This is a genomic window from Streptomyces sp. NPDC006385, assembly GCF_040612485.1.
In the GTDB taxonomy this organism is placed as follows: Bacteria; Actinomycetota; Actinomycetes; order Streptomycetales; family Streptomycetaceae; genus Streptomyces.
The window spans coordinates 1-54,811 of the sequence record NZ_JBEXQG010000063.1 but is presented as its reverse complement, the minus strand read 5'-3'; the positions used below and the strand labels follow the sequence as shown (position 1 = coordinate 54,811).

Annotated in this window: 50 protein-coding genes and 1 pseudogene; 23 read left to right on the top strand and 28 right to left on the bottom strand. The window is 71.1% G+C overall.

The genetic code is table 11. The features are described from left to right. Positions 1-70 precede the first annotated feature (70 nt). Complete coding sequence (locus ABZ078_RS34245) at positions 71-1,123, bottom strand: aminotransferase class V-fold PLP-dependent enzyme (RefSeq protein ID WP_356581820.1); 1,053 nt, start codon at positions 1,121-1,123, stop codon at positions 71-73. Between the two features lie 107 nt (positions 1,124-1,230). After that, positions 1,231-1,947 carry a DsbA family oxidoreductase gene (locus tag ABZ078_RS34240; RefSeq protein ID WP_356581818.1) on the bottom strand — a complete coding sequence of 239 codons (717 nt, stop codon included), beginning with the start codon at positions 1,945-1,947 and terminating at the stop codon, positions 1,231-1,233. Between the two features lie 119 nt (positions 1,948-2,066). Between ABZ078_RS34240 and ABZ078_RS34235 the strand changes: the two are divergent. Beyond that, positions 2,067-2,429, top strand: a pseudogene (locus ABZ078_RS34235) (MFS transporter); the annotation flags it as partial. On the opposite strand, the gene ABZ078_RS34230 reads toward ABZ078_RS34235, so the two are convergent. Beyond that, positions 2,389-2,997 (bottom strand): DUF1349 domain-containing protein, encoded by a 609-nt coding sequence (locus ABZ078_RS34230; RefSeq protein ID WP_356581816.1) that lies wholly within the window; start codon positions 2,995-2,997, stop codon positions 2,389-2,391. The pseudogene ABZ078_RS34235 and the gene ABZ078_RS34230 sit on opposite strands and share 41 nt — an antisense overlap. A 126-nt stretch (positions 2,998-3,123) precedes the next feature. Here ABZ078_RS34230 and ABZ078_RS34225 point away from each other — a divergent pair, with 126 nt between their 5' ends. Next, positions 3,124-3,732 carry a LuxR C-terminal-related transcriptional regulator gene (locus tag ABZ078_RS34225; RefSeq protein ID WP_356581814.1) on the top strand — a complete coding sequence of 203 codons (609 nt, stop codon included), beginning with the start codon at positions 3,124-3,126 and terminating at the stop codon, positions 3,730-3,732. A gap of 6 nt (positions 3,733-3,738) precedes the next feature. On the opposite strand, the gene ABZ078_RS34220 is transcribed toward ABZ078_RS34225, so the two are convergent. Continuing rightward, positions 3,739-5,268: an aldehyde dehydrogenase (NADP(+)) gene (locus ABZ078_RS34220; RefSeq protein WP_356581812.1), complete on the bottom strand. Its 1,530-nt coding sequence runs from the start codon at positions 5,266-5,268 to the stop codon at positions 3,739-3,741. A 132-nt stretch (positions 5,269-5,400) separates the two neighbouring features. Between ABZ078_RS34220 and ABZ078_RS34215 the strand changes: the two genes are divergently transcribed. From ABZ078_RS34215 to ABZ078_RS34190, 6 genes are all read left to right on the top strand, one after another. After that, entirely contained in the window at positions 5,401-6,174 is a 774-nt protein-coding gene (locus ABZ078_RS34215; RefSeq protein ID WP_004002235.1) for an IclR family transcriptional regulator, read from the top strand. Between the two features lie 34 nt (positions 6,175-6,208). Then, positions 6,209-6,679: a GNAT family N-acetyltransferase gene (locus ABZ078_RS34210; protein ID WP_356581809.1), complete on the top strand. Its 471-nt coding sequence runs from the start codon at positions 6,209-6,211 to the stop codon at positions 6,677-6,679. Positions 6,680-6,760: 81 nt separating this feature from the next. After that, a complete protein-coding gene (locus tag ABZ078_RS34205) occupies positions 6,761-7,765 on the top strand; it encodes a hypothetical protein (protein WP_356581807.1) in 1,005 nt (334 codons plus the stop codon). Continuing rightward, entirely contained in the window at positions 7,762-9,015 is a 1,254-nt protein-coding gene (locus tag ABZ078_RS34200; protein WP_356581805.1) for a histidine kinase, read from the top strand. The genes ABZ078_RS34205 and ABZ078_RS34200 overlap by 4 nt, the downstream gene beginning before the upstream one ends. After that, on the top strand, positions 9,012-9,662 hold the full coding sequence (locus ABZ078_RS34195) for a response regulator transcription factor (RefSeq protein ID WP_356581803.1): 651 nt from the start codon (positions 9,012-9,014) through the stop codon (positions 9,660-9,662). Before ABZ078_RS34200 ends, ABZ078_RS34195 begins: the two co-directional genes overlap by 4 nt. Positions 9,663-9,717: 55 nt before the next feature. Beyond that, positions 9,718-11,163 carry a penicillin-binding protein 2 gene (locus ABZ078_RS34190; RefSeq protein ID WP_356581801.1) on the top strand — a complete coding sequence of 482 codons (1,446 nt, stop codon included), beginning with the start codon at positions 9,718-9,720 and terminating at the stop codon, positions 11,161-11,163. A gap of 16 nt (positions 11,164-11,179) precedes the next feature. Here ABZ078_RS34190 and ABZ078_RS34185 read toward each other — a convergent pair whose 3' ends face one another. Then, on the bottom strand, positions 11,180-12,631 hold the full coding sequence (locus tag ABZ078_RS34185; RefSeq protein WP_356581799.1) for an NCS2 family permease: 1,452 nt from the start codon (positions 12,629-12,631) through the stop codon (positions 11,180-11,182). A gap of 249 nt (positions 12,632-12,880) precedes the next feature. Here ABZ078_RS34185 and ABZ078_RS34180 point away from each other — a divergent pair, with 249 nt between their 5' ends. The 3 genes from ABZ078_RS34180 to ABZ078_RS34170 all read left to right on the top strand — a co-directional run bounded on the left by ABZ078_RS34180 (position 12,881) and on the right by ABZ078_RS34170 (position 15,224). Further along, positions 12,881-13,450 carry a SigE family RNA polymerase sigma factor gene (locus ABZ078_RS34180; RefSeq protein WP_356581797.1) on the top strand — a complete coding sequence of 190 codons (570 nt, stop codon included), beginning with the start codon at positions 12,881-12,883 and terminating at the stop codon, positions 13,448-13,450. Beyond that, positions 13,447-14,307, top strand: a complete 861-nt coding sequence (locus ABZ078_RS34175) for a hypothetical protein (RefSeq protein ID WP_356581795.1) — start codon at positions 13,447-13,449, stop codon at positions 14,305-14,307. Before ABZ078_RS34180 ends, ABZ078_RS34175 begins: the two co-directional genes overlap by 4 nt. Positions 14,308-14,393: 86 nt before the next feature. Next, entirely contained in the window at positions 14,394-15,224 is an 831-nt protein-coding gene (locus ABZ078_RS34170) for a pectate lyase (RefSeq protein ID WP_356581793.1), read from the top strand. Positions 15,225-15,319: 95 nt separating this feature from the next. On the opposite strand, the gene ABZ078_RS34165 is transcribed toward ABZ078_RS34170, so the two are convergent. Next, entirely contained in the window at positions 15,320-16,480 is a 1,161-nt protein-coding gene (locus ABZ078_RS34165) for a right-handed parallel beta-helix repeat-containing protein (protein WP_356581791.1), read from the bottom strand. A 293-nt stretch (positions 16,481-16,773) separates the two neighbouring features. Here ABZ078_RS34165 and ABZ078_RS34160 point away from each other — a divergent pair, with 293 nt between their 5' ends. The 4 genes from ABZ078_RS34160 (at position 16,774) to ABZ078_RS34145 (ending at position 22,257) form a co-directional block, all read left to right on the top strand. After that, positions 16,774-18,999, top strand: coding sequence for a family 43 glycosylhydrolase (locus tag ABZ078_RS34160; protein WP_356581789.1), 2,226 nt, complete (start codon positions 16,774-16,776; stop codon positions 18,997-18,999). Between the two features lie 18 nt (positions 19,000-19,017). Continuing rightward, complete coding sequence (locus ABZ078_RS34155; RefSeq protein WP_356581787.1) at positions 19,018-19,206, top strand: hypothetical protein; 189 nt, start codon at positions 19,018-19,020, stop codon at positions 19,204-19,206. A gap of 109 nt (positions 19,207-19,315) precedes the next feature. Continuing rightward, entirely contained in the window at positions 19,316-19,993 is a 678-nt protein-coding gene (locus tag ABZ078_RS34150) for an ABC transporter ATP-binding protein (RefSeq protein ID WP_356581785.1), read from the top strand. After that, the gene (locus ABZ078_RS34145; protein WP_356581783.1) at positions 19,990-22,257 is read left to right on the top strand and encodes an ABC transporter permease; all 2,268 of its coding nucleotides are present in this window, start codon (positions 19,990-19,992) and stop codon (positions 22,255-22,257) included. The genes ABZ078_RS34150 and ABZ078_RS34145 overlap by 4 nt, the downstream gene beginning before the upstream one ends. Before the next feature lie 39 nt (positions 22,258-22,296). Here ABZ078_RS34145 and ABZ078_RS34140 read toward each other — a convergent pair whose 3' ends face one another. From ABZ078_RS34140 to ABZ078_RS34050, 19 genes are all read right to left on the bottom strand, one after another. After that, positions 22,297-23,358: an alpha/beta hydrolase family protein gene (locus ABZ078_RS34140; protein WP_356581781.1), complete on the bottom strand. Its 1,062-nt coding sequence runs from the start codon at positions 23,356-23,358 to the stop codon at positions 22,297-22,299. Further along, a complete protein-coding gene (locus ABZ078_RS34135; RefSeq protein WP_356581779.1) occupies positions 23,345-24,616 on the bottom strand; it encodes a pectate lyase in 1,272 nt (423 codons plus the stop codon). The genes ABZ078_RS34140 and ABZ078_RS34135 overlap by 14 nt, the downstream gene beginning before the upstream one ends. Continuing rightward, the gene (locus ABZ078_RS34130; RefSeq protein WP_356581777.1) at positions 24,609-25,634 is read right to left on the bottom strand and encodes a pectinesterase family protein; all 1,026 of its coding nucleotides are present in this window, start codon (positions 25,632-25,634) and stop codon (positions 24,609-24,611) included. The genes ABZ078_RS34135 and ABZ078_RS34130 overlap by 8 nt, the downstream gene beginning before the upstream one ends. Position 25,635: 1 nt before the next feature. Then, on the bottom strand, positions 25,636-26,766 hold the full coding sequence (locus tag ABZ078_RS34125; protein WP_356581775.1) for a pectinesterase family protein: 1,131 nt from the start codon (positions 26,764-26,766) through the stop codon (positions 25,636-25,638). Between the two features lie 115 nt (positions 26,767-26,881). Further along, positions 26,882-28,195 carry a pectate lyase gene (locus tag ABZ078_RS34120; protein ID WP_356581773.1) on the bottom strand — a complete coding sequence of 438 codons (1,314 nt, stop codon included), beginning with the start codon at positions 28,193-28,195 and terminating at the stop codon, positions 26,882-26,884. 31 nt (positions 28,196-28,226) lie between these two features. Continuing rightward, complete coding sequence (locus tag ABZ078_RS34115) at positions 28,227-29,021, bottom strand: rhamnogalacturonan acetylesterase (RefSeq protein WP_356581771.1); 795 nt, start codon at positions 29,019-29,021, stop codon at positions 28,227-28,229. Positions 29,022-29,153: 132 nt separating this feature from the next. After that, positions 29,154-30,515 (bottom strand): sugar ABC transporter substrate-binding protein, encoded by a 1,362-nt coding sequence (locus tag ABZ078_RS34110; RefSeq protein WP_356581769.1) that lies wholly within the window; start codon positions 30,513-30,515, stop codon positions 29,154-29,156. Between the two features lie 50 nt (positions 30,516-30,565). Then, on the bottom strand, positions 30,566-32,554 hold the full coding sequence (locus ABZ078_RS34105; RefSeq protein WP_356581767.1) for a pectinesterase family protein: 1,989 nt from the start codon (positions 32,552-32,554) through the stop codon (positions 30,566-30,568). Positions 32,555-32,596: 42 nt separating this feature from the next. Further along, positions 32,597-34,105, bottom strand: coding sequence for a family 43 glycosylhydrolase (locus ABZ078_RS34100; protein WP_356581765.1), 1,509 nt, complete (start codon positions 34,103-34,105; stop codon positions 32,597-32,599). Continuing rightward, positions 34,102-34,947 carry a PmoA family protein gene (locus ABZ078_RS34095; protein WP_356581763.1) on the bottom strand — a complete coding sequence of 282 codons (846 nt, stop codon included), beginning with the start codon at positions 34,945-34,947 and terminating at the stop codon, positions 34,102-34,104. Before ABZ078_RS34095 ends, ABZ078_RS34100 begins: the two co-directional genes overlap by 4 nt. After that, on the bottom strand, positions 34,947-36,104 hold the full coding sequence (locus tag ABZ078_RS34090) for a Gfo/Idh/MocA family oxidoreductase (RefSeq protein WP_356581761.1): 1,158 nt from the start codon (positions 36,102-36,104) through the stop codon (positions 34,947-34,949). Before ABZ078_RS34090 ends, ABZ078_RS34095 begins: the two co-directional genes overlap by 1 nt. Then, entirely contained in the window at positions 36,101-37,393 is a 1,293-nt protein-coding gene (locus ABZ078_RS34085; protein ID WP_356581759.1) for a pectate lyase, read from the bottom strand. Before ABZ078_RS34085 ends, ABZ078_RS34090 begins: the two co-directional genes overlap by 4 nt. Positions 37,394-37,547: 154 nt before the next feature. Then, positions 37,548-38,444 carry a carbohydrate ABC transporter permease gene (locus tag ABZ078_RS34080; protein WP_356581757.1) on the bottom strand — a complete coding sequence of 299 codons (897 nt, stop codon included), beginning with the start codon at positions 38,442-38,444 and terminating at the stop codon, positions 37,548-37,550. Further along, positions 38,441-39,376, bottom strand: a complete 936-nt coding sequence (locus ABZ078_RS34075; protein ID WP_356581755.1) for a sugar ABC transporter permease — start codon at positions 39,374-39,376, stop codon at positions 38,441-38,443. The genes ABZ078_RS34080 and ABZ078_RS34075 overlap by 4 nt, the downstream gene beginning before the upstream one ends. Before the next feature lie 102 nt (positions 39,377-39,478). Next, positions 39,479-41,215, bottom strand: coding sequence for an L-arabinonate dehydratase (gene araD / locus ABZ078_RS34070; protein WP_356581754.1), 1,737 nt, complete (start codon positions 41,213-41,215; stop codon positions 39,479-39,481). Continuing rightward, complete coding sequence (locus tag ABZ078_RS34065) at positions 41,212-42,120, bottom strand: dihydrodipicolinate synthase family protein (RefSeq protein WP_356581752.1); 909 nt, start codon at positions 42,118-42,120, stop codon at positions 41,212-41,214. The genes araD and ABZ078_RS34065 overlap by 4 nt, the downstream gene beginning before the upstream one ends. Next, positions 42,117-42,785, bottom strand: coding sequence for a GntR family transcriptional regulator (locus tag ABZ078_RS34060; protein ID WP_356581750.1), 669 nt, complete (start codon positions 42,783-42,785; stop codon positions 42,117-42,119). The genes ABZ078_RS34065 and ABZ078_RS34060 overlap by 4 nt, the downstream gene beginning before the upstream one ends. Positions 42,786-43,098: 313 nt before the next feature. Next, positions 43,099-43,686: a TIGR03086 family metal-binding protein gene (locus tag ABZ078_RS34055; RefSeq protein WP_356581749.1), complete on the bottom strand. Its 588-nt coding sequence runs from the start codon at positions 43,684-43,686 to the stop codon at positions 43,099-43,101. Positions 43,687-43,810: 124 nt separating this feature from the next. Continuing rightward, a complete protein-coding gene (locus tag ABZ078_RS34050) occupies positions 43,811-43,969 on the bottom strand; it encodes a hypothetical protein (protein WP_356581747.1) in 159 nt (52 codons plus the stop codon). A gap of 254 nt (positions 43,970-44,223) precedes the next feature. On the opposite strand from ABZ078_RS34050, the gene ABZ078_RS34045 reads away from it, so the two are divergent. Then, positions 44,224-45,459, top strand: coding sequence for an MFS transporter (locus ABZ078_RS34045; RefSeq protein WP_356581745.1), 1,236 nt, complete (start codon positions 44,224-44,226; stop codon positions 45,457-45,459). Here ABZ078_RS34045 and ABZ078_RS34040 read toward each other — a convergent pair. Continuing rightward, a complete protein-coding gene (locus ABZ078_RS34040; RefSeq protein ID WP_356581743.1) occupies positions 45,396-46,559 on the bottom strand; it encodes a hypothetical protein in 1,164 nt (387 codons plus the stop codon). The genes ABZ078_RS34045 and ABZ078_RS34040 overlap by 64 nt on opposite strands. Continuing rightward, positions 46,556-47,509 carry a 5-dehydro-4-deoxyglucarate dehydratase gene (locus tag ABZ078_RS34035; protein WP_356581741.1) on the bottom strand — a complete coding sequence of 318 codons (954 nt, stop codon included), beginning with the start codon at positions 47,507-47,509 and terminating at the stop codon, positions 46,556-46,558. Before ABZ078_RS34035 ends, ABZ078_RS34040 begins: the two co-directional genes overlap by 4 nt. Positions 47,510-47,771: 262 nt before the next feature. Here ABZ078_RS34035 and ABZ078_RS34030 point away from each other — a divergent pair, with 262 nt between their 5' ends. From ABZ078_RS34030 to ABZ078_RS34005, 6 genes are all read left to right on the top strand, one after another. Next, the gene (locus ABZ078_RS34030) at positions 47,772-48,581 is read left to right on the top strand and encodes an NAD(P)-dependent oxidoreductase (protein ID WP_356581739.1); all 810 of its coding nucleotides are present in this window, start codon (positions 47,772-47,774) and stop codon (positions 48,579-48,581) included. Between the two features lie 303 nt (positions 48,582-48,884). Beyond that, entirely contained in the window at positions 48,885-49,655 is a 771-nt protein-coding gene (locus ABZ078_RS34025; protein WP_356581737.1) for a DeoR/GlpR family DNA-binding transcription regulator, read from the top strand. Positions 49,656-49,735: 80 nt separating this feature from the next. After that, on the top strand, positions 49,736-51,106 hold the full coding sequence (locus tag ABZ078_RS34020; protein WP_356581736.1) for a sugar ABC transporter substrate-binding protein: 1,371 nt from the start codon (positions 49,736-49,738) through the stop codon (positions 51,104-51,106). Next, complete coding sequence (locus ABZ078_RS34015; RefSeq protein ID WP_356581734.1) at positions 51,103-52,041, top strand: sugar ABC transporter permease; 939 nt, start codon at positions 51,103-51,105, stop codon at positions 52,039-52,041. The genes ABZ078_RS34020 and ABZ078_RS34015 overlap by 4 nt, the downstream gene beginning before the upstream one ends. Further along, positions 52,038-52,886: a carbohydrate ABC transporter permease gene (locus tag ABZ078_RS34010; protein WP_356581732.1), complete on the top strand. Its 849-nt coding sequence runs from the start codon at positions 52,038-52,040 to the stop codon at positions 52,884-52,886. Before ABZ078_RS34015 ends, ABZ078_RS34010 begins: the two co-directional genes overlap by 4 nt. Beyond that, the gene (locus ABZ078_RS34005) at positions 52,883-53,872 is read left to right on the top strand and encodes a zinc-dependent alcohol dehydrogenase family protein (protein WP_356581730.1); all 990 of its coding nucleotides are present in this window, start codon (positions 52,883-52,885) and stop codon (positions 53,870-53,872) included. Before ABZ078_RS34010 ends, ABZ078_RS34005 begins: the two co-directional genes overlap by 4 nt. Before the next feature lie 102 nt (positions 53,873-53,974). On the opposite strand, the gene ABZ078_RS34000 is transcribed toward ABZ078_RS34005, so the two are convergent. Continuing rightward, positions 53,975-54,118 (bottom strand): hypothetical protein, encoded by a 144-nt coding sequence (locus ABZ078_RS34000; protein WP_356581729.1) that lies wholly within the window; start codon positions 54,116-54,118, stop codon positions 53,975-53,977. Between the two features lie 111 nt (positions 54,119-54,229). Between ABZ078_RS34000 and ABZ078_RS33995 the strand changes: the two genes are divergently transcribed. Further along, positions 54,230-54,811, top strand: a 582-nt coding sequence (locus ABZ078_RS33995; protein ID WP_356581727.1) for a TerD family protein, incomplete at its 3' end; no start/stop codon positions are given.

Genomic DNA, 54,811 nt, shown 5'->3' with positions numbered 1-54,811 from the left:
CGGTGGGGTCGTCGGCGACGGACCTTCCGTACGGCGGGCCGCGTCGCCGTTCGTCGCCGTGTCGCGTGTTTCAGGCGGACAGCGCGTCCAGCAGCCGGTCGACGTCCTCGGGGGTGTTGTAGAGGTGGAAGGCCGCGCGCAGATGGCCCGCGCGGTTGGAGACCTCGATGCCCGCGCGGCTCAACTCGGGCTGGCGGTCGCCGAGTCCGGGCACGGACACGATGGCCGAGCCGGGCGCGGGCACCGGTTCGTGGCCGAGGCCGGCGAGCCCCGCGCGGAAGCGGTCGGCGAGGGCGAGGTCGTGGGCCTGGATGGCGGCCACGCCGAGTTGCTCGACCAGCTCCAGGGAGGTGCGCAGGCCGGCGTACGTGAAGAGGCTGGGGCTGATGTCGAAGCGCCGCGCGGAGTGGGCGAGGTCCTCGACGGGGCCGTAGCAGCTGTCCCAGGGGACCTCCCCGGCGACCCAGCCGGCGAGCAGCGGCGTCAGCCCGCCGAAGTCCTCGGGGACGACGCAGAACGCGGCCCCGTGCGGACCCAGGAGCCACTTGAAGCCGACGGCGGCGAGGAAGTCGTACGCGTCCGCCTCCATCGGCAGCCAGCCGGCCGACTGGGAGGCGTCGACGTAGGTGCGTGCCCCGTGTGCCCGTGCCGCCGCGCGCACCGCGGGCAGGTCGGCGACCCGGCCGTCGGCGGACTGCGCGGCGCTGACCGCGACGAGTGCGGTGTCCGGGCGGACGGACTCGGCGAGGCGGTCCAGCGGGACGGCGCGCACCTTGAGGTCGCCGCGCATGTGGAAGGGGTTCACGAGGGAGGCGAAGTCGGCCTCGGCCGTGAGGACTTCGGCGCCGGCGGGCAGACAGGCGGCGATCAGCCCGCCGAACTCGGCGACCGAGGCCCCGGTCGCGACCCGCTCGACGGGCACGCCGGCCAGCCGGGCGAACGAGGCGCGCACGACCTCCACGTCCTCGTACAGCGGGCCCAGCGGCGTGCCCTCGGCCCGCATCCGGACGGCCCTGTGCAGGGCGGTCACGGTGCGGGCCGGCAGCAGCCCGTTGCTCGCGGTGTTGAGATAGACGTTCTTCGGCGCGAACTCGGCACGGACGAGGCTCTCGAAGGTCTCCATGGCTCCACTGTGAGCCCTGAACACCTACTGGTCCATTGCGATTCCCTACGTGGTTTCACCAAGGAACGCTTATGGATCGGCCGCGACCTGCGCGTTCGCTCAGCAGCTCAGCGCTGCGGCACCGCGCACCCGTCGGGACCGCACGCGTCCGCGTCACCCTGGTCGATGAGCGTCAGCGGCGACCGCTCGCCCCACGCCCGCGTCAGCGCCTGCGCGAAGACCTCGGCGGGCTGGGCGCCGGAGACGCCGAACTTGCGGTCGAGAACGAAGAAGGGCACACCGTTGGCGCCGAGTCGGGCGGCCTCGCGCTCGTCGGCGCGGACGTCGTCGGCGTAGGCGGACGGGTCGGCGAGGACCTCGCGGACGTCGTCGGCGTCGAGCCCGGCCTCCACGGCCAGCTCGACCAGCCGCTCGTCGCCCTCGGCGAAGACCGAACGCTCCTCGGCGAAGTTCGCCCGGTAGAGGATCTGGATCAGCTCGTCCTGCCTGTCGTGCTCCTTGGCGAGGTGCAGCAGCCGGTGCATGTCGAAGGTGTTGCCGTGGTCGCGACCCCGCGTGCGGTACTCCAGACCCTCCGCGGCGGCCTGCGCGCCGAGGTTCTCCTCACCGGCCTGGGCCTGCGCCTCACTCATGCCGTACTTCCTGGTCAGCATGGTGATCACGGGCTGGATGTCACCCTTGGCGCGGCCCGGGTCCAGCTCGAACGAGCGGTGCGCCACCTCGACCTGGTCGCGGTGCGGGAAGTCCTGCAGCGCCTTCTCGAAGCGGGCCTTGCCCACGTAGCACCAGGGGCAGGCGATGTCGCTCCAGATCTCGACGCGCATGTGCGTGGCTCTCCAGGTCGCAGGTCGTACGGGTACGGAGACTCCCTCCGCGAGTGGATGAACGTTCAAGCAGCGGGGTTCATTCCTCGGCACGGGTCCAGACCGCAGGCGCGGGCCACCTGGGCCAGGTCGGTCTGGCCGTCGTGGGGCTGCTCGTGACGCTGTGCGTCGACGCCGGCACGCCCCCGGTCGTGGTGGCCCTGCTCCTCGTCCCCATGGCCCTGGGCTGCGCGCTGACGGTGCCGCCGCTGACGGCGGCGATGATGGAGGCCGTACCCGCCGACCGGGCGGGCCTGGCGGCCGGCGTCCTCAACTCCGCGCGGCAGATGGCCGGGGCGCTGGGGATCGCGGTCTTCGGGGCGCTGGTCTCCGACGGTTTCGTGGCGGGCATGCGCCTGAGCGTGGTGGTCAGCGCGGCCCTGCTCGCGGTGACGTGCCTGCTCAGCCTCCGTCTCGCAGGTCCTTCGGCCAGTTCGGCCTGAACTGGAGGTGGTCGTACGTCACCACGCACCCCTCCCCCATCGGCGACTGCGTCATGAAGCCGACGAGGGCCGCGCCGGTCTCCTTCTCGTCGCCGAGGGTGAACAGCCGGACGAAGGTCCACCGCTCGCCGTCGCGGGAGGCGTGGAAGGCGAAGGCACGCCCGGTTCGGCTCACCCTCAGCCATACCGAACTCCCCTCCACCGTGAAGGAGTTGGCGTCGTCGGAGTGGCCCCGGGTGACGACCGTGCACACGGTGGGCACGTCCGGGGAGTACTCCAGGCACAGCTTGGCCCAGGCCCGCTCACCGACGTGGACGTAGAGGACCCCGGCGTCGAAGGCGCCCGCGAATCCGACGGTGACCCGGGCGATCAGCTGGAAGTCCCCCTCGGGCGCGCCGAGCAGACGCGGCGCGTCGGAGGCGGGGTCCAGGGCCTCGTCGGTGGGCGGCACGAAACGATCCTGCCGGGGACCGGCCCATCCGGAGAGGATGCCGTCCTCGTAGGACCAGTGACCGTCGGGGCCGTACGTGCGGAGCGGGAAGGGCAGTTCGGGAAGTTCCACGTCCATGGGGGGATTCTTCCAGGCGGGTCCGGCGCCGGGTGCCCGAGGGCCGTCCGGGGTCGACTTTCGTCGTTCGGGACCGCGCCGAAGGGCGGATGCGGGCGCCCGGGGACGGCTGTCCATCGTCTGCGCGTGGACGACAGACAGACACCACCGCGCACCGACCGGCCGCTCCTGTCCCGGCTCGCCGCCGCCTCCCCGTGGCCCCGCAAGCGGATGCTCGGGGAGGCGGTGCTCACCGTCGTGCTCGCCGGGCTCGCGGGGCTCCTCGACGGCGTGGAGGACGGATCGGGTGCGCGGGCCGCCGCCGTGGCCCTGGGCGTCGCCGTACTGTCACTGGCCCGCCGCTCACTGCCGGCGACGGTGCTGCTCGTCTCGTCCGCCATGGCCGGGGCAATGGCGCAGGAGCTGATCCACGCGGTCCGCGCGGCGGCGGCCGGCAACGCCCATCTCTCCCCGGCCGCCACCCGGCACGTCGTGGACACCCTCGCCTCCCCGGCCGCCACCGCCCGCGGCGAGGAGGCCCGCCGCCGGCTGGCCGGCCCGACCGAGCGGGAACGTGACGTACTGGCCCTCCTGGGCGAGGGCCTGTCCAACGCGGACGCGGGCACCCGCCTGCACATGAGCGAGGCCACGGTGAAGACGTACGTCAGCCGCATCCTGACCAAGCTGGACTGCGAGAACAGGGTCCAGGCGGCGCTCCTGGCCCGGGACGCGGGCCTGGAGCCGAACGCGGGCTGACCGGCCTCAGCGCTCCAGCGTGCCGTCGATCCTGCGGGGCAGTCCCAGCGGGTTGTCGTCCCGCAGCTCCGGGGGAAGCAGCGCCTCGGGCGCCCCCTGGTACGCGACCGGCCGCAGCCACCGCTCGATGGCCGTACCGCCCACCGACGTGGACGTCGAGGTCGTCGCCGGGTACGGCCCACCGTGGTGCTGGGCCGGCGCGACGGCGACACCCGTCGGCCACCCGTTCACCAGCACGCGACCGGCCAGCGGCGTCAGCTCCGCCAGGATCTCCGCGCCGCGCCCCTCACCCGCGGCCTCCTCGGCCGACAGGTGGACCGTCGCCGTCAGGTTCCCCGGCAGCCGCGACAGCACGGCCTTCGCCTCGTCCTCGTCCTCGTAGCGGACCACCACGGTGACCGGCCCGAAGCACTCCTCCAGGAGCACGTCGTACGCGCCCTCCTGCGCCAGCTTGCTCGCGGCGACCGTGTGGAACCCGGCGCTGACCGTGTGCTCACCGCCCGCGCCCGGCGTCACCGGCGTCTCCACCTCGGGGAGCTCCGCGCGCTCGGCCACGCCGGCGATGAAGTTGTCGCGCATCCGGTGGTCGAGCAGGACCCCGGCCTCGGTGTCGCTGACGGCGTCCGTGAGCGACTTGACCAGGCCGTCGCCCGCCGCGCCGGACGGCACCAGCACGAGCCCGGGCTTCACACAGAACTGCCCCACGCCCAGCGTCATGGACCCGGCGAGACCGACGCCGATCGCCTCGGCCCGCTCGGCGGCCGCGGCCTCGGTGATGACGACGGGGTTCAGCGATCCGAGCTCGCCGTGGAAGGGGATCGGGACCGGACGGGCCGCGGCCGCGTCGAAGAGGGCACGACCGCCCCGGATGGAACCGGTGAACCCGGCCGCCGCGATCAGCGGGTGCTTGATCAGCTCGATGCCCGCCTCGAAGCCGTGCACCAGACCCACGACGGCCTCGGGGATGCCGTGCTCGGCGGCGGCCGTACGCAGCACCTTCGCGACCAGCTCGGACAGGCCCGGGTGGTCCGGGTGGGCCTTGACGACGACCGGGCAGCCCGCGGCCAGCGAGCTCGCGGTGTCGCCGCCGGCGACGGAGAAGGCGAAGGGGAAGTTGGACGCCGAGTAGACGGCGACGACGCCGAGGGGCACCTTGTAGCGGCGCAGGTCCGGGATCGGCGGGGTCGCGGTGTCGTCGGGGTGGTTGATGACGACGTCGAGGAAGGCGCCCTCGTCGACGATGTCCGCGAAGGCCCGCAGCTGGTAGCAGGTGCGGGCGAGTTCGCCGGTGAGGCGGACCGGGCCGAGCGCGGTCTCGGCGTCGGCGGCCTCGACGAGCTGGTCCTTGGCGCCCTGGAGCCGGTCGGCCGCGGTGCGCAGGAAGGCCGAGCGGACCGCGCGGTCGGCCAGGGCGCCGCGCGCCTCGTGCGCGGCGCGGACGGTGGCGTCCACCTCCTGGGCTGTGGCCTCCACCGCAACCTGTTCACGCTGCTTCCCGGTTCGGGGGTCGACACTCCAGACTGGTGCTGCTGCCACCGCGGGTCCCTCCACACATGTATTGCCGCAGTACGGGGTCACTCACCAGGGGCGTTCGATATACTGAACGCTGTCTCCCATGATGAATATGCTGTGGAGACTATTTCCCGTCGAACGAAGGGGTCAAGGGCGATGTCGGCTGGCGAGACGGGCGGCGGGGCACAGGTCAAGTCCGCGGTACGAACGGTTGAACTGCTCGAATACTTCGCCGGACGCCCCGGTATGCACTCCCTGGCGTCGGTCCAGGAGGCCGTCGGCTATCCCAAGTCCAGCCTCTACATGTTGCTGCGCACCCTCGTCGAACTGGGCTGGGTGGAGACGGACGCGACGGGCACGCGGTACGGCATCGGCGTACGGGCGCTGCTGGTCGGCACCTCGTACATCGACGGGGACGAGGTGGTCGCCGCCGCCCGCCCGACGCTGGACCGGCTCTCGGACGACACGACCGAGACGATCCACCTGGCCCGCCTGGACGGCACGAACGTCGTCTACCTGGCCACCCGCCAGTCCCAGCACTACCTGCGCCCCTTCACCCGGGTCGGCCGCCGCCTGCCCGCCCACTCGACGTCCCTCGGCAAGGCGCTGCTGAGCACCTACACGGACGAACAGGTCCGCAAGATGCTCCCGGAGACGCTCCCCGCGCTGACCGAGAACACCATCACCGACCGCGAGAAGCTCATCGAGGAGCTCCACCAGGTCCGCGAGCAGGGCTTCGCCGTGGACCGCGAGGAGAACACCCTCGGCCTGCGCTGCTTCGGCGTGGCGATCCCGTACCGCACCCCGGCCCGCGACGCGATCAGCTGCTCGGTGCCGGTGGCCCGGCTGACGCCCGCGCACGAACAGATGGTGAAGGACGCGCTGTTCGACGCGCGCGACAGGCTGACGCTGGCCACGCGCAGGCTCTGAGCCTTTCGTAGGCTCTGACTCCATGGAGGACCCCATGGATGTGGAATTGCGCGAGGTGCACGACAGCGATCTGCCGGTCTTCTACCGGCAGATGAACGACCCGGAGGCCCTGCGCATGGCGGCCTTCACCCCCGAGGACCCGGCCGACCGGGACGCCTTCGAGGCCCGCTGGAAGCGGATCCGGTCCTCGTCGGACGTCGTGCGCGCGATCCTGGCCGACGGTGACGTGGTGGGCAGCGCGGCCGTGTACGGGGAGCCGGGCGAGCGCGAGGTGACGTACTGGGTGGACCGCGCGTACTGGGGCCGGGGCGTCGCCACGGCCGCGCTGCGGGGGCTGCTCGCCGAGGTGCCCGAACGCCCGCTGTACGCACGGGCGGCGGCGGACAACGAGGGCTCGCTGCGGGTGCTCACGAAGTGCGGCTTCCAGGTCAGGACGCGGGCCCGGGGGTTCGCGCAGGCGCGGGGCGAGGAGATCGACGAGCTGGTCCTGACGCTGGACGGCTGAGCGGGCTCTCCGCCGTACGGCGGAGACGGATCACCGTCGCGCAGGAGGCGCCCGCCGCCGTCCTCGCGGGAGCGTGGTCGCATGACGCAGACACTCGCTCACGTCCCCGAAACCGACCCGGGCACCGCCGGTCCCAGCCGGTCCCGCCGGATCCTGCGTGCCGTCGCCGTTCTCGCGTGCGTGCCGTATCTGTCGCTCAAGGTCGCCTGGATCGCGGGGAGTCGGCTCGGGATCCCGGACGGGAGCGCGCTGCTGGAGCACCGGGCGACCATGGCGGTCGCCAACAGTGTCACCGTCCTCATGGACGGGGCCGTGATCGTGCTCGCGCTGGTGCTGACCCGGCCGTGGGGGCTGCGGGCTCCCGCGTGGCTGCTGGCCTTCCCCGCCTGGGCGGCCACCGGGCTGCTCGCGCCGATCATGGCCGGGTTCCCGCTCCAGCTCCTGGTCGACGCGCTCGGCGGCACCGCCGTCGGCGCCGGCGGCGACGGGGAGTCGTTCCTCGACGCCTGGGTCTTCGGGGTCGTCTACACGGGGTTCATCGTGCAGGGACTCGCCCTGGGCGCGCTGTTCGCGCTCTACGCCCGCGACCGCTGGGGCGCGCTGTGGGCGGGCCGGGTCTGGGAGCTGCCGGTCGGCGCCATCGGGGCGGCCCAGCGGGCCGTCGCCGTCGCCGCCGCCGTACTCGCGCTGCCGCCCCTGTCCGTCCACCTCCTGTGGGCGTGCGGCGGCACCGCCGGGCTCGACGAGACGCAGGCCGCCGACCGGACGAGCGGCTTCCACACCATGGAGGCGCTGTCCGTCGTCTTCCTCGCCATGGCCGTCACCGGCGGCTTCCTGCTCGCCTTCCGGCGCGGCCGGGCCCTGCCGGTCAGGCTGCCCCTCGCCCTCGCCTGGGTCGGCTCCGCCGCCACCGCCTGCTGGGCGGGCTGGCTGTCGCTGGCGCCGCTCACCGACGTGGCCGACGGCCCCACGCCGCTGATGAACCTCGCCTACGCTGGCCAGATGATCGTCGGCATCCTCGTCGCCTGCCTCGGCGTCCACTTCCTCGCGGAGCGCTCCGCGAGCCGGAATCGTCGTACGGCATGAGCCGGTTCATCCGGTTGCTGTTCGGCCGGCGGGCGCGGCGCCGATGGCTGCATCTGATCATCGGCGGTGCCCTCGCCATGCCCTACGTCTTCGTCGGCCAGCTCGTCGTCGGGCCCGCCACCCACTCCCGGTACGTCTTCATCGACCTCACCCTCCAACTGCTCTCCTTCGCCGTCGGGTTGCCCCTGGCCGCGCTCACGTCCGTGCTGTTCCCGCTGACCCGGCCGATGGAAGCCGGCGCCGTGCGGTGGCTGTGCGGGGTCGACGGGGACCGGCTCGCCGACGGGCCGGCCCGGACGCGGGGCGCGAAAGGGCGTACGGCGGCCTGGTTCACGCTGCATCTCGGGTTCGGCGGGATCATCGCCGGAATGTCACTGGCGGTTCCGCCGTTCGCCGCCTTCCTCGTCGCGATGCCGGTCATCGAGTGGCTCGGGGACAGCGAACTGGAGCTGCCCGGAGCCCTCGACCACGCCTGGGTGGTGGCGCTCGCGCCGGTCGCGGGGGTGGCGTCGCTCGTCGCCCTGGCCGGCTGCGCGGCCGTCGCCGGCGCGCTCCTGGCCCGCTGGGCGCCCGCCCTGCTCGGGCCCACCCACGAGGACCGGCTCGCGGCGGCCGAGGCACGCGCCGCCGACCTGGCCGTGCGCAACCGGCTCGCGCGTGAACTGCACGACTCCGTCGGCCACGCCCTCAGCGCCGTCACCCTCCAGGCGAGCGCGGCCCGCCGAGTCCTCGACACCGATGTGGAGTTCGTCCGCGAGGCCCTCGCCGCGATCGAGGACACCACCCGCCGCACGGTCGGCGAACTCGACGCCGTCCTGGGCGTGTTGAGGGACGGCGACGCTCCGGGCACGGCCCCCGCGCCCACCCTCGCCGCCGACCTCGGCAGCCTGCTGCGCCGCACCCGCGCGGGCGGGCTGCGGGTGACCGCCACGGTCGACGCCGACCCCGAGGCCCTGCCGCCCGTCCTCTCCCGCGAGGCGTACCGCATCGTCCAGGAAGGGCTGAGCAACGCCCTCAAGCACGCCGGTGACCAGGTGACCGTGACCCTGCGGATCGCTGTCGCCGACGAGCACCTGGAGATCACCGTCGACAACCCCCTGGAGCACACCCCCGCCTGCCGTCCCGGCGGCGGTCACGGCCTGCGCGGCATCGCCGACCGGGCCCGGCTGCTGGGCGGGACCACACAGGCAGGCGCCGCACAGGGGGTGTGGCGGCTGTCCGTACGACTTCCCATGAAGGGACCCGCATGACGATCCGGATCGTCCTCGCCGACGACGAACGCATGGTCCGCAGCGCCCTGCGCGCCATCCTCTCCGCCGAACCGGACCTGGAGGTGGTCGGGGAGGCGGCGACCGGGGCCGAGGCCGTGTCCGTCGTGCGCGAGCGGCGGCCCGACGTGGTCCTCATGGACGTCCGGATGCCGGAGATCGACGGCATCCGGGCCACCGAGCAGATCCTGGCCACGCTCGACGACCCGCCCCGCATCGTCGTCGTGACCACCTTCGAGAACGACTCCTACGTGTACGACGCCCTGCGCGCCGGAGCCGCCGGGTTCCTGCTCAAGCGCGCCGACGCCGACGCGCTCGTCCAGGCCGTACGGCTCCTCGCGCACAGCGACACCCTGCTGTTCCCGTCGGCCGTACGCGGTCTCGCGGCCGAGCACGCGCGCGCGTGCCCCGAGCCCGCGCCGTGGGTGGCCAGGCTCACCGGGCGCGAGAGCGACGTGCTGCGGCTGATGGCGCAGGGCCTGACCAACGCGGAGATCGCCCGGCGCATGGAGGTAGGTCCGGCCACCGTGAAGTCGCATGTGGCGGCGGTCCTGGCCAAGACCGGCACCCGGGACCGCACGCAGGCCGTGATCGCCGCGTACGAGGCGGGCTTCATGAACACTCGATGAGAAAACGGGGCGCAAGGGAACGATTGCCCCCATCCTGATCGTCGTTCCGAGTGGGATGAACAAGACGATCAGGCGGGTGTCCGTCTTCACGCTGCTGCTGGTTCTCGCGCTGCTGGTCAGGGCGACCTGGGTGCAGTTCTACGAAGGCCAGGCGCTCGCGGACGACAAGGACAACCGGCGGAACGTGATCGAGCTGTACAGCGAGCCGCTCGGCAACATCGTCGTGGGCGGCGAGGCCGTCACCGGCTCGGCGCCGACGAGAAGCGGCGACCTCGCGTACAAGCGGACGTACACGGACGGCCCGCTGTACGCGGCCGTCACCGGCTACAGCTCGCAGGCGTTCGGGGCGACGCAGCTGGAAGGCATCTACCGGGACCTGCTCGACGGCACCGACAACCGTCTCAAGAGCGTGCTGGACACGGTCACCAACAAGCGGTCCGACCCGGGCGACGTGATCACGACGATCGACCCGGACGTGCAGAAGGCGGCGTACGACGCGCTCGGCGACAAGAAGGGCGCCGCCGTAGCGATCGACCCCACCACCGGGAAGATCCTGGCGGTCGTCTCCACTCCGTCATACGACCCGTCGCGGATCACCACGGGCGACTCGGACGCCTGGAAGCAGCTGACCGAGGACGCCGACAAGCCGATGACGAACCGTGCGCTGCGCCAGCCGCTGCCGCCGGGCTCGACGTTCAAGCTGGTCGTCGCGGCGGCCGCGCTGGAGGACGGGCTGTACTCGTCGGTGGACGAGAAGACGGACAGCCCGGACCCGTACGACCTGCCGCAGTCGAGCGACAAGCTGACGAACGAGAACCCGTCCGCCCCCTGCGAGAACGCCTCGATCCGGGTGGCGCTCCAGTACTCGTGCAACAACGTCTTCGGGAAGATGGCCGTCGATCTGGGCCAGGACAAGGTCCGGGCGATGGCCGAGAAGTTCGGCTTCGACGACGACGCGCAGGACGTGCCGGTGCGGGCGTACAAGAGCGTCTACCCGGCGGACATGGACAAGGCGCAGACCGCGCTGTCCGGCATCGGCCAGTTCGACGTGACCGCGACGCCGCTGCAGATGGCCATGGTGTCGGCGGCCATCGCCAACGGCGGCAAGCTGGTCTCGCCGCACATGGTGTCGCAGATCACCGACGGCGGTGGGAACGTCCTGGAGAACTACGACGACAACGCCGGGACCGAGGAGATCGTCAGCTCCGGCACCGCCGAGCAGCTCCAGTCGGCGATGCGGACGGTCGTCGAGGACGGCACCGGCACGAACGCGCGGATCCCGGGCGCGACGGTGGGCGGCAAGACGGGCACGGCCCAGCACGGCGAGAACAACAGCAAGACGCCGTACGCCTGGTTCACGTCCTACGCGAAGGCCGACGGCAAGGAGGTCGCCGTGGCGGTGGTCGTCGAGCAGTCGGACGCGGCGCGTTCAGAGGTCAGCGGCAACGGGCTGGCCGCCCCCGTGGCCCGGAAGGTGATGGAGGCGGCGCTCAGGAACTAGGAGTGCTGAGCCGCGGCTACTTGACTCCCAGGAGCTGCTCGATCGGGTCGATGGCGAAGTACACCAGGAACAGCGCCGAGGTCCCCCACAGCAGCCAGTGGATCTCCTTCGCCTTCCCCAGCACCGCCTTGATGACGACGTAGGCGAGGAAGCCCGCTCCGATGCCATTGGTGATGGAGTACGTGAACGGCATGACGGCGATGGTCAGGAACGCCGGGATGGCGATCTCGTACCTGTCCCAGTCGATGTGCTTGACCTGGGTCATCATCAGGAAGCCGACGGCGACGAGGGCGGGCGCGGCCGCCTGGAGCGGGACGATCGTGAGCAGCGGGGTCAGGAACAGGGCGAGGGCGAAGAGGCCGCCGGTGATCAGGTTGGAGAAGCCCGTGCGCGCGCCTTCGCCGACGCCTGCCGCCGACTCGATGTAGGAGGTCGCCGAGGACGACGAGGCCGCGCCGCCGGCCGCCGCGGCGGCGCCGTCGATCAGCAGGACACGCCCGAGGCCGGGCACCTTGCCCTGCTCGTCCAGCAGACCCGCCTCGGCGCTGACGCCGACGACCGTGCCCATGGTGTCGAAGAAGTCGGACAGGATCAGCGTGAAGATCAGCAGGACGACGGTGATGGCCGTGGTCTGGCCGAACGCGCCGAACAGGCTGAAGTCGCCGATGAGTCCGAAGTCGGGGGTGTCCACCACCTTGTCGGGCCACGCGGGCGTGGTCAGGCCCCACGCCTTGATGTCGGCGAGGGAGTTGATGATCATCGCGACGACCGTCATGGTGACGATGCTGATCAGGATGGCGCCCTTGACCTTGCGGGCGAGCAGGGCGATCGTCAGCAGGACCCCGAGGCAGAAGACGAGCATCGGCCACCCGGTGAGCGTGCCGGTGCCGCCGAGCTGAACCGGCACGGTGGTGTTCGCGGCGTCCGGGATGCGGCTGACGAACCCGGCGTCGACGAAGCCGATGAAGGCGATGAACAGGCCGATGCCGACGCTGATCGCCTGCTTGAGCGGTTGCGGGATGGCGTGCATGACGGCCTCGCGCAGCCCGGTGAGCACCAGCACGCAGATCAGCAGGCCCTCCAGGACGACCAGGCCCATCGCGTCGTCCCAGGACATCAGCGGGGCGATCTGGAAGGCGACGACGGCGTTGAGGCCCAGGCCGGCGGCGAGCGCGAGCGGGAGGTTGCCGCCGACGCCCATGATGATCGTCATGACCGCGGCCACCAGGGCGGTGGCGGTGGTGAGTTGGACGGCGTCCAACTGGTGGCCGAACTTGTCCTTCGCGCTGCCCAGGATGATGGGATTCAGGACAAGGATGTAGGCCATCGTGAAGAACGTGGCGAAGCCGCCGCGTATCTCACGGGCGAAGGTGGATCCCCGTGCGGAGATCTTGAAGAACCGGTCGACGCTGTTCACGCCCGGTGGCGTGGCTCGTGGCCGGTCGGTCACCTTCTGGGATTCGGACATGACGGTCGCTCCTCGGTGCCTGCTGGATCGGTGTGCGGATGCTGGCTGGATTGTTCCCGCGTTGAACCCGTTTCAGGTTTTCTCCGTGTTACGGAATCAGTGCCGCTCAACGTACGGCCTGCCATACACCGTTCGAAGCCTCGTACGAAACAAGCGCTCGATCGCTGCTACGCTTCCGGATCTCGTCCGGGTGATCTCCGGACGCTCACATGTCATTCACATGACACGCACAGCCAGGAGGGGTCGCCCGTGGGCACAGTCGTCGACGACGCCGCCTCCGTGGAGTTCCACGCCTTCTTCGAGCGCCACTACGCCGAACTGTCCCGTCTGGCCCATCTGTTGACGGGCGAGGCGGACGCCGCCGACGACCTGGCGGCGGACGCGTTGCTGGCGCTGTGGCACCGCTGGGACCGGGTGCGCGCGGCCGACCACCCGGTGGCGTACGCGCGCGGTGTGGTGGCGAACCTGGCCCGCAGCAGGATCCGCAGCGCCGTCCGGGAACGGCGGCGTGTCGCCCTGTTCTGGTCGCAGCGCGAGGAGAAGGCCGAGAACCCGGACGTCGCGGGCGTCGTCGACGTCCAGGAGGCCCTGCGGGGACTGCCGTTCCGCAAGCGCGCCTGTGTGGTGCTGCGGCACGCCTTCGACCTCTCCGAGAAGGACACCGCGCTCGCCCTGGGCATCTCGGTCGGTACGGTGAAGAGTCAGACCTCGAAGGGGATGGCCGAGCTGCAACGGCTGCTCGGGACGCAGGGGGCTCCGCTCAGGGTGCGGGCGGCGGCGATGGCCCGCACCGGGCACGCCGCGGGAAGGAACCGATGATGCGGCAGGACGTGCACGACGAACTGCGCGCCCGGCTGCACGAGGCGGCCGGTGCGCATCAGCCCGACCGTGAGCGGATCCTGGCCCGGATCGAGCGCGGCATGGCGGATCCCTCCGGGCAGGACCGGTCCGGCCACCGGGCGACGCGTCCGCCGGCGTACGGCTGGGTCCGGGTGGTGGCGGCGACGGCCGCGGTCGCGGGCGTTCTCGCGGTCGGCGGTTACGCGGTGGCGTCCGCCGTGAAGGAGGACACGCCGCGGCAGACGGTGGCCACGGTGCCGACGCCCACCCCGTCGCCGGACGCGACGAGCCGTGCCCCGGTCCCGCCCGCCCCGCCGGCCGACCCGACGCCCGAGGACACGCCGGAGTCCCGAGAGACGTCCGAGGCGCCGACGCGGACGACCGCTCCGGCGCCGCCGCCCGCCGCCAAGGGCGAGGAGGACGGCCCCCTGTGGTCGGACGGCTCGGTGGACCCGCACAGCAACGACTTCTGGGCGCAGAGCAATCTGACGCTGAAGACCGGCGAGCGACTCACCGCACTCACCGTCCGGTTGAAGATCGCCCAGACCGGCGGCGTCAACGACGCCGGCGCCTGGCGCTCGCTGCCCGAGGACGACTTCACGCTGACGGTCGAGGAGAGGGACGGCTTCCTCGTCTACACCTGGGTGCTCAAGGAGGGCCGTACGGTCCCACCGGGCGAGTGGGTGTTCGCCGGGCAGTACGACCATGAGCGCGGCGGCCGGGACGCGGGGGACGACGGCTACGCGATGACGGCGACGGCGGGCGGCGAACAGCTGTCCGTGGCGGGGGACTTCGCACCGCACGACGACGACTCGACGTCCGGCGGGGATTCGTAAAGAAGATCCGGAGGTTCGGCAACTCTTTCCGCACGTGTGGCGACCAGGAGACGCAAGGATCCACTCACCACGCAAGGAACCAGGTCATGACAGCACAGACCGAACAGCGCGTCCGTCACCGCCGCAAGGCCCTCAAGCGGCGGGCCGTGATCGCCGGAGTCGCCGCGTTCGGCATCACCGGAGCGGCGGTCGTCACCTCGTCGTTACTGTCGCCGGCCGGCGCGGCCGCCTCCTGGCCGACAGCGAAGGGCAGCAAGGCCGTGTCGTCGACGATCAAGGTGTCGGGCACGTACGACGGCAGGCTGACGAAGTTCTACGGCTCCGGCGCCCTGGGCGACAGCGGCCAGGAAGAGGGCCAGGACCCCGTGTTCCAGCTCGCCGACGGCGCGGTGCTGAAGAACGTGATCATCGGCACCCCGGCCGCGGACGGCGTCCACTGCCTGGGCTCCTGCACGCTGCAGAACGTGTGGTGGCTGGACGTCGGCGAGGACGCCGCCACCTTCAGGGGCAAGTCGTCCTCGGCCGTGTACAAGGTGCACGGCGGCGGAGCGCGCAACGCCGACGACAAGGTGCTGCAGTTCAACGGCGCGGGGAAGCTCGTCGTGACCAAGTTCCAGGTGGAGAGGTTCGGCAAGCTGGTGCGCACCTGCGGCAACTGCTCCACGCAGTACAAGCGCACGGTCATCGTCAACGACGTGGACGTCACCGCGCCCGGCGACTCGATCGTCGGCATCAACTCCAACTACGGCGACACGGCCGCGCTGCGCAAGATCCGCGTCCACGGCGACGGCGCCAAGAAGATCAAGACCTGCACCCGTTTCCAGGGCAACAGCAGCGGCAAGGAGCCGAAGGAGCTCGGCACGGGGCCGGACGGAACCTCGTGCAGGTTCTCGGCATCTGACATCACGTACCAGTGACCACACGCATCAAGGACCTGCTGGCCTGAGCCCCCCTCGGTCAGCAGCACAGAACGCCCCGCCGGTGACGACCGGCGGGGCGTTCGCCCTTGCGGCTAGCGCCGGTTCATCGTCGCGCCGAGGGTGGTGGAGCCCGTCGTCAGGAAGGTCGTCGCGGGCAGCGAACCGTCCGCCCCGCGGGCCCCGTACGCCGTCGTGGCGTCCGTGGACCTGAAGGGCGGGGTGGAGACACCGCCGTCCCAGCTGTTCGCGGCGGAGACCGTCGACGGCCCCGGCCTGGACGGTCCGCCCTTGTTGCCGACCGCGAGGTTACGGGCGAGCCGCGCCTTGCCCGTGGCGAAGGAGAACCCGGACTCGGCGTTGGCGTAGGCGGTGTTGTGGTGGAGTGCGATCGCGCCGGTGTTGGAGTTCTCGGTGAAGCCGTGCCGGGTGTTGTCCCAGGCGGCGTTGTTGTGCACCTGGTGTGCCACCGAGGCCCCGCCGCCGCCGAGCTTGAACCCGTTGCCGTTGCCCTCGAACGCCGGATCGTTCCAGTGGTTCCTGCCGTTGCCGAACGCCCAGGAGTTCCTGACGGTGACCGGCGAGGAGAACTGCCACAGGTCGACGCCGTCGTCCGAGTTGTCGTACAGGCGCGCCGCGTCGACGACGTTGCCCGTCCCGGAGCCGAACGTGACGGCGATGCCGTCGGCGTTCTGGCCGTGGCCGGCGGGGTCGTAGTTGCCGTGACTGTCCAGGTTCCGCACGAGGTTGTTCGTCGTGCCGTCGCCGCGCAGGGTGAAGCCGGAGTCACCGTTGTCCGCGGTGACCAGGTTCTCGAAGACGCCGCCCACCGACGAGGTGGCGACGAAGCCCTGCGCCGGGGAGTTCTGGAAGGTGAGGTCGCGCACGGTCCAGTAGTCGCCGTGGATCGCGGCCAGCCAGGAGCCGTCGGGCAGCTTCGAGCCATCGATCCGCACCTTCTCGGCGCCGCGCGCCCGCAGCGTGACGCGGGCCGAACGGGTGCCGTTCGCCGCGGACTTGAGGGTGGCGGTCGGCCGGTACGTGCCGCCGCGGACCTCGATCGTCGTACCGGCGCGGGCGTTGTTGACGGCCGACTCCAACTGCGCGGTCGTGGACACGGTGACCGTCGTCGAGGCGGCCTCGGCGCCGCCGTCGGACAGGCCGAGGTAGACACCGCCGGCACCCGAGGCGACGGCGACCGCCGCGGCGATGGAGAGCGTACGGGCCCTGCGGTGACGACCGGTGCTCAGGCGCACGGGCGGGTCCTTTCCTGGGACGACGGGGACGGAGCGGGGCCGACCCGAGGCCGGCCCGAGGCCGCACCGGGCCGCTTCTGCCCTCCGGTCGCCGTGCCGCCCGGGAAGGTTGCCGCTCCTCGAAAACGAGCGAAAGTTTCGGTCCCCCTCGGTGACCAGCGCACCGATTGACGCCCACTCCCCCACAGATGACACTCCGAGGCAGCCGAACGAACAGAACCGACCAGCAAACCCCCCAGACTCCAACAAACCCCCAGAACCCCTGTCCGCCTCCGCACTCCACGGGATGTGTCATGCGCCCCCGCACCGCTCGCGCGCTCCTGGCCCCGCTGATCCCCCTCCTCGCCCTCCTCCTCGGCCTGCTGGCCGCACCGCCCAGCACCGCCGGTACCGCGAACTCCGGAGCACCACCCGTGAAGCAGCCCAAGTACGCCGGCTACCTCTTCGCCTACTTCACCGGCGAGGGCACCGCCGACGGCGAGCAGATCCGCTACGCCCTCAGCCGCGGCAACGACCCGCTGCACTGGCGGGAGCTGAACGCCGGCAAGCCGGTCCTCACCTCGACGATCGGTGAGAAGGGGCTGCGCGACCCGTTCGTGATCCGCTCGCCCGAGGGCGACAAGTTCTACATGATCGCCACCGACCTGCGGATGTACCGCAACAGCAGCGGCAGCTGGGACCAGGTCCAGCGGCACGGCAGCAAGTCCATCATGGTCTGGGAGTCCACCGACCTGGTCCACTGGACCGACCAGCGCCTGGTGAAGGTCTCCCCCGACAACGCGGGCAACACCTGGGCTCCGGAGGCGTACTGGGACGACAGCCTCGGTGCGTACGTCGTCTTCTGGGCGTCGAAGCTGTACGCCGCCGACGACCCCGACCACACCGGATCGACGTACAACAAGATGCTGTACGCGACCACGAAGGACTTCCGCACCTTCAGCGAGCCGAAGGTCTGGAACGACCCCGGGTACTCGGTCATCGACTCGACCGTCGTCGAGCACAAGGGCACGTACTACCGCTACACCAAGGACGAACGCGACCCCTCCTCCGGCTCCCCCTGCTCGAAGTTCATCACCGCCCAGAAGTCGACGAGCCTGACCGACACCTCGTACGACTTCGTGGCCGACTGCATCGGCAAGGGCGCCATGGACCGGGGTGAGGGCCCGACGGTGTTCAAGTCGAACACCGAGGAGAAGTGGTACCTGTTCATCGACGAGTACGGCGGCCGCGGCTACCTCCCCTTCGAGACCACCGACCTCGCCTCGGGCAAGTGGACGCCGTCGAAGGACTACCAGCTCCCGGCGAGCCCCCGGCACGGCACGGTGATACCGGTGACGCAGGCGGAGTACGACCGGCTGCTCGCCGCCTACCCCGCGAGCCCCGCCTCGGTCGTGGACGCGACGGCGAAGGACCAGAAGGGGTACGCGATCGTCACCGAGAGCACCTCCAAGGTCGTCCTCCCGATGCGTCCGGACGCCGACCTCGCGCGCCTGGCCCCGAAGCTGTGGGTCGCCGCGGGCGCGAAGGTCAGCCCGCGGTCCGGCACCCGGCGCGACTTCCGCAAGCCGCAGACGTACACGGTCACGGCCGCGGACGGCACGAAGCGCGCCTGGACGGTCGAGGCGGTACGCACCAAGAGTCCCGTCCTGCCCGGCCTCAACGCCGACCCCGACGTGCACCACCTGAACGGCGAGTACTGGATCTACCCGACGACGGACGGCTTCCAGGGCTGGAGCGGGACCCGGTTCAAGGCGTACTCGTCGAAGGACCTGGTCCACTGGAAGGACCACGGCGTCATCCTGGACCTGGGCCCCGACGTGTCGTGGGCGGACAAGTACGCCTGGGCGCCCGCGATCGCCGAGCGCGAGGGCACGTACTACTTCTACTTCTCCGCCGAGCAGCAGATCGGCGTCGCGGTGGCCGACTCGCCCGCCGGCCCGTTCAAGGACGCGCTGGGCAAGCCGCTGGTCGCCAAGGGCGGGGCCTGGAGCGGCCAGATGATCGACCCGGCGGTGTTCACGGACGACGACGGCACGTCGTATCTCTACTGGGGCAACGGGCGCGGGTACGTCGTGCCGCTCAACGACGACATGGTGTCGTTCGACGCCGCGAAGGTGAAGGACATCACCCCGGACAACTTCCGCGAGGGCTCCTTCGTGATCAAGCGGAAGGGCACGTACTACTTCATGTGGTCCGAGGACGACACGCGCAGCGAGAACTACCACGTGGCGTACGCGACCGGCCCGTCCCCGCTGGGCCCGTGGACCAAGAAGGGGACGATCCTGTCCAAGCGCCCCGAGTACGGCATCCTCGCCACCGGCCACCACTCGGTGGTGAACGCCCCCGGCACCGACGACTGGTACATCGTCTACCACCGCTTCGCCCTGAACGGCCCCGGAAGGCCGGGCGGTGACGGCATGCACCGCGAGACGACCATCGACCGCATGAGGTTCGCGACCGACGGCACGATCCAGCCGGTGGTGCCCACGCTGGAGGGGATCAAGCCGGTACGGCGGTGACGCTCAGCTGACGTCTACATGCAGGTCCGCGTCGAGGGATACGACTGGAGCCGGTTCAACGGCAAGCAGAAGAAGACCGTCTGGCTGGACAAGCTCAGCTACGACGGTGCCGCGCTGCACACCGATGACGCCTGGATACGGGCCTGCCGTGACCGGGGTTCGCTGCGTCCGGACAACTGCTCGGTGACGAAGGCATACCACCGCTAGGAGAGACTGACGGGTGACACCGTCAGTCATGGAACAACCCTTGGGCCCCGGTCTGACCACCGGGGCCCTCCGGCCTCCGGGGGACACGATCAGTACCAGTACGTCAGACATGTCGCACATCCTCTCCGCGAGCGGTGTCGAGCTCTCGTACGGCTCCACACCGGCCGTGCGTGACGCCCATCTCGCGCTCGCGCGGGGCGAGGTCGCGGCGATCACCGGGGCGAGTGGTTCCGGCAAGTCCTCGCTGCTCTACTGCCTGGCGGGAGTGCTGCCTGCGTCCCGAGGGCGGATCAGTTTCGAGGGGCGGTCCTTCGCCGATCTGGACGACGAGGAGATCAGCGCCCTGCGCCGGGAGCGGTTCGGGTTCGTCTTCCAGTACGGCGAGTTGCTGCCCGAGCTGACCATCGAGGAGAACACCGCCCTGCCGCTGCGCCTCGCCGGCCGGCGCAAGCGCCCCGCGCTGGAGGCCGCCGCCGAGGTGCTCGACCGGCTGGGCATCGGCGATCTGCGTGAGCGCAGGCCCTCCCAGGTGTCCGGCGGGCAGAGCCAGCGCGTCGCCGTCGCCCGGGCCCTGGTGCACAAACCGGCCGTGGTCTTCGCCGACGAACCGACCGGCGCCCTCGACAGTGCCAACGCCGGTGCCGTTCTTGAGGAGTTCCTGGATCTGGCCCGCTCGCAGGGCACCGCCGTACTGCTGGTGACCCACGATGCGACGGTGGCCGCCCGCGCCGACAGCCGCTACACCATGGCCGACGGGGTGCTCAACCCCATGGGAGCGGCGGGATGAGGGAGTTCCTGCTCGGTCTGCGGTTGCTGTTCGGGTCCGGCCGGGGCAACCGCGCCCGGTTTCTGCTGATGACCCTGGGCGGGTCGCTCGGTGTGTGCTGTCTCGCCCTCGTTCTGACGATCCCGGCGATTCTCGACGCCCACGACGGGCGGGCGGCCGCCCGTAACCCCCGGGTCTACGCCGGTGAGCCGACCGGTCAGCGGACCCTGGTGCAGGAGTTCCGGGACCCGCACGGCTCCAGGCCGTTCGGCCGCGTCTTCATCGCCCTCGGCACACAGGACACCCCTGCGCCGCCGCCCGGCCTGAGCAGGCTGCCCGGCCCGGGCGAGGTGTACGTCTCCCCTGCCCTGCACGACCAGCTCAAGCACGAGCCCGGTCTCAAGGGCCTGCTGCCCGGCACCGAGAAGGGCCTGATCGGCGCGGCGGGTCTGACCGACCCCGACGAGCTGTACGCCTACATCGGCACGACCCGTGCCCACCTCGGCGGCGACGCCCGGGCGTTGAAGAGTTTCGGCAGCGAGTACCCACCCACCCGGGTCGTCGATCCCTCCACCCTGGAGATCCTCCGCTTCACTCTGGCCACCCTGGTCCTGCTGCCCCTCGCCGTCTTCCTGTCGGTGTGCGCCAAGTTGTCCGCCGCCAGCCGCAACCGCCGGCTCGCGGCCCTGCGTCTGCTCGGCCTCAGCGCGAAGGGCACCCAGCGGGTCAACGCCGCCGAGACCGTCGTGGCGGCCCTGCTCGGTGCCGCCCTCGGCCTCACGGAGTTCTGGCTGCTCAATCAGATCGTCGCCCGGACGGGCCTGCCCGGCCTGAAGTGGTACGCCGCCGACGGCGCCGTGTCGGGGCAGACCATGGCGATCTGTCTGCTCGGTTGTCCGGCGCTGGCCTGGTTCGTCGGCCGGGCGAGCGCCCGCGCGGCGGCCCGGAACCCGCTCGCCACCCGCCGTACGGCGGTTCCCAGGGCGCCCCGCGTCTGGGGCGGACTGCTGCTCGTCACCGGCCTGGGCATCGTCATCGGTTTCAGTGCCACCGGCCTGACCGACAACCCTGCGCGCAGCGACGGCGTCAACGCCCTCCTGGTGCCGGCCGGGGTGCTGCTGACCGGCCTCGGCCTGGTCCTGACGCTGCCGCTGCTGTCGTACCTGTTGGCCAAGCGGCTCGCCCGCTCGGGCAACCTCGCCCTCAATCTGGCCATGCGCCGCAACGAGGTCGAGCCCGGCAGCGCGATGCGCGTGGTCACCGGCCTGGTCCTGCTGGTGTTCTCGGCGTCCCTCGCCCAGGGCGTCCTGGTCGAGCTGAGCCAGGTCTCGCGCAACACCTCGCCGACCCAGGAGTACGGTCTGCAAGTGTCCCAGCTGAGCCGGGACCAGCAGCAACGGCTACGCGAGATTCCCGGCGTGGATGTGTCCGCCGTCGTCATGGACTTCGACAACGACCTGCAGAGCGACACCGACGACAACCAGGCCAACGCCCTGATCGCCACCTGTGCCCAGCTCACCGCGCTGACCCGGAAGGTCGAGGGCTGTGTGGACGGCGAGGTGATGCGCATGTCGGACCCGAACACCGGGGACGAGCCCTTCAAGACCTCCACCTACACGCTGGAGAAGGACGGCAAGCCGCTGACCCTGCGCATCCCGGTACCGAAGGACACCGTGCTGTACGCGGGTCAGGGAGTGACGAACGTGTCCAGCGCCTACATCCTCGTCCCGCCCGGCGAGCTGCCGCCCGGCGCCGTCCCGGCGTCCGCCACTCTCGTCCTCGCCTCCTCCTCCGACCCGGCGACGGTGCGCTCGGTCCTGGACGGGATCGGTGCCATCGCGCCGACAGCCGACGTGGACCCGACGGGCGTCAACATCGAGGCACTGCAGCAACTCACGGTGATCAAGACGCTCCTCGTGCTGGGCATGGTGATGGGTCTGGTCATCGGTGTCGCCGCGTTCCTCGTGTCGGTCACCGACCGGGCCGTGGAACGCCGATCCCAGGTCACCGCCCTCGCTCTCGTCGGAGCCCGGCCCGGCACCCTGCGCACGGTGCAGTGCCTGCAGGTCGTCCTGCCGCTCGCGATCGGCCTGCTGCTGGCCCTGGTCTCGGGCAAGCTGGCCGAGACCGCCTATCTGGTCACAGGCGGCGGCGAGATCTTCTGGGACGGCGCGGGCGTACCCGTACTGCTGGCCTCCAGCCTCGGCGTCCTCGCCGTAGCGATCGTCGGCACGCTTCCCCTGGTCGGCCGCCGTATCGACCCCGAACTGATCCGCCGGGACTGACGGCACGCGGACGGCTGCGCCTGGTGGCGGGGGGATGGTTCACAGGACGTCGTCGAGCCAGCTGAAGACCTCGTCCTGCATGGGGGCGGTGAAGACGTGGCCGAGCCCCGGCCACGTCTTCGTCCGTATCCGCTCCTCGGCATCCCGCGAGCGCCAGACGGCGCGCAGCTTGGCGTACGCGGACCGTACGGCCTCCGCCGGGAACAGCGGGTCGAGGGCGCCGTTGAAGAAGATCATCGGCCTGGGTGCGGCGATGGCGGCCACGTCGGGGATGTCGAGATGCCGGGCGAGGCCGGGGTGGAGCATGTAGTACGACGACTGCCCGCGCAGGGTGTTGTTGCCGGGCACCATCATCTCCTTCAGGCCGGTCATCCAGCCGACGCTCGCCGCGGCGGCGATGTCGTCGCTGAGCGCCGCGGTCTGCCAGGCGCGGTAGGCGCCCATGGAGAATCCGACGGCGGCGATCCGGCGCCGGTCCACCCGATCCAGCCCGGCCAGGAAGGCGGCGGCCCGTACGTCCTCCCTGGCCATGAGCCCGGCGAGCGAGGAGCCCAGGTGGTAGAGGGTGGAGGCCAGGGCCTGCTGCCGGTCGTAGGTGAGCGGGCCCCGGTCGCTCCAGCCGAGGGCGTCCAGGCACAGCACGACGTATCCGCGCCGGGCCAGTTCGTCACCGACGAACCGCCCGCTGAAGTGCTCCGCGGCCCATGCCCGGGCGGAGGCGAGCCGGGTGTCGTCGTACCAGGGCCGGACGAGTTTCTCCTTGCCGATGTCGAACGTCGATCCGTGGTCGTGCAGGAGCAGGGCGGCGGGGAAGGGGCCGGGGCCGTGCGGGGTGAGCAGGACGCCGCGGACACGCTCGTAGGCGGTGAGCGAGAGGGTCACCGACTCCCTGGTGTACTCGTCCCCTTGGGTTCGTTCGCCGTATTCGGGCGCGTACGGCGTCCCGTCCTGCGGCTCGACGAGGAGGTGCTCCTCGACCTTGGCGCGGGCCGCCTCTCGCCAGGCGCCGAAGTCGCGGAAGGGTGAGGTGCCCCAGGCCAGGGGGAAGGTGAGCTCCTGCTTGAGCGCCTGGTGGAAGCCGGGGAGTTCAGGGATGTCCATGCGCTCTCCCGGGGCCGGCGTGGTGCAGCACGTACCGCTCGACCGCCGCGGGGGACGTGAGGGCGCGGTAGTCGTAGACCTCGGCCGGGTTCCAGCCGACGTCGGTGGTGAGGCCGAGGCCGGTCGCCACCTTGTTCAGGTGGGCGGGGCGGCCGTCGAACCAGGAGCCGGTGTCGTGGAAGTGGTCGCCTCCGTAGTCGGCGACGGCGAGGGTGGGGGCGCCCTGCCGGAAGCGGAACACGTTGCGCTCGGAGAAGATCGAGGACTCCACGCCGACGCCGAGGGCGTAGACGGTGCCGGCCGCCCGGCCCAGGTGGACGTTGTTGACGACGTGCACCTGCCCGAAGCGGACGCGCGGGGCGCGCTGGGCGATGTCGGTGAAGAGGTTCCGGGCGAGGGTCACCTTCAGGTGCCCTCGGTCGCGGTCGCCTCGCCCGTCGCCGGACCCGATGAGGATCGCCTTGTCGTGGTCGTCGAAGCGGCTGTCGGAGACGGTGACGAAGTCGGAGCCGTCCTCGATGTCCAGCAGCCCGTCGTGCCGCCCGACGCGCTCGCCGTGGAAGCCGGCGGGCGCCTCCCGGTCGGGGAAGCGGCCGTCGGTGAAGGTGCAGTGGTCGATCCAGATGTTCCTGCCCGTGATCACGGTCAGCGCGTCGAAGCGGGCGTTCCAGCTGCCGTGCGTGCCGTCGCCCGGGGACCAGGTGGTGAAGTGGTCGACGGGAGCTTCGAGGTGCAGGTTGCGGACGATGATGTTCGTGCCGGTGTTGACGGTCAGGAAGACTCCGAGCAGCCGCGCGTCGTCCCCCACTCCCACGAGCGTGGTGTTGCTCGGCACGGTCAGTTGGATCTGTGCCTTCTCGTTGGCCGACCCGGTCTGGCGGAGCCGGCGCTGCCGCTTGCAGTAGTCGTGGCGCGTGTCGGACCAGACCGCGCCGTCCGCACCGAAGCAGGACATGTACTTGCCGAGGTCGTAGCCGGGCGCGTAGTCCTGCTCGCCGAGCGGCGAACCGTCGTCCGCCTCGTGCCCGTCGATGGCGCCGACGACCCGGATCACCTTGGGCGCGGTGGGGTCGCCGTCGCCCGCGAGGGCCTCCTTGAGTTCGGCGCGGGTGCGCACCGTCCAGGTCGTGCCGCCCGCGCCGCCGGTGGTGCCGGGGCCGGCGGCGGCCCAGCCGACGGGTTCCCGGGCGGGGGCCGCCGAGGCGGGAGCCGGCCAGAGCAGGCACAGGCCGACGAGGAGGGCGGCCGCCCTACGCATACGGCCGCCAGTCACCGAGGTACGCCCTGCGGGTGTGCGACCGCGCATCGGCGGCGGTCAGTCGGGGCCGGTTCTCCGGAACCGTGATCACCGCGCCTGGCCCGCCGTTGCGGTACTCCCAAAACCGCATGGTCTGCCAGGGGTACTGCTCCCGCATGTTGGTGTACGGCGCCACGGGGTCGATCCCCGGCCCGATCCAGGTGTCCCGCACGACGAGGGACGGCCAGGCGGTGGTCTCGTACGACGGCACCCAGGGCCGGGCCAGCTTGTACGCCCCGTCCTCGGCGCCGGAGGTGATGCGGGAGCGGACCGCCAGGATGCCGTGGGGGTTGGCGCGGGCGGTGGACGGGGCGAAGACCATGCCCTTGGGGGTGAAGTCCACGTCCCGTCGCAGCGTGTGGAAGTGGCAGTCCTCGAAGACGGCCGTGGCCCGCCCGAAGACGAAGTCGACGTCGCCCTCGATGAAGCAGTGGTGGAAGTACTGCCGGTCGAAGGCGTCGAGCGCGGTGGTGTCGACGAAGAGGGTGTCCTGGTGGGCGAGGAAGCGGACGTGTCCGAAGGACGACCGGTCGCCGGTGATGTACGCCGCCACCGCCTGCGTGCCGGTGATGTCGGGGTGGTCGGCGCGCAGCCAGTCGTTGGCGAGGGTCAGGTCGCGGACGGTCAGTCCGGGGGCGGCCGAGGCGAAGGTGGCGGAGCCCGCGGTGCCGTAGGTGCCGGAACCGTCGGGCCTGGGGGTGCCGTTGGCGTTGTCGTACACGATCACGGTGTCACGCGGGTCGCAGGTCGCGCCGCGCAGCGTCAGCTCGGCCTTGTCCGCGGGGACCTTCACCACCTCGCGATACGTTCCCGGGTGCACGACGATCGTCCAGCCGGGCCCGGCCACCGCGTCCACGGCCGCCTGTACGGAGTCGCCGGGCCGCACGTGCAGCACCCGGCGGGAACCGGCGCGGGCGGGGGTGGTGCCGGCGGCTGTCAGTCCTGCGGCGAGTCCGCCGAGCAGGGTGCGTCTGCGCATGTCAGCGGCCCTTCTTCCAGGGCTTCCAGTCGCCGAGGTAGGTCTCACGGGTCGCCGACCGGGCCTGGGCGGCGGTGAGTTGGGGCCGGTTCCCGGGGACGGTGACGGCCGCGCCGGGGCCGGTGTTGCGGTACTCGGCGAAGCGCTGGTGCTGCCAGGGGTAGCTGTCCGACATGTTCGTGTAGGGCGCGACCGCGTCGATGCCGGGGCCGAGGTGGGTGTCGCGGACGGTGAGCGACGGGTGGGCGGTGGGGTCGGAGCTGGGTACCCAGGGGCGGGCCAGCTTGTAGTAGGCGTCCGGGGCGTCGCTGGTGACCCGGCTCCTGGTCACCAGGTAGCCGCGCGGGTTGGCGCGCGCGGTCGAGGGCGCGAAGACGAAGCCGTACGGGGCTCCCCCGAGGTCCGGCCGGGTGAGCGTGTGGAAGTGGCAGTCCTCGTAGACCGCGGTGGCCCGGCCGAACACGAAGTCGACGTCGCCTTCGGCGTAGCAGCGCGAGAAGTACTGGCGGGCGAAGGTGCCGAGGGCCATGGAGTCGGCGTACAGGGTGTCCTGGTGGCCGAGGAACCGGCAGTGGTGGAAGGCGGACCGGTCGCCCTGCACCTTGATCGCGACGGCCTGGGTGCCGCTGATGCCGGGGTGGTCGGCGCGCAGCCAGTCGTTGGCGAAGGTGAGGTCACGGGCGGTGAAGCCGTCGGCCTGGACGAGGGTGGTGGCGGATCCTGTGGTGCCGTAGGTGCCGCCGCCGGGCTTGGGGGTGCCGGCGGCGTTGTCGTAGACGATGACGACGCCACGCGGGTCCCCGCCGGCCCCGAGCCAGGTCATCTCCGTACGGGTCACGTCGACGGCGACCGTCTCCCGGTACGTCCCCGGCGCGATGACCAGCGTCCAGCCACTGCCGCTCGCGGCGGTCACGGCGGCCTGGACGGTGGTGAAGTCGCCCTGGCCCGAGCGGTCGACGTACAGGGTCCGTGGGGTGAGGCGGGCGGACGGTGAGCCGTAGCGCCCGAAGGGACACGGCCGGGCGGCGGCTTGCGCGGAGGCGGGCGCGAGGGCGAGCGCGGCGCCGGTGGCGGCGGTCGCGGTGAGGAATCCCCTTCTGGTCAGGGGTGGTCGGAGGCGAGGCGAGGGCATGCGGGTGCTCCTTCGAAGCGCGGCTCGGGTGGGGGGCCGGGGGCCGGGGGCCGGGGCGGGTGCGTCCTTCGGGGTGGGGACGCGGTGCGGGCCGCCCCGGCCGGTACCGGGGGCGTCAGCGGATACGGCCGACGCCCGCGTGCTTGCCGACGATGCAGGGGACGGCCTTCGGCGAGTCCACCTTCGTGCGCAGGGTCGGCTTCCAGCCGGCGCCGGACTGGAGGGTCTCGCTGGGGATCTCCGCGTTGTGCACGGCGATGAGGTCGGTGAGTTTGCCGTTGACGTAGTTGTTCTCCGCGGTGAGCGGCGACTCGTTCCACTTCTTCAGCGCCTTGCCGACACTGGCACCGGCCGGCAGGGAGATGGAGTTGTGGCTGGCGTACAGCTGGGAGGAGATGCCGATACCGAAGAGGTAGTAGTCGTTCTTCTGTTCCTCGTTCACCACGTAGTGGTTGTTGTAGACGTCGACCTGCCCGAACCGCACGCGCGGAGAGCGCTGGAGGATCCCCTCGAAGAGGTTGTGGTGCATGGTGACCTTGAGTTTGCCGGCGTCGATGGCGGCGAGGCCGTCGCCGTTGCCGATCAGCATGTTCTTGTCGTGGTTCTCGTAGCGGTTCCAGGACACGGTCACGTAGTTGGAGCCGCGCACGATGTCCGTCAGCCCGTCGTGCTGCTGGAAGACCTTGCCGAAGTAGACCGGCCGCTCGCTGTCGGGGTAGCGCCCGTCGGTGAACGTGTTGTGGTCGAGCCAGACGTGATCGCTGCCGTAGACGACCACGGTGTCGTACTCGGAGTTCCAGTTGCCGGTGTTGTTGTCGTCGGTCGGGTCCCACTTGGGGAAGCAGTCGAGCGGGGCCTCGATGGTGAGGTTGCGCAGGATGACGTTCGAGGCGCCGAGGATCTGGAGGCTGCCGCCGAGGATGCCGGAGTTCCTGCCGACGCCGACGATGGTGGTGTTGCTGGGGACGAAGGCCTTGATCTCCGCGTTCTGGTTGGCGGCGGAGGCGACCCGCGCGTCCTCCTGCGGACCGCTGGCGGGTCTGTCGTTGCCCCAGACGGCCGGGTCGTAGTCCTTGAGGTACTGCTGGAGGTCGTACCCCCCGGTGACGAAGGCGTCGCAGCCCTGGGACACGGCGTCGATCATCCCCTTGACCTTGATGATCTTGGGTGCGTCGCCGCCGGCCTTCAGCGCGGCCTTGAACTCGGCCCAGGTGGTGACGGTGTAGACGTGCTCGGCCTTGGCAGCCGAGCCGCCGGTGGTCCCCGCCCCCTCCGAGCCCCAGCCGTCGCCCTTGGCGAGGACCTCGCGCCCGAGGTCCCGGGGCTTGGCCTGAGCACCGGTTCCGGTGAGACCGAGGACGAGCGCCGTGCAGCCGATCAGCACGGCGGCCTTCATCGTGGCATGCCCATGCCATACACGTGTGTTCATGGTGCGGCTCTCTCTTCTGCGGTCGGGATGGTTACGCGGCGGGCTGCGGCCAGGTGATCCAGGACTGCGGGATCTCCTCGTCGAGCCGACGCAGGTCGTTCGGTGCCAGCACGCGGGTGCGCAGCAGCTCCCGCGCCACGAGTCGCGCCACCGCGATCGCGCCCGGCGGGTTGAAGTGCGTGTTGTCCTGCTCGGTGGCGGTCCAGTTGAAGTACGTCTTGGTCTCCTCCACCCCGAGCCGCCGCCACAGCGCGAGGGACAGGGCCTGGGTGTCCAGCAGCGGGACGCGCTCCTCCTGCGCGAGGGCGCGCATCGCCGCCGGATAGTCGCCGTGGGTCGGCACGGCGTCGCCCTCGGCGTCGAACCTCCGCCGCTCCACGGCGGTGGCGAGCACCGGCCGCGCGCCCCGGGCGCGGGCGCCGTCGAGGTACAGCCGCAGGTAGTCCTGGTACGTCGTCCAGGGCTCGGTGTACCGGGTGGGGTCGGTGGCCTTCTCGTCGTTGTGCGCGAACTGGACGAGCAGGAGGTCCCCGGGCCGGATGGCCTGGAGGACGGCATCGAGCCGGCCCTCGTCGACGAAGCTCTTGGAACTGCGCCCGTTCACCGCGTGATTGGCGACAGCCAGGTGCCGGTGCGCGAAGAACGGGAGCGCCATACCCCACCCGGTCTCGGGCGCGGCGTCGGCGTACTTCTGGGCGGCGGTGGAATCACCGGCGATGTAGAGGGTGCGGTGGTGTCGGCCTGCCCGGGCGGTACCCGTGCCAGAGAGGGCGAGAGGAACGGCGGCGGCGGCCGCCACAGCGATCTGTCTACGGGTGAGCGACACGACAGTGCCTTTCAAGCGCGGGGGGTGCAGCCCCGTCAGGGGCGCGGGGCTGTAGCGATGTGCGGCTCCGCCGCGTGGGCGCGACCGGCCACAGACAACCCGCAGCCGGCCGCGCGGAACAGCGACCGTGTCTCAGCCGTTCCTTTGCTTCCACTCGGCCTGAGCCTCGTTCAGCTGACCGGCCATCGTGTCCAGAAACTCCTTCGCACTCAGGTCACCGTTGAGCACCTTCTGGAAGTTCGGCTCGTTGTCGGCCTTGGAGATCGTGTTCCAGTCCGGCAGGTAGTACGGCAGCTGCACGATCGTCGTGGACCCGTCGTTCAACGCCGCGGCAGCCAATTTCGTGGGCTCGGCCTCGGAGATCCACGCGTCCTTGGCGGCGTCGTTGTTCGCCGGCACCTGCCCCGCCGACTTGTTGAACTTCGAGTTCTCCTCGTGCGAGGTGGCGAACTCGATGAACTTCCAGGCGGCGTCCTTGTTCTTGGAGCTCTTGAACAGGCCGAGCCCGTCCACGGGGTTGGAGACCTGCACCCGCTTGCCGTCGGCCCCTGTGGGCTGCGGAATCCCCCGGAACTTGTCGGTTCCGAGCGCCTTCACATGGTCCTGGTACGACCCCAGGTTGTGGTTCAGCATTCCGATCGTGCCGGAATCCCACTGGGCGACCATCTTGGTGAAGTCGTTGTTGAGGTCGGCGGCCGGCGTGACCTCCTTGAAGAGGCCCGCGTACTTCTCCAGCGCCTCGACGTTCTTCGGGTCGTTGACGGTCGTCTTCGCACCGCTGGAGTCCCAGAAGGACGTGATCCCGGACTGCCCGTACATCGCGTCCAGCGCCTGGGCGATGGAGCCGGCGCCACCGCGGATGGTGTAGCCGAACTCGTTCTTCCCCTTGTCGGTGAGCTTCTCCGCCGCCTCGTAGAACTTGTCCCAGGTGCTGGGCTCGTCCAGCCCGGCCTTCTTGAACAGGTCGGTGCGGTAGTAGAGCACACCGTTGTTCGCGGAGGTCGGGATCGAGTACAGCTTGTCGTCACCGCCGCCGGCCGCCTTCAGCGAGGTGACCATGTCGTCGTTGAGCTTGCCGTTGAGGGAGGACTTGGCGAGCCGGTCGTCCAGCGGCTCCAGCGCGTTCTGCGCGGCGAACCCGGCGAGCATCGCCGCGCCGACACCGCCGACGTCCGGCAGGCCGCCGCCCTGGATGGCGGTGTCCACCTTGGACTGGTAGTCGGTGGACGGGATCCCGACGTACTCGACCTTGATGTCCGGGTTCGCCTTCTCGAAGTCGGCGATGATCTCCTTCCAGATGTCGGTGCGGACACCGCCGTTGTTGTCCCAGAAGACGATCTTTCCCTTGCCGCTGCCCTCGGCGCCCTTGTCGCCGCCCGCGCCGCTCCCGTCGTCGCCGCACGCGGTGGCGGTCAGGGCGAGCACGGCGCCCAGGGCGACGGCGGCCGACGTACGGCGCCCGCCTGAGCTGCTCCTGCGATTGCTGATCTTCATTGGTCGGCTCTCTTCTTCTGGATCAGACGGATCTATGAAGTTGTGGGGGGTCAGTGGCGGGCGTACGGCTTCCAGCCGTCGGTGCCCGAGAGGTAGTCGGCGACGGTGTGGGCACGCGCCTCGTCAGGGCTGAGCTGCGGCCGGTCCGCGGTGACAGCCGCCCCCGGGCCGGAGTTCCGGTACTCCGCGAACCGCGCGTCCTTCCACGAGAACCCGCTCATGTCGGTCCACGGCGAGGACTTGATCGCGGCGGGCAGCCAGGTGTTCCTGATCACCACCTGGGCGACGGCCTCGGGTTCACCACCGGGGTGCCAGGGCCGCCCCAGATGGAAGGACCCGGCAGGCGCGTCGCTCACCACCTTCGAGTCGGTGATCAGGAAGCCGTACGGATTGCCCGTCCACGTCGAGGCGGCGGTGATGTAGCCGTTGTTGGTGGCCGACCCCCGGCTCAGCGCCCGGATCACCGAACGCTCGACGACGGTGGTCGCCCGCCCGTACAGGAAGTCGACGTCGCCCTCGATGTAGGAGTCGCGGATGTAGACCCGGCTGACGGCGGTCAGCCTGGGGCTGTCGGTCATGAGGGTGTCCTGGTTGCCCAGGAAGGCGGTGTCCTCGAAGACGATCCGGTCACCGGTCGTCTTCATCGCCAGCGCCTGCTCGCCGCTCAGCTCGTGCGCGGCCTCGTCGAAGTCGTTGCTGAAGGTGAGGTTGCGGGCGGTGACGTCGTTCGCGGCGATCCTGACGGTGGCGCTTCCCGTCGAACCCCCGTACGCGGCGGGCGTGTCGAAGACGACGACGGTGTCGGACCGGTCGTGTCCGGTCCCCTGGAGCACCAGGTGCGGCTTGCTCGCGGGGACGAACACCTTCTCGCGGTACGTCCCCGGCGCGACCGCGATCGTCACCGCGCTGTCGTTGCCCTCGGGCACGGCGTCCACCGCGGCCTGCACCGTCGGATAGGCGGCGGGAACGTCCAGGACCACGCCGATCCGCGCTTGCGGCCCGGAGAACCGCGTCACCAGCGCCGGCACGGCGGCCGCGGGGTCCAGCCGGTAGTCGTAGAAGTCCCGGGGGTCGAAGGCGGCACCCCACGCCTCGTGCCGGCCGGTCGTGTTCCTCAGGATCGACCCGCGCTGCACCAGCTCCGCGGTGGCGTCGGCCTGGTAGGGGTGCTGGACGTCCCGGTAGTAGCTGTTCTCGATGACCATCTTGGTCCGGCCGCGCGACCAGTTGCCGTACGTCCACACGGGGTCACCGGGATCGGCCTGCGCGGTCAGGTAGTTGTTGTACAGGTGCGCGTAGGCGGCGTTGTCGACGGACGGGTTGCGCTGCTTGGTGCCCGTGAACCAGTTGTGGTCGATGGTGATCTGCGTCCTGACATTCGGGGTCCAGCCGATACCGAAGGTCTTGTTGTTGTTCGTGAACTGGTTGTGGGAGACGGTGACGTACTCACTGTCCTTGCGGATGTCGAGCTGCCCGTCACAGATCCGCGAGAACCGAATGTGGTCGATCCACACGTGGTGGGCGGCGTCCAGGCGGATGCCGTCGTAGTCGGTGTCCTTGCAGTCCCAGTTCCCCTCGACGGCCGTGTCGCGGATGGTGAGGTTGCGGATGATGACGTTGTGCGTGCCGGCATCGAGGGTGAAGCCGCCGTGCACGATCTCGGCGGTGTCGCTCACGCCGATGATGGTCTTGTCCGAGGCGACGGGTATCTCCGTGCCGAAAGGGTCCATGTCCAGGGCGCCCTTGACGCGGATGACGTACGGCTCCTCGGCCGCCGCGTACTTCGCCAGCGCGGCCTGGTCCGTCACGGTGACGACCTTGCCGCCCGCGCCGCCGGTCGTACCGCCGGCGAGGGAGGCGAAACCGTGGGGCCGGTCGCTCCAGCGGGCGGCCGACGTCGTGGTGGTGGTGTCCGTCGCGACGGGTGCGGCGGCGTTCGCCTCGCCCAGCCCCCCGAGACCCAGGGCGGCCACCAGGCCCACGACGGCGGCCAGGGTTCTGCCGGCTCCCGGCAAGCGCTTGCTACGGAGGTGCGTCATTGCGGCTCCCAACAGGCTCAACAGGCATACGACTGAGACGAGTTACAAGGCGCTGATCCTGAACCGCGTGAAGGTCGCCGCGCCTGCGTGGCCCTGCCCCGCGGGAGCGAGGGCGAACAGCCCCAGCAGGGCGCCGACCCAGCGCCACGGCGTGGCCGCGAAGACCGGCCCCGAGGCACGCGGGCCGTCACCGACGTCGGTGAGGAACCGGCACCGCGCCCCGGCCCCGATCTCGATCCGCAGCCGCACCCGCCCCTCGGGCGCGAGCCGCGCGTGTGCGGCGTCCCGTTCCCTCTCCGCGACCGCTTCGGCGAACCGGTGCACGACGTGCGCCGCCCCGTCCGCGCCCCGCTGGAGCCCGATCCAGCCGAACGCGTCCCCGAGCACCGCGAGCCCCGCCCGCGCCCCCGGCTCCTCGCTGTCCAGCCGTAGCTCGACCTCCACCGCGCACGGCGTGCCCGGCAGCCGCTGGGTGAGGATGTTCGGCAGCTTGCGCAGGTCGTGCGCGTCGGCCGAGCGGACGCAGGCCAGCTTCAGCCCGTCGCCGGAGTGCTGGGTGGCCCAGCCGTCCCGCGGGTTGGCGGTCCAGCTCCACTGGCGTCCGAAGCGTCCGCCGGGGAAGTCGTCGTCGGTGGCGGGCGCGGCGGGCGGCTGCGGTGGCAGGTCGGGCAGCGGGTGTACGGCGACGGGGGCGCCGTCGTTCCCGAGCACCGGCCAGCCGTCGGCGTCCCAGCGCATCGGCTGGAGGTGGACGACACGGCCGTAGGCGCCGCGCTGCTGGAAGTGCAGGAACCAGTCCGCACCGGACGGGGTGCGCACCCAGCCGCCCTGGTGCGGTCCGTTGACGTCGGTGTCCTTCTGTTCGAGGACGATCCGCTCCTCGTACGGCCCGAAGAACCCGCGCGAGCGGAAGGCGCCCTGCCAGCCGGTCTCCACTCCCCCGGCGGGCGCCAGGATCCAGAACCAGCCGTCGTGCCGGTAGAGCTTGGGGCCTTCGAGGGTGAACCAGCCGGGGATCCGGTCGCCGTCGACGATCACCTTGCCCTCGTCGAGGAGTTCGGTGCCGTCGGGGTGCATGCGGTGGCCGGTGAGGCGGTTCTTGACGCCGGAGCGGGACTTGGCCCAGGCGTGCACGAGGTAGGCCTCGCCGGTCTCGTCGTCCCACAGGGGGCAGGGGTCGATCAGGCCCTTGCCCTCCTTCACCAGGTGGGGGGTGGTCCAAGGGCCGCGGATCTCGGGGGCGTTGACCTGGAAGACGCCCTGGTCGGGGTCGCCCCAGAAGATCCAGAAGCGGTCGTCGTGGTGGCGCAGCGACGGGGCCCAGACGCCGCAGTCGTGCCGGGGTGCCGCGAACTCCTCGGCCGGTTCCAGGCGTTCGAGCGCGTGGCCGATCAGCGTCCAGTTGACCAGGTCGCGGGAGTGCAGCAGGGGCAGGCCCGGGGCGCGGCCGAAGCTGGAGGCGGTCAGGTAGAAGTCGTCGCCGACGCGGACGACGTCCGGGTCGGACCAGTCGGCGTCGAGGACGGGGTTCGTGTACGTCCCGGCCGTCATGGGCTCACCGCCTTGCGGACGAGGGCGGCGGCCGTGTCCCGGTCGAGGCGGCCGTCCGCGACGACGGTGACGACACGGCGTACGACGGTGTCGCCCGGTTCGATCGGGAGCCGCTCGTCGTGCGCCAGGGAGGAGCCCACGCCCGGGTACTCGGCGGTGCGGACGAACCACGGGTCCCGCCGGGTGCGGTCCGTGGCCCCGGCGAAGACCAGCGTCCAGCCGGAGCCGGCGAGGGCGAGCCAGTCGGCGCGTCGACCGTGGACGGCCTCCTCACCCGCCACGTCCGCGGTGAAGACGTCCGGCGCCGAGGACTCCTTGCGGGCCCGCCAGAAGAAGCCGCCGTACGCGGCACCCGGGCGTCCGTTGGTGGCGGGGCTGCCGATCGACAGCGGGCCGGAGGTGACGTTGGTCAGGGAGAAGGTGAAGTCCAGCGCCCAGGCGGCGTCGGTGAGTGCGGTGGCCGCGACGGTCCGGCGCTCGCGCAGCAGCTCGGCCCCCGCCGCCACCCACCGCAGCTCCTCCACGAACCCGTCGGGGTCGCGCAGCTGGAAGGCGGTGTGCCGCTGGGCGCCGTGGTTGTCCAGCTCGGTCGGGCCCTGGTCGCGGACGTAGGTGCGTCCGCCCCAGAAGTTGGCCCCCTCGACGTCGGGAACGGCGACACCGACGCCGAGGTGGTGTGTGTGGTCGGCGGGGCTGAGTTCGGTGACCGCCGTGCCGGCCAGGGTGGTGACGGGGTGCAGGTACGGGCGTGGGGAGAGGCGGACGGGCAGTTCGGGCCGGGTGACGTACCGGCCGACCGGTCGCCCGGCGACGCGCAGCACCGCGGTGTCGTGGGGGGTCATCAGGTGCTCACCTCTTTCGTTCGGGCCCGAAGGGCCCAGGGGGCGCCCAGCTCGGAGTAGAGGGCGAGGGCGTCGGCGGCGGCCGCGACCAGGCCGTCGATGCCGGGCACGACCCGGCGCTGCTCGTCGGGGAGCAGGTGCCATGTCCCGTCCGGCAGCGGGGCCGGGTCGGGGGCCAGCCGGATCGCTTCGACGACCTTCATGAAGGCGCCGGTCGCGTCGGGGGGGACCAGCAGGTCGGTGCCGTCGGTGAGGTGGTCGACGAGGTTCTCGAGCAGGTCCGTGCGGCCGTACTCGTACTCCTCCGGGCCGTGGTTCGCGCGCTGGAGCAGGACGCGGTCCTGCTTGTACCAGAAGGTGATCCGGCCGTGTTCGCCGTGCACGACGACGTAGGGCTCGTCGGGGTCCTCGGCGCACAGGGTCGCGGCGACGACGACCTGCGGGCCGTGCGGGCCGGTGACGCGGACGCAGGAGGTGTCGTCGGACTCGATGTCGTTGGCGCGCAGCAGCTCGGTCTCGACGGCGGTGACGTCCTCGGCGCGGGTCGTGCCGCCGAGCGCGAGCGCGGTGGCGACGGCGTGCGCGAGGGGATTGGTGAGGGCGCCGTCGATCACGTCGACGCCGTTCAGCCGGCGCCTGCCCGCCCAGGGTGCCCGCCGGTAGTAGGTCTCGGGGCGTGCCCAGGCGCCCGCGCCGCCGATTCCGAGGATCTCGCCGATCGCGCCCTCGGCCATCAGCGTCCGGATCGCGGGCACGGCGTGCGAGCCCAGCGACTGGAAGCCGATCTGGCAGGCGACGCCGGCCTCGGCGACCCCGTCGGCCATGCGCCGGAACTCGGCGTACGAGGGGGCGGGCGGCTTCTCCAGCAGGAGGTGCACCCCCCTGCGCGCGGCCGTCAGCGCCAGGTCGGTGTGGGTCGGGATCGGCGTGCAGATCACCGCGATCCGGGCGCCGGTGGAGTCGAGGAGGGCACCGAAGTCGGCGGACTGCTCGGGTGCCCCGATGCCCTCGGGGAGTTCGTCCCCGGTCAGCGGGGTCAGCTCGCAGATGCCCGCCAGCCGGACGATCCCCTTGTCCTGGAGCCGGCGGATGTTCTCCAGGTGCCAGCGGCCGTGGCCGCGCGCGCCCGCCAGGACGATGGGTACGGCAGTGCTCATGGGATCCTCCCTGCGCCCGCGCCGCGTGCCACTGCCCGGTCGGCCGCCTCGGCGCTGTCGATCTTTGTGTGCAGGGTAGGTCTCCAGCCGACGTCGGCCGTGAGATCGCGCTCGCTGCCGGAGTTGTAGGAGTTGTGGATCGCCAGCAGGTCGACCGGGTAGCCGTTGAAGAGGGTGCCGGACTGGTGGAGGGCGGTGCCGTTCCAGCTCTTGACCAGGTCGGCGGCCTCGATGTGGCCGGGGGTGTGGAAGGCGTTGTTCTCGGCGTATATCGCTGACTCGGTCGACACGCCGATGGAGTAGCGGTGGTCGTGGGCGTCGGCCGGGACGACGTACCGGTTGTTGTAGAGGTGCACCTGCCCGAAGCGGACGCGCGGGGCGCGCTGGACGACGGAGTCGAACTCGTTGTGGTGCAGGGTGACGCGGAGCCGGCCGCGGTCGCCGGTGGCGGTGTCGCCGTTGCCGATGAGCATCGCCTTGTCGTGGTCGGCGAACCGGCTCCAGGAGACGGTGACCAGGTCGGAGGCGTTGGTGATGTCGAGCAGGCCGTCGTGGCGGAGGTAGTTGCGGCCGAAGTAGGTGGGTTCCTTCTCGTCCGGGTGGCCCTTGTCGCTGAGGGTCACATGGTCGATCCAGACGTGGGTGGCGCCGCGCAGCCAGATGCTGTCGTACGCCGTCTTCCAGTCGCCGAGGCCGCCGGTGTTGGGCTGCCAGACGGGGAAGCAGTCGTAGGCGTCGCGGACTTCGAGGTTGCGGATGATCACGTTGTCCGCGCGGTCGAGCTGGAGGCTCGCGCCCTTGAGGACGGCCCTGTCACCGAGTCCCACGAGGGTGGTATGGGAGCCGACGGTCAGCGCCACCCGCTCGGCCTGCCTGGCCGCCGAGGCCTGGCGGGCCTCCTCCTGGGGGCCGCTGGGCTTGGCGGAGCCCCAGGTGCGGGGGTCGTAGGCGGCCAGGTACTTCTTGGTGCTGTAGCCGTCGGTGGCGTAGTCCGCGCAGTCGAGGTGGTCGCCGTCGTCGTCGGTGTTGGCGTCGATGGTGCCGGCGATCTTGATGATCTTCGGGGTGTCGCTGCCGCCGTCGAGGGCGCGCACGAGCCCGGCGCGGTCGGTGACCGTGTACACGTGCGCGTCGTCGGCGGCCGCGCCTCCGGTGGTGCCCCCGCCCGCGGAGGCCCAGCCGTCGTTCGCGGGCAGGGTGTCGCGGCTGATGTCCCGGGCCTCGGCATGGGCCGGGACGCACAGGAGCGCCAACGAGGCTCCGACGACGGCGATCTGGCGCAGCCTCATGTCGACGTCACCTCCGCACGGGCGGGGATGCGAGGGTTTCTCGGCAGGGTTTGCGCGATCAGGACCTGACGGGACCTCAGCATTCCTGCCTCTCTCGCGCGTCGCACCGGGCGCTCGGTCATCAGGGCGCCGGGGACGGTGGTCCGACGGAGTCTCACCCCTTCACCGCCCCTGCGCTGAAGCCCGTGATCAGCCACTTCTGGATGAAGGCGAACACGATCACGACGGGTACGGCCGCGATGATGCCGCCGGCGGCGAGCGCGCCCAGGTCGACGCTGTCCGCGCCCATCAGGGTGTTGAGGCCGACCGGGATGGTCTGCTTCTCCTGGTTGTTGAGGAACATCAGCGCGAACAGGAAGTGGTTCCAGGAGTGCACGAAGGCGAAGGAGCCGACGGCGATGAGACCGGGCCGCAGCAGTGGCAGGACGATGATCCGGAAGGCCGTGAACCGGTCGCAGCCGTCGACCCAGGCGGCCTCCTCCAGGGAGTACGGCACGTTCTTGATGAAGTTGCTGATCAGGATCATCGACAGCGGTAGCTGGAAGACGGTCTCGGCGATGATGACGCTGCCCAGCGAGTTGATCATCTGCAACTCGGCGAAGATCTCGAACAGCGGGACCAGCAGCAGCGCGCCCGGCACGAACTGGGAGCACAGCAGGGCGAGCATGAAGGCACGCTTGATCTTGAAGTTGAAGCGCGCGAGGGCGTAGCCGCCGGCCAGGGCGACGAGGGTCGTCATCAGCAGGGTGACGACGCCGACCAGCACGCTGTTCTGGAAGTAGGTGCCAAAACTCCGCTCCGTCCAGACCTTCTCGAAGTGGTCGAAGGTCATCGGCCAGGGCACGAGCGAGGTCGAGCCGGCCGGGCGCAGGGAGAACAGCAGGATCCAGTAGAAGGGGATCAGCGTGAAGACCAGGTAGATCGACAGCGGCAGGTAGATGTGCCAGCGGGGCACCTCGTCCCAGGAGCGGTTCTTCTTCGTCGGACGCGGCGGTTCGGGGGCGGCGCGCATCGGGGCGGGCGCGGTCATGGTGGCTTCCTTGACGCTCACTTGTCCTCACCTCCGAACTTGCTCAGCCGCAGATAGACGATCGAGCAGAACAGCAGAATCACGAACGCCACCGTGGTCAGGGCCGAGGCGTAGCCGAAGTTGTGGGACTCGACGCTGGTGTTGGCGATGTACAGCGGCAGCGTCGTGGTCTCGCCCGCGGGCCCGCCGCCGGTCAGCGTGTAGAGCAGGTCGACGTTGTTGAACTCCCACACCGCGCGCAGCAGCGTGGACAGGACGATGGCGTCCTTCAGATGGGGCAGGGTGATGTGCCAGAACTGCTTGATCCGACTGGCCCCGTCGACCTCGGCGGCCTCGTACAGGTCCTTCGAGACGGACTGGAGGTCGGCGAGGATGAGGATCGCGAAGAAGGGCACGCCGCGCCACAGGTCGGCGACGATCGCCGCCGGGAACACGGTGGAGGTGTCCGACAGCCAACTGGTGCCGTAGGAGCCGATGCCCAGGTCGGCGAGGTAACGGGTGATGCCCGTCTGGGAGTTGTAGAGCAGCACCCAGATCGCCGAGGTGAGCACGCCGGAGACGGCCCACGGGGAGAACACGAGCGCACGGCCGAGCGCACGGCCCGCGAACGTCTGGTTGACGATCAGCGCGAGCGCGAGCCCGAACAGCAGTTGGAGCCCGACCTCGACGAACACCCACTTGGCGCTGAAGACCAGCGTGTCCCAGAACAGCGGGTCCTCGGTGAAGGCGTGGACGAAGTTGTCGAAGCCCGTGTATCCGTTCCGCCACGGCTTGGTCGGGTTGTACTCCTGCAGGCTGTAGTAGAAGACGCTGATGACGGGGTAGGCGATGAAGCCCACCATGAGCAGGGCGGCCGGGGCTATCAGCAGGTATGGAAGCCTGCGCGGCGTGGCGGAGGCACGGCGCCGCCGGGGTGGCGCGGGCGGTTTCGCCACGGCTGCGGCTTGGGCCATGACTGTTCTCCGTTCTCGTACGTCGTGCGTGCGTGGTGCGTGCGTGCGTCGTGCGGGAAGCGCTTTCTCTCTGGACAGAGGTGTGCCGGGTCCTACGGCCGGTCAGCCCGCGTAGGGGTCGGCGACCTTGCCCGGACGGGCCAGGAACTCGAAGTCGCAGCCGGTGTCGGCCTGGGTGATCTGTTCGTTGTAGAGCGCGCCGTAGCCGCGCTCGTACCGTGCGGGCGGCGGCGTCCACTCGGCCCTGCGGCGCTCCAGCTCCTCGTCGTCCACGTTGAGCTGCAGCAGGCGGGCCTCGACGTCGAGCGTGATCGAGTCCCCCGTGCGGACCAGGGCGAGCGGTCCTCCGATATACGACTCGGGCGCCACGTGCAGCGCGCACGCCCCGTAGCTCGTGCCGCTCATCCGGGCGTCGGAGATCCGGACCATGTCCCGCACGCCCTGTTTCAGCAGGTGGCCGGGGATGGGCAGCATGCCGTACTCGGGCATGCCCGGACCGCCCTTGGGCCCGGCGTTGCGCAGGACCAGCACGCTGTCGGCGGTGATGTTCAGCGACGGGTCGTTGATGGTGCGCTGCATGGTCTTGTAGTCGTCGAAGACGACCGCGGGGCCGGTGTGCTTGAGCAGGTGCCGCTCGGCGGCGATGTGCTTGATGACCGCGCCGTCCGGGCAGAGGTTGCCGCGCAGGACGGCGACCCCGCCCTCGCTCGCGACCGGGTTGTCGCGGGTGCGGATGACGTCGTCGTTGTGGACGACGGCGCCCTCGATCTGCTCGCCCAGGGTGCCGTTGACCGTCGGCCGGTCCAGGTGGAGCAGGTCGGTGATCCGCGAGAGGAAGGCGGGCAGGCCGCCGGCGAAGTGGAAGTCCTCCATGAGGTACGTCTGTCCGCCGGGCCGGACGTTGGCCAGCACGGGGACCGTGCGGGCGATGCGGTCGAAGTCGTCCAGGGTGAGCTCGACGCCGGCCCGTCCCGCCATGGCGATCAGGTGGATGACGGCGTTGGTGGAGCCGCAGAGCCCGAGCACGGTGGTGACGGCGTCCTCGAAGGCCGCACGGGTGAGGATCCGGGACGGCTTGAGGCCGGTCCAGGCGAGCTCCACGGCCCGGCGTCCGGAGGCGGCGGCCATCCGCTCGTGCCCGGAGTCGACGGCCGGGATCGAGGAGGCGCCCGGCAGCGTCATACCGAGGGTCTCCGCCGCCGCGGTCATCGTGGACGCGGTGCCCATGGTCATGCAGTGCCCGGGGGAACGCGCCAACCCGCCCTGCAGCTCCCGCAGTTCGCAGTCCGTCAGGTTGCCCGCGCGGTGCTCGTCCCAGTACTTCCACATGTCGGTGCCGGACCCGAGGGTCTCCCCGCGCCAGTGCCCCGGCAGCATCGGCCCGGCGGGAACGAAGATCGACGGTACGTCGGCCGAGGACGCGCCCATCAGCAGCGCCGGCGTCGACTTGTCGCAGCCGCCGAGCAGCACCGCCGCGTCGATCGGATAGGACCGCAGCAGCTCCTCCGTCTCCATCGCGAGCAGGTTGCGGTAGAGCATCGGGGTCGGCTTCTGGTACGTCTCCGAGAGTGTGGAGACCGGGAACTCGAGCGGGAAGCCCCCGGCCTGCCACACCCCCCGCTTGACCGCCTCGGCACGCTCGCGCAGGTGCACGTGGCAGGGGTTGATGTCGGACCAGGTGTTGAGGACGGCGATCACCGGGCGGCCCCGGTACTCCTCCGCCTCGTATCCCAGCTGGCGCATACGGGCGTTGTGCGACCAGGTGCGCAGTTGGCCCTCGGTGCCGTACCACTGGTGGCTGCGCAGTTCCTGCGGGCTCATGCGCCGGCTGTCGGTCATATCGACCACCCGGCGGCTATCGCGGCGACCTCGGCGCGCTCGTCCTCGGGCAGGTGCCGGCTCGGCGGGCGGACGTCACGACGGCACAGGCCGAGGGAGGCGAGGGCCTCCTTGACGACGGTGACGTTGTTGGCGGAACCGTTCGCGGCGCGCAGCTCCTCGAAGCGGCGGATCTGTTCCCAGACCTTCATCGCGCCGGGGTAGTCCCCGGACCGCAGCGCTTCGATCATGTTGGCGGAGACGGCCGGGGCGACGTTGACGAGGCCGGAGGTGAAGCCGGTGGCGCCCGCGGAGAAGTACGAGGGGGCGTACGGCTCGGCGAGCCCGGCGACCCAGACGAAGCGGTCCAGCCCGGCGTCCCGGGCGAAGGCGGCGAACCTCGCGGCGTCCGGGACCGCGTACTTCACGCCGATGACGTTCGGGCAGTGGTCGGCGAGTTCCGCGAGGCGCGCGCCGCTGAGCTGGGCGTTGCGGATGTACGGCACGACGCCGAGTTCGGGCACGGCCTCGGCGACGGCGCGGTGGTAGTCGACCCAGCCGCTCTGCGAGACGTACGGGTGGACCGGCTGGTGGACCATGACCATCTGGGCGCCGAGCTCGCGGGCGTGCCGGGCGGAGGCGACGGCGGTCGGCACGTCGTGCCCGACGCCCACGAGGATGACGGCGCGGTCGCCGGCCTCGTCGACGGTCAGCTCGGTGACGAGCCGGCGCTCCTCGGGGGTGAGGGCGTAGAACTCGCCGGTGTTCCCGTTGGGGGTGAGGGTGGTGATGCCGCCGTCGAGCAGGCGACGCAGCAGGGCCCGGTAGGTGTCCCGTGCGACGGAGCCGTCCTCGGCGAACGGGGTCACCGGGATCGCCACCACGTCGGCCAGGGCCGCCCGCTGGGTCTCGAACGTCGTTGTCATGCCGGACCGTCCTCTCCCTGGGCCTCGACCGTCACGTCGGGGAAGGCCCGCTCGACGAACGACGCGATGTGGGCGTGCAGGGCGCGCGCGGCGCCGTCCGCGTCGCCTTCGAGCGCGAGCCGCAGGATCTCCCGGTGCTCGCCGGCCTCCCGCTCCCAGGAGGGGGAGGCGGCCCAGGCGACGGCGGAGACGAGGGCGGCCTGGTCGCGGACCTCGTCGAGCATCCGGCCGAGCAGCGGGTTGCCGCACGGCAGGTACAGGGCGCGGTGGAACTCCCGGTTGGCGAGGGACCGTTCGGCGGTGTCGGTGGCGGCGTCGGCGCGGGTCAGGGCGTCACGGGCGGCGTCGAGGGAGGCCCCGCGCCGCACGGAGCGCTTCAGTGCCTGCGGTTCCAGCAGCAGCCGCACGTCGTAGACCTCGCGCGCCATGTCCGCGTCCACCATGCGCACCGTGACGCCCTTGTACTGGCTCATCACGACCAGCCCGGTCCCGGCCAGCGTCTTGAGCGCCTCCCGCACGGGGGTCTTCGACACCCCGAACTGCGCGGCGAGCTCGGTCTCGACCAGGGCCTGGCCCGGCGTCAACTGCCCGGTGAGGATGCGGCGTTTGATCTCCTCCAGCACGTACTGCGTGCGGGAGGGGATCGGCGTGGGCACAGAGGTCATGCGCGCCTCTCGGATCTTCGCGGGAAATGGCTCTCGCGTATGGGATCTCACGTATCGCGTCTCATATATGACGTACGAAGTACGACGCGATGAAGGTAGGAGGGGGCGCCTGTTTCGTCAATGCTTCTGACAAAGGAAGTCGGGGTGCGGAGTCGCGGTGTCGCCGAGTTGCGGTCCGGCCGAGTCGCCGGTTCGGACGCGCGGCGGGTGGCCTTCGCGCACGGTGACGGTGGCTCCGCGATCGTGCTGAGCCCCGCCGGATCAGTGTGCCGCTGCAACTCCGCGAAGGGTCACGGTGTCCGGCCGCGGCACGTCAGGGGGTCCAGTCGGGGTCCCGCCCGCTCAGCCCCACGGCCCGGTCCAGCAGCGGTGCGTCCCCCGGGACGGGCACGACCGGGCCGAAGATGCCGCCCCGGCTCGGGTCGTCGGCGGCCGCGAGGAGCATCCCGTACGCCAACTGGAGCGCGGGCGGGTCGGGCTCGTACTCCTGACCGGTCGACCGGGCCAGGTCCCAGCCGTGGATCACCAGCTCGTCCACCGCGACGGTGCCCGCCTCCGCGCCGGTCAGCGGCACGCCGCCCGCGCGGGTCTCACCGGTCCACGCGGCCGGGTCGCGCCACACCTCGCCCAGCTCCGTCAACACCTTGGGCAGCTCCTCGCGCCAGCCCGGGCCGATGTCCGGTACGGCGGCCTCCGGGCTGGTGTCGGTCGTGGGGCCCAGGTCCTTGCGGCCGGCGTCACGGAAGGCGACGGACAGCCCGAGCAGGTGGCCCAGCAGGTTGCGCACCGCCATGCCCGGACAGGGCGTCGGCGCCGAGAGCTGATCATCGGTGACGCCGTCCGCGAGGCGGGCCACGATATGGGCCTGCGGTCCGAGGTCGAGGGTCGCGTTGTCGGTCATGTGCCGGCTCCTCATGGATGGGTTCCTGAGAGGTGGACCGACGGGGACGGCGAAACTCATCGGCGACAAGCCGAACGGCCCGCCGGGGAATCCGACGGGCCGTCATCGCAAGGGGAGACCCGGGTCAGCCGACCGGCTCCACGGCAAGGGGGGCCGTCGTCTCCGTGGTCGTGGGCTTTTCGGACTCGACGCCCTCTTCCCGCTGCTTCCGCAGAGCGAGTTCCCTGGCCGTCCTTTCCGAGAACAGCCTCATTTCCGCCTCGGCCCGGAGATCGAACACCATTGCCTCCTTCGAGTCCTGTCCGGCCGCGGTTCACTTGATCACCGCGAGCGCCTGTTTGTTGAACGTTACCCGAATCCACCCACCCGAGTCAGGATCACATTACGTTCGCACACAGGAAATTGACCTTCTGTTCACCCCGCCGCACGCCGGTAAGCCCCCCCCCGCACGCCTCAGGGCGCACAGCCCGAGCAAGGCGCCTTCTAAGGCACTTCCCCCATCCCCGCGCCCCGTCCTTAGCCGCACGATGGTGCGGCATGACGATCACCACCTGGGCCCTCCCCCGCATCCTGCGCGACCGCAACGCCCGCCTCTGCCTCTCCGGAGTCCTGATCTCCGGCTTCGGCACCTCGGCGCTGTGGCTGGTGTCCGGCGTCTGGGTCAAGGACCTCACCGGGTCCGACGGCCTGGCCGCGCTGTGCATGCTCGCCATGTGGGCGCCCACCCTGGCCGGCCCGCTCCTCGGCACGCTCGCCGACCGCACCCGCCGCAAACCGCTGCTGATCGGCGCGAACCTGCTCCTGGCCGCCCTTCTGCTCGCCCTCGTCACCGTCGACTCCCCGGACCGCGTCTGGCTCCTCTTCGCGGTCCTGTTCGTGTACGGCGCGGCAGGCGTCGTCCATGACGCGGCCGAGTCGGCCCTGGTCGCGGGCGCCGTTCCCGCGCCCCTGCTCGGGGACTTCAACGGGCTGCGCATGACGGCCAGTGAGGGCATGAAACTCCTCGCCCCGCTGGCAGGGGCGGGCGTCTACGCCGCGTACGGCGGCGCGAGCGTCGCCGTCCTCGATGCCGCCACCTTCGTGGCCGCCACCGGTCTGTACGCCTGCCTGCGCGTCCGCGAGAGCAAGCCGGAGCGCCCCACGGTCACCTGGCGCGCGCAGACCGCCCAGGGCGCCCGCTACCTGTGGTCGCACCCCCGGCTGCGCCCCCTGGTCCTGGCCGGCGGCGCCACCATGCTGTTCGCCGGCCTCAACGGTGCGTTGACCTACGCCGTCATCGACGGCCTCGGGCACGCCCCCGCGTACGCCGGTGTGCTGTACGCCGTGCAGGGCGCCGGTTCGCTGGTGATCGGCCTGCTCTCCGGCCCCGCCCTGCGCCGCCTCGGCGATCGCCGCTTCGCCGCCTGCGGCATCGCGCTGACGGCCATCGCGGCGGGGCTGAGGGCGATCCCGTCCGATCCGGTGGCCCTCGTCGCGAGCGCGGCGGTCGGCGCGGGCCTGCCCTGCGTGCTCATCGCCACCCTAACCGCCGTGCAGCGCGAGACACCGGACGATCTGCTCGGCCGTACGGCCGCCACGGCCAACACCCTCGTCTTCACACCGAACGTCATCGGGCTGGCCACGGGGGCGGCGCTGGTCGAACTGCTCGACGTACGGGTGCTGTCGGCCGTGACCGGCCTCGCCTGGCTGGCGACCGCGCTGCCGCCCCTTCAGCGGCCGGCCAGCGCCTCCCGCACCGCCGCCAAGTCGCCGTCCGACGCCAACCCGGCGTGATAGAGCCGCATTTCGGTGGCCCCCAGCTCACGCGCGCGTGCCGCGTCCGACGCCAGCGTGGCCGGGCTGCCACCCATCCCGGACACCACACCGAAGTTGGCGGCGACGACCGCGCCCTCGCGGGCCTGCTCGGCGAAGGGCGTCAGCAGCCCGGGCCCGCCCGCGCACGGCACGACCACGCCGTCCGCGACGGACAGGATGTGCGCGGGATCGACGCCCGCGTTCGCCCCGCAGTGGTACGGCACCGGGTCGGCGTGCAGCAGCACCTGGAAACCGTCGGGCGCGGCCGCCCGGACCGCGGCGACCGCCGCCTCCTGGAGCGTACGGGCGGTCGCGTCACGCCACGCGCGCGTGGCCGCCGCGGTCGACTCGCCGAGCAGCTTCTCGACCCCGGCCCAGCCCTCGTCGGCGACCGCGGCCTGCCACAGCGGTTCGAGGGCGGCGCGTACGGCGGCCGCCAGCTCGTCGCCGTCCAGGCCCTGGGCGCCGTAGCCCTCCTCGCAGGTCGGGCAGAAGCACAGCGCCATCAGGTACTGCCCGGCGTCCCCGAGCGGGACCCCGGCCGTCTTGTCGTGGGCGTGCAGATGCTGGAGCCCGTACCAGCCGAGGGACTCCAGCTCGGTGCCGCGCGCTCCGGGGCGTACGGCGGCCTCGGCGGCCAGGTCGACGAGGTACGCGCGCGTGGCGGGCTGGGCGATGCAGGGGGCCCAGGGGTAGCGGTCGCCGTAGGCGTTGACGACCGAGGTGTCCGGATGCTCGGCGCCGAGGCGGGAGTTGTGCGCGAGGACCACCCAGGTGTGCACCTCCAGGCCGGCGTCCGCGAGCGCGCCGGCCGCCTCGCCGTAGGCGTCGCCGGGCGCCCAGTCCCCGGCCGGGTACGGGCGCAGCTCCCGGCCGCGCCACCGGTCGTCCGTCGGGTAGAGCACGGCCGCGTGTTCGGCGGTGACGATGCGGTGGCGCGGGTGACGGGGGGTCAGGGCGCGGGTGGAGTGGTAGGCGGCGGCGAGTGTCACCTGGTGCACGCCGAGGGCGGCGATTCTGCCGGGTGCCTCCGGGTCTCCGTTGACGTCCCAGGGGTAGACGAATGTCGACGCCTTCACTTGGTGTCCTCCGGCTCCTTCTCCAACAGGGCGTAGCCGCGCTCGATCACCTGAGCGAGCTGCTTGACATGATCCTCGCTCGGCTCGTGCAGCGGGGGCCGCACCTCTCCCACGTCCAGTCCGCGCATCCGTACGCCCGCCTTGACGAGGGCGACGGCGTACCCGCGGCCCTGGGCGCGCAGGTCGACGAACGGCCGGTAGAAGCCGTCCAGGAGACGGCGGACGGTCGTGTCGTCGTCCGCCTCCAGCGCCCGGTAGAAGGCGAGGGCGATCTCGGGGGCGAAGCAGAACACGGCGGAGGAGTAGAGCGGGACGCCGATGGCGCGGTAGGCGAGCTGGGTCTGCTCGGCGGTCGGCAGTCCGTTGAAGTAGAGGAAGTCACCGGGGACCTCGGTGCGTACGGCGCTGACGATCCGCTGCATGAGGTCGAGGTCGCCGAGGCCGTCCTTGAGGCCGATGACGCCGTCCGTGCGGGCCAGTTCGACGACCGTCTCCGGGGTGAAGACGGCGTTGTCGCGCTGGTAGACGACGACGGGGAGCGCGGTCGCCGCGGCGATCTCCTGGTAGTGCCGCAGCAGCCCCTCCTGCCCGGCGACGACGAGATACGGCGGCATGGCGAGCAGCCCGTCCGCCCCGGCGGTCTCGGCGAGCCTCGCGTACCGCACGGCGAGGGCGGTGCCGTACCCGGCGCCCGCGACGACCGGTACGCGTCCCGCCGCGGCCTCGACGGCCGCCCGTACGCACGCCTCGTACTCCTCGGGCGCCAGCGCGTGGAACTCTCCGGTGCCGCAGCACGCGAACACGGCGGCGGCCCCGGCCTCGACCCCCCGGCGCACATGGGTGCGGTACGTGTCGAGGTCGACCGAGCCGCCGGGGCCGAAGGCGGTGACGGGGAAGAACAGCGGCCCGCCGGGGATGCTCAGGCGTGCGGCGAGGGGGACTGACGTCACGGGCTCTCCCTAGAACAGGCGCTGCGCCCCGCAGGCGCTCACGTTTCTGATCCTCGTCTACATTCTTGAACAAAGCCAGCCTATGGAGCCCGATCGAGGCCGGTCAAGCGCGCAAACCGCCGATCCAGCAGCGGATTCACCGACTTGGCAGGACACTTGACGTGATCGGCGGACGATCCTTAGCGTGTCCACGCATATGAATGCCGTCCATGCATGCGGTCGTTGAGCCAGCCGAGCGAAGCCGAGCCAAGGAGCCCCGAGGATGCCCGCACCCCGCACCGTTCTGCTCACCGGCGCCGCCGGCGGTCTCGGCACCCTGATGCGGGACCTGCTCCCGGCCTACGGCTACGAGCTGCGGCTGCTCGACCTGCGCCCCATCGACGGCGAGCCCGACGCGATCATCGCCGACCTCGCCGACAAGGAGGCCCTGCGCGAGGCCGTGCGGGGCGTCGACGCGATCATCCACCTCGCCGGCATCTCCCTGGAAGCCTCGTTCGAGAAGATCCTCACGGCGAACATCCAGGGCACCTACAACCTGTACGAGGCCGCTCGCGAGGAGGGCGTCGGGCGCGTCGTCTTCGCCTCCTCCAACCACGCGGTGGGCTTCACGCCCCGGCCGCGGGGCGAGGACCCGCTCATCCCCGTCGACACCCCGCGCCGCCCGGACACCTTCTACGGCCTGTCCAAGTCCTTCGGCGAGGACCTGGCGCAGTTCTACTGGGACAAGCACGGCCTGGAGACGGTGTCCGTGCGCATCGGCTCCTGCTTCCCCGAGCCGACCAGCGTCCGCATGCTCTCGGTGTGGATGAGCCCCGCCGACGGCGCCCGCCTCTTCCACGCGGCCCTGACCGCCGAGAACGTCGAGCACACGGTCGTCTACGGCTCCTCCGCGAACACGCGCCTGTGGTGGGACCTGACCACCGCCCGCTCCCTCGGCTACGAGCCGCGGGACGACTCCGAGCCGTACGCCGAGAAGCTGATCGCCGAGCAGGGCGAGCTGGATCCGGAGAACGTCGCGCACGCCTACCTGGGCGGCCACTTCGTGAGCGACCCGCCGATCTGGCCGTACTGAGGCTCCCCCTCCCCTCGGGAACCGGCAGAACCCGGCGTACCGTCCGAAAGAAGTCGTCGCGAGAGGCGGGCGGGCACCGAACGGGCCCGCCCACCGCCGTATCCGGGCACGGGCGGCGCCCGATCCCACCCGCGCCGCCGCAACCGCGCAGGTCCGAGGCGGGCGCACCGCACGGTGAACGGGCACATACGGGCAGCATCGGGCCCGCAACACCACTGGTCAGCGCCGAACACCCGCTGTAGAAATTCCGGCATGGGCCCCACCGGGCCCGAACGGGCAGCACAGCGGAAGGCAGGTGTCGGCATGAGCACGAGAACGGCGGAAGAACGCCAGCGCGAGATCGTGCTGGCCGCGCGTCGCGACGGCTCGGTCGACGTCACCGCGCTCGCCGCCGACCTGGGCGTGGCCAAGGAGACGGTACGACGGGATCTGCGCGTCCTGGAGGACCACGGCCTGCTCCGCCGTACCCATGGCGGCGCCTATCCCGTGGAGAGCGCCGGGTTCGAGACGACGCTCGCCTTCCGCGCCACCAGTCATGTCCCGGAGAAGCGCCGGATCGCGGCCGCCGCGGCCGAGCTGCTCGGGGACGCCGAGACGGTCTTCGTCGACGAGGGCTTCACCCCCCAGCTCATCGCCGAGTCCCTGCCCATGGACCGGCCGCTCACCGTCGTCACCGCGTCCCTGCCGGTCGCGGGCGCCCTCGCCGAGGCCGACCACGTCAGCGTGCTGCTGCTCGGCGGGCGGGTGCGGGCCGGCACGCTCGCCACGGTCGACCACTGGACGACGAAGATGCTGTCCGGTTTCGTCATCGACCTGGCGTTCATCGGCGCCAACGGCATCTCCCGCGAGCACGGCCTCACCACCCCCGACCCCGCGGTCAGCGAGGTCAAGGCGCAGGCCGTCCGGGCCGCGCGCCGCACGGTCTTCGCGGGCGTGCACACCAAGTTCGGAGCGGTCAGCTTCTGCCGGTTCGCGCAGGTCGGCGCGCTGGAGGCGATCGTGACGAGCACGCTGCTGCCGGCGGCCGAGGCGCATCGCTACGCACTGCTGGGCCCCCAGGTCATCCGCGTCTGAACAACCCCACCCACGTCCCCCGTAGGGCACGTCCACGCCGGAGAGTGCCCCTTATCTCCCCATACGTCCAGGAGCGATCCATGCGAACCCAGAGCCGACGACGGCCACCGCGAGCCACGCTCGCCGCGGCCGCCGCAGGGACGCTGCTCGCCCCGCTGCTCTCCGGCTGCTGGGTCGGAGCCGGCGGGGCGGGGTCGGGCGGCGACTCGATCAACGTCCTGATGGTCAACAACCCCCAGATGACCGCGCTGCAGAAACTCGCCCCCCGCTTCACCGAAGAGACCGGCATCAAGGTCAACTTCACCGTCCTGCCCGAGAACGACGTCCGCGACAAGATCAGCCAGGACTTCGCCAACCAGGCGGGCCAGTACGACGTGGCCACGCTCTCCAACTACGAGATACCGATCTACGCCCGCAACGGCTGGCTGAAGGAGATGAACTCCTACGTCGCCGGGGACCCGGCGTACGACGAGCAGGACGTCCTCAAGCCGATGCGCCAGTCCCTGACCGGCGACGACGGCAAGCTCTACGGCCAGCCCTTCTACGGCGAGTCGTCCTTCCTGATGTACCGCAAGGACGTGTTCGAGAAGGAGGGCCTGACCATGCCCGCGCACCCCACCTGGCAGCAGGTGGCGGACCTCGCCGCGAAGACGGACGGCGCCGAGCCGGGCATGAAGGGCATCTGCCTGCGCGGACTGCCCGGCTGGGGCGAGGTGATGGCCCCGCTCACCACCGTCGTGAACACCTTCGGCGGCACCTGGTTCGACAAGGACTGGAAGGCGCGACTGGACTCCCCCGAGTGGGAGAAGGCGACGAAGTTCTACGTCGATCTCGTACGCGAGCACGGTGAGTCGGGAGCGGCCCAGTCCGGCTTCGCCGAGTGCCTGAACAACATGACCCAGGGCAAGGTCGCCATGTGGTACGACGCCACCTCCGCCGCCGGCTCCCTGGAGTCGGCGAACTCCCCGGTCAAGGGCAAGGTCGGCTACGCGCCCGCGCCCGTCGAGAAGACGGAGTCCTCCGGCTGGCTCTACACCTGGGCCTGGGGCATCCAGCAGGCGTCCCGCAACCCCGACAAAGCCTGGAAGTTCGTGTCCTGGGCGTCCGGCAAGCAGTACGAGCAGCTCGTCGGCGACGAGATCGGCTGGTCCGACGTCCCGGCCGGCAAGCGCGCCTCCACCTATGCCAACCCCGCGTACCGCAAGGAGGCGGCCGCCTTCCAGGAGATGACCAAGGAGGCCATCGAGGGCGCCCGCCCGAACGACCCCGGCGTCCAGCCGCGACCCGCGCCCGGCATCCAGTTCGTCGGCATCCCCGAGTTCACCGACCTCGGCACCAAGGTCTCCCAGGAGATCAGCGCGGCCATCGCCGGACGCCAGTCCGTCGAGTCGGCCCTGAAGAAGTCACAGCAGCTCGCCGAGAAGATCTCCGAGGAGTACGAGGGGCGATGACAGCGACCACCACGGCCCCCGTGGCCACGACTCCCGTACGCACCACCCGTCCGCCCTCCGCCCGGCTGCGCGCCTGGGCGACCCGGGCCCCCTTGCTGCCCGCCCTCATCTTCATGATCGTGGTGACCCAGCTGCCGTTCGTGGCCACGCTGGTGATCTCCTTCTTCGACTGGAACTCCCTCTACCCGGACGCCCGCCAATTCGCCGGCGTCGACAACTACCGGGAGGTCCTCACCGACGCGGACCTGCGCCACTCGGTGTGGACGACCGTGCTGCTCACGGCCGCGGTGGTGCTGGCCAGTCTGGTCCTCGGCCTGGTCCTGGCACTGCTCCTGGACCGGAGGTTCAAGGGCCGGGGCGTGGTCCGCACCCTGCTGATCGCACCGTTCCTGGTGGTCCCGGTGGCCGCCGCCCTCCTCTGGAAGCATGTGCTCTACAACCCCGAATACGGCCTGTTCAACGGGTTGTTGCACTATGTGGGCGGCCCACAGCCGGACTGGATCTCCACCACCCCGCTGCTCGCGGTCGAGGCGTCCCTCGTCTGGCAGTGGACGCCGTTCATGATGCTGATCCTGCTGGCCGGCCTCCAGAGCCGCGACCACGAGCAGATCGAGGCGGCCCGCGTCGACGGCGCGAGCGACTGGCAGATCTTCCGCCACCTGACGCTGCCGCATCTGCGCCGCTACCTCGAACTCGGCGCCCTGCTCGGCTCGATCCACATCGTCCAGAACTTCGACGCGGTCTTCACGATCACGTCCGGCGGCCTCGGCACCGCCAACCTCCCCTACACCGTCTACCAGAGCTTCTACCAGGCCCATGAGAACGGCCTCGCCTCGGCCGCGGGCGTCCTGGTGGTCATCGGCTCGATCATCATCGCGACCTTCGCGCTGCGCGTGGTGTCGTCCCTGTTCCGCGAGGAGGTGTCGCGCGCATGAGTGCACTGGCCGTACGGCTTCGCAGCCGGCGCAAGGGAGTCGGCCTCGGCCTGGTCGCCTGGCTGCTCGGGATCGTGTTCTTCCTGCCCATCGCGTGGATGGCCCTGACGTCCTTCCACTCCGAACAGGACGCGGCGACCAACCCGCCGTCCTTCGCCGCCTCGCTGACGCTGGACGGCTACCGCGAGTTCTTCGGCGCGGGCGGCGGCGCGAGCCCCTGGCCGGCGCTGATCAACTCGACGGTGGCGTCGATGGCGTCGACGCTGTTCGTGCTGGTCCTCGCCCTCCCGGCGGCGTATGCCCTGTCGATCCGCCCGGTACGGAAGTGGACGGACGTCCTGTTCTTCTTCCTGTCGACGAAGATGCTGCCGGCCGTGGCGGGCCTGCTGCCGCTGTACCTGTTCGCCAAGAACACCGGCATGCTCGACAACATCTGGCTGCTGGTCATCCTCTACACCTCCATGAACCTGCCGATCGCGGTGTGGATGATGCAGTCCTTCCTGGCCGAGATCCCGGTCGCGATCATCGAGGCGGCGCGGGTGGACGGCGCGAGGCTGCCGACGATCCTGACCCGCGTCGTGGCCCCGATAGCCCTCCCCGGCATCGCCGCGACCGCCCTGATCTGCTTCATCTTCAGCTGGAACGAGCTGCTGTTCGCCCGCGTGCTGACCGGCGTGGTGGCGGAGACCGCCCCCGTCTTCCTGACCGGCTTCATCACCAGCCAGGGCCTGTTCCTGGCGAAGGTGTGCGCCGCGTCGCTCGTCATCTCCCTGCCGGTGCTCGCCGCGGGGTTCGCCGCCCAGGACAAGCTGGTCCAGGGCCTGTCGTTGGGAGCCGTGAAATGAAGGCCGCCGTCATCGAGTCCGTGGGCAAGGCCGTCGTGGCGGAGGTCCCGGATCCGACGCCGGGTCCGAGGGAGGTCGTGGTCGAGGTCGCGGCCTGCGGCCTCTGCGGCACCGATCTCCACATCCTCCAGGGCGAGTTCGCGCCGAAGCTGCCGATCGTGCCCGGGCACGAGTTCGCGGGCGAGGTGGTCGGGGTCGGCACGCAGGTCACCGAGCTGTCGGTAGGCGACCGGGTCGCGGTCGACCCGTCCCTGTACTGCTACGAGTGCCGCTACTGCCGCACCGGCCACAACAACCTGTGCGAGCGATGGGCGGCGATCGGCGTGACGACGGCCGGCGGCGCGGCGCGGTACGCGCTCGCCCCGGTGGCGAACTGCGTGAAGCTGCCGGAGCATGTCCGCACGCAGGACGCGGCGCTGGTGGAGCCGTTGTCGTGCGCGGTTCGCGGCTACGACGTCCTGCGGTCGAGGCTGGGCGCCCATGTGCTGATCTACGGCTCGGGGACGATGGGCCTGATGATGCTGGAGCTGGCCAAGCGGACGGGTGCGGCGAGCGTGGACGTGGTGGACGTGAACCCGGCGCGGTTGGAGACGGCACGGCGGCTGGGGGTCTCGGCGTCCGCTGCCGACCCCGACGAGCTGGACCGGCCGCAGGGCTGGGACCTGGTGGTCGACGCGACGGGGAACGCGGCGGCGATCCAGGACGGCCTGGACCGGGTGGCGAAGGCGGGCACATTCCTGCAGTTCGGGGTGGCGGACTACGCGACGCGGGTGACGATCGACCCGTACCGCATCTACAACCAGGAGATCACCATCACCGGTTCGATGGCGGTCCTGCACAGCTTCGAGCGCGCGGCGGAACTCTTCGCGAACGGCGTCCTCGACCCGGAGGTCTTCATCAGCGACCGGATCCCGCTGGAGCGCTACCCCGAGGCGCTGGAGCAGTTCGCGTCCGGGGTGGGCCGGAAGATCGTGGTGGTCCCGTAGCGCCGCCGCCTCCTGCCCGACGGCACGGCCGTCATGACGACCGTCGGGCAGGGGGTCATATCGGCAGCGAACCGTAGAGGGCGGCACCCGTGGCGGCGAAGGTCATGCCGGCCCAGCGGGGAAGGGGCGGCCGCGCAGTGCTGCCGCGTAGGAGACGGCCGTCGCCGCCATCGCCGCGATCACCGCCACGAGGGCGGCCGTGCTCCACAGCGCCGCGGGAACGACCAGCAGGGGACTGGGATGCACGCATCCTCCTCGGCGGACGACGGCGCCACCTGTGCGCAGGACCTCGGAACACCGACCCGATTGGCCCCAGGGTAAGGGAACGGTAAAGCGGGCTCGCTCGTTCTTCCGGGCATGACAGCTATGACCCCCGGCTCGAACATCCCTCTCTCCGCCGCCCGCGTGACGGTGGACGTCGCCGCCCCGGTGCGGCTCGACGTATCGGGCCTGCTGCTCACCGCCGACGGCAAGGTGCGCTCCGACGACGACTTCATCTTCTACAACCAACCGAGCGGACCGGGCGTGACGCACCGCTCGGGCGGGGGCTCCGCGCCCGACGCGATCATCGTGGACACCGCGGCCGTCCCGCCCGGCATCGAGAAGATCGTCGTCACCGCCAGCCCGGACGCCGCCGGCCAGACCTTCCAGGGCATCGAACCGACGGCCACCATCCGCAACGCGGACGACAACAGCGTCCTGGCCACCTTCACGCCCCCGCAGCTCGGCACCGAGACGGCACTGGTGATCGTGGAGATCTATCTGCGCAACGGCGCCTGGAAGGCCCGCGCGGTCGGCCAGGGCTACGCCAACGGCCTGGCCGGCATCGCCACCGACTTCGGCGTCACGGTCGAGGAACCGGCCCCGGCCGCCCCCGTAGCCCCGCCGCAGCCCGCCACGCAGCCCCCGGCCGCCCCGCCGGCCCCGCCCGTGGCGGCC

What these genes read in the sequence shown, in the direction of transcription:
- ABZ078_RS34105 (WP_356581767.1), bottom strand. Translation starts at nt 32,554, where the DNA reads ATGACGCACCTCCGTAGCAAGCGCTTGCCGGGAGCCGGCAGAACCCTG.
- ABZ078_RS34135 (WP_356581779.1), bottom strand. Translation starts at nt 24,616, where the DNA reads ATGCGTAGGGCGGCCGCCCTCCTCGTCGGCCTGTGCCTGCTCTGGCCG.
- ABZ078_RS34150 (WP_356581785.1), top strand. Translation starts at nt 19,316, where the DNA reads ATGTCGCACATCCTCTCCGCGAGCGGTGTCGAGCTCTCGTACGGCTCC.
- ABZ078_RS34120 (WP_356581773.1), bottom strand. Translation starts at nt 28,195, where the DNA reads ATGAACACACGTGTATGGCATGGGCATGCCACGATGAAGGCCGCCGTG.
- ABZ078_RS34175 (WP_356581795.1), top strand. Translation starts at nt 13,447, where the DNA reads ATGATGCGGCAGGACGTGCACGACGAACTGCGCGCCCGGCTGCACGAG.
- ABZ078_RS34205 (WP_356581807.1), top strand. Translation starts at nt 6,761, where the DNA reads ATGACGCAGACACTCGCTCACGTCCCCGAAACCGACCCGGGCACCGCC.
- ABZ078_RS34195 (WP_356581803.1), top strand. Translation starts at nt 9,012, where the DNA reads ATGACGATCCGGATCGTCCTCGCCGACGACGAACGCATGGTCCGCAGC.
- ABZ078_RS34045 (WP_356581745.1), top strand. Translation starts at nt 44,224, where the DNA reads ATGACGATCACCACCTGGGCCCTCCCCCGCATCCTGCGCGACCGCAAC.
- ABZ078_RS34245 (WP_356581820.1), bottom strand. Translation starts at nt 1,123, where the DNA reads ATGGAGACCTTCGAGAGCCTCGTCCGTGCCGAGTTCGCGCCGAAGAAC.
- ABZ078_RS34090 (WP_356581761.1), bottom strand. Translation starts at nt 36,104, where the DNA reads ATGAGCACTGCCGTACCCATCGTCCTGGCGGGCGCGCGCGGCCACGGC.
- ABZ078_RS34140 (WP_356581781.1), bottom strand. Translation starts at nt 23,358, where the DNA reads ATGGACATCCCTGAACTCCCCGGCTTCCACCAGGCGCTCAAGCAGGAG.
- ABZ078_RS34155 (WP_356581787.1), top strand. Translation starts at nt 19,018, where the DNA reads ATGCAGGTCCGCGTCGAGGGATACGACTGGAGCCGGTTCAACGGCAAG.
- ABZ078_RS34030 (WP_356581739.1), top strand. Translation starts at nt 47,772, where the DNA reads ATGCCCGCACCCCGCACCGTTCTGCTCACCGGCGCCGCCGGCGGTCTC.
- ABZ078_RS34060 (WP_356581750.1), bottom strand. Translation starts at nt 42,785, where the DNA reads ATGACCTCTGTGCCCACGCCGATCCCCTCCCGCACGCAGTACGTGCTG.
- ABZ078_RS34125 (WP_356581775.1), bottom strand. Translation starts at nt 26,766, where the DNA reads ATGCCCTCGCCTCGCCTCCGACCACCCCTGACCAGAAGGGGATTCCTC.
- ABZ078_RS34190 (WP_356581801.1), top strand. Translation starts at nt 9,718, where the DNA reads ATGAACAAGACGATCAGGCGGGTGTCCGTCTTCACGCTGCTGCTGGTT.
- ABZ078_RS34110 (WP_356581769.1), bottom strand. Translation starts at nt 30,515, where the DNA reads ATGAAGATCAGCAATCGCAGGAGCAGCTCAGGCGGGCGCCGTACGTCG.
- ABZ078_RS34075 (WP_356581755.1), bottom strand. Translation starts at nt 39,376, where the DNA reads ATGGCCCAAGCCGCAGCCGTGGCGAAACCGCCCGCGCCACCCCGGCGG.
- ABZ078_RS34130 (WP_356581777.1), bottom strand. Translation starts at nt 25,634, where the DNA reads ATGCGCAGACGCACCCTGCTCGGCGGACTCGCCGCAGGACTGACAGCC.
- ABZ078_RS34185 (WP_356581799.1), bottom strand. Translation starts at nt 12,631, where the DNA reads ATGTCCGAATCCCAGAAGGTGACCGACCGGCCACGAGCCACGCCACCG.
- ABZ078_RS34010 (WP_356581732.1), top strand. Translation starts at nt 52,038, where the DNA reads ATGAGTGCACTGGCCGTACGGCTTCGCAGCCGGCGCAAGGGAGTCGGC.
- ABZ078_RS34065 (WP_356581752.1), bottom strand. Translation starts at nt 42,120, where the DNA reads ATGACAACGACGTTCGAGACCCAGCGGGCGGCCCTGGCCGACGTGGTG.
- ABZ078_RS34050 (WP_356581747.1), bottom strand. Translation starts at nt 43,969, where the DNA reads ATGGTGTTCGATCTCCGGGCCGAGGCGGAAATGAGGCTGTTCTCGGAA.
- ABZ078_RS34210 (WP_356581809.1), top strand. Translation starts at nt 6,209, where the DNA reads ATGGATGTGGAATTGCGCGAGGTGCACGACAGCGATCTGCCGGTCTTC.
- ABZ078_RS34020 (WP_356581736.1), top strand. Translation starts at nt 49,736, where the DNA reads ATGCGAACCCAGAGCCGACGACGGCCACCGCGAGCCACGCTCGCCGCG.
- ABZ078_RS34170 (WP_356581793.1), top strand. Translation starts at nt 14,394, where the DNA reads ATGACAGCACAGACCGAACAGCGCGTCCGTCACCGCCGCAAGGCCCTC.
- ABZ078_RS34005 (WP_356581730.1), top strand. Translation starts at nt 52,883, where the DNA reads ATGAAGGCCGCCGTCATCGAGTCCGTGGGCAAGGCCGTCGTGGCGGAG.
- ABZ078_RS34015 (WP_356581734.1), top strand. Translation starts at nt 51,103, where the DNA reads ATGACAGCGACCACCACGGCCCCCGTGGCCACGACTCCCGTACGCACC.
- araD (WP_356581754.1), bottom strand. Translation starts at nt 41,215, where the DNA reads ATGACCGACAGCCGGCGCATGAGCCCGCAGGAACTGCGCAGCCACCAG.
- ABZ078_RS34145 (WP_356581783.1), top strand. Translation starts at nt 19,990, where the DNA reads ATGAGGGAGTTCCTGCTCGGTCTGCGGTTGCTGTTCGGGTCCGGCCGG.
- ABZ078_RS34025 (WP_356581737.1), top strand. Translation starts at nt 48,885, where the DNA reads ATGAGCACGAGAACGGCGGAAGAACGCCAGCGCGAGATCGTGCTGGCC.
- ABZ078_RS34100 (WP_356581765.1), bottom strand. Translation starts at nt 34,105, where the DNA reads ATGACGGCCGGGACGTACACGAACCCCGTCCTCGACGCCGACTGGTCC.
- ABZ078_RS34200 (WP_356581805.1), top strand. Translation starts at nt 7,762, where the DNA reads ATGAGCCGGTTCATCCGGTTGCTGTTCGGCCGGCGGGCGCGGCGCCGA.
- ABZ078_RS34085 (WP_356581759.1), bottom strand. Translation starts at nt 37,393, where the DNA reads ATGAGGCTGCGCCAGATCGCCGTCGTCGGAGCCTCGTTGGCGCTCCTG.
- ABZ078_RS34240 (WP_356581818.1), bottom strand. Translation starts at nt 1,947, where the DNA reads ATGCGCGTCGAGATCTGGAGCGACATCGCCTGCCCCTGGTGCTACGTG.
- ABZ078_RS34055 (WP_356581749.1), bottom strand. Translation starts at nt 43,686, where the DNA reads ATGACCGACAACGCGACCCTCGACCTCGGACCGCAGGCCCATATCGTG.
- ABZ078_RS34160 (WP_356581789.1), top strand. Translation starts at nt 16,774, where the DNA reads ATGCGCCCCCGCACCGCTCGCGCGCTCCTGGCCCCGCTGATCCCCCTC.
- ABZ078_RS34095 (WP_356581763.1), bottom strand. Translation starts at nt 34,947, where the DNA reads ATGACCCCCCACGACACCGCGGTGCTGCGCGTCGCCGGGCGACCGGTC.
- ABZ078_RS34215 (WP_004002235.1), top strand. Translation starts at nt 5,401, where the DNA reads ATGTCGGCTGGCGAGACGGGCGGCGGGGCACAGGTCAAGTCCGCGGTA.
- ABZ078_RS34230 (WP_356581816.1), bottom strand. Translation starts at nt 2,997, where the DNA reads ATGGACGTGGAACTTCCCGAACTGCCCTTCCCGCTCCGCACGTACGGC.